Raw genomic sequence first — 57,671 nt, 5'->3', positions numbered from 1 at the left:
TTATCGGAATTGGCCTAATCCTACTGGGCTATGTGCTCTCCTCTAAATTACTTACCGAAGACGTAACCTCAATGAATCAATTGGCTATATCCATGATTACTATTTTGGGATCCGTCATTATTGGGACCTATCTATTTTATAAAGGCTCGGTAAGTTTTATTTTTCATATCATTCGTAAGCGGAAAAACGGCTATCTGAACATTAGAGAGGTTCTATCTCTTTCCTCCATTATGTTTCGCATGAAATCCAATGCCGTATTATTGACCATCATTACAACGGTATCGGCACTAGCCCTGGGTTTATTATCCCTTAGCTACATTTCCTTTTACTCTGCTGAGAAAACTTCCAAGCAATATGTCCCAACGGATTTTGTATTCACGAATGCCCAAGAGGCTGAACAATTTACAAAGATCCTAACGGCAAATGATTTAGTATTTACAGAAAGAAGGACCCAAGTCCTTCAGGTCGATGTAGATGTTGAAGAGATTCTTGATAAAAAACCGGACGGAAACGATATGTTTTCAAATATTATGACCTTGGCTGTCATAAGTGAAAATGCACTTGAAGACGTTGATCTAACTCCAGATAAAGCTTATTTTACGAAATCAAGCAGTGCACTGGATAATTTTATGACTATGAAAGACAAAGGAGCGATTGAACTCAAAGGGTTACATGAGGTTTTTCCACAGGATTATAAAAGATTAGATATCGAAAGTCCCATTTCAGGGTATTACACAGGGGGTGGCTTACCGGTTGCAGTTGTAGACGAATCGATCTTCAAGCGCTTAAAAAAGGATTTAGATCCTGCCCTTCAAAGAGGATCCTCCCTTAATATCGGGATTGATATGAAAGTCCGGGCCAGCGTTGAACAGGCAAATGAACTTTTCAAGACCTTGAAATTTGATGAGAAAAACAAACAAGACTCTCAATTAGAGTCGATAAAAGGTCAAAAACAAAATATGGGACTCATTATGTTTATCGTTGCTTTTCTGGGGTTAACCTTCTTGATTACCTCCGGATGTATTCTATACTTTAAACAAATGGATGAAAGTGAAAATGAAAAACCTAACTACACCATTCTGAGAAAGCTTGGGTTCACGCAAGGCGATCTGCTCAGAGGTATACAGATGAAGCAATTGTTCAATTTCGGTATTCCATTAGTCATAGGTTTGCTTCACAGCTACTTCGCCGTTAAATCCGGCTGGTTCTTATTCGGCACAGAGCTTTGGACACCGATGATTCTGGTGATGCTGTTATACACTGCTTTGTATTCGATCTTTGCGATATTGTCCGTCTTCTATTACAAAAAGGTAATTAAAGAGGCGCTTTAAAATAACGAAGGTGTTCCAAAAGCCATCATGGCTTAGGGACACCTTTGTTTGATTCGATCGAACACAGATGAACCTTTTTCTAAGCAATAGCGTCACTGGAGTCCGAAACCATGCTCTAAAGGCTAAAAATTCGCAAATAACGTCAACGGAATCCGTAACGCTCAGAGGACCTGTGGAATCCCTCAGCTATTCACAATTCCCAATACAAATCCATCATAACCTTTGCTTCCCACCGTCTGAATGGCAGTAGCCGAAATTCTAGGCTCTTCAGCCAACAGATCATAGAATTCCCGTACGCCTACTACACGAGCGTCTTCGCTATTCTCATTAATGACCTCACCTTCACGAATCACATTATCTCCAAGGATCACCGTTCCGGGCTGGGAGAATTGCAGCGCCCACTTTAAATAGTTAGGATTATTCGGTTTATCGGCATCTATAAAAATAAAGTCGAAGGGTTCACCGCCCTCTTGTTTCATCTGAGACAGTTGCTCTAATGCATCCCCTACACGAAGCTCTACCAGATGATCCACCTCGGCAAGCGAAAGATTAGCTTTAGCTACCTGCGCATGAATGGGATCCAGCTCCAAGGTAACTATCTGTCCGTCAGACGGCAGGGCTCTTGCCATCCAAATCGTACTGTACCCGCCCAAGGTGCCAATCTCCAAAATCCGGCGTGCACCTTTCATTTGCACCAGTAGATTCAGGAATTTCCCCTGACTGGGCGAAACATCAAAGGGCGGCAGCCCTGCCTGTTGATTGGTGACCAACACTTCTTCTAACACAGAGTCCTGTGGAATCAGGCGCTCTGTAATATACTGATCGACTTTATCCCAAGTAGTCGTTTGATTCATATTTATCACTTCTCCTTTAGTATTTGTTCATGGTTCAAATCCGGAGACAAAGGCGATCGCTACGCTCCTACAGTTCCAATCCTCCTCTCCATTACTCCTTTCCCTAATCTCATCTTTCCAAGTCATCTTTATATCTGTATTGTAAATCAGTTATAATCATAAATATAATATATCTTTAAGTATAATTTATACATTTAATATATGAATTGAAGAATGGGAGTTTAACCATGAACCTACATGCCTTACGCTTATTCCATGTAATCGCATCGACAGGCAGTGTGACACGCGCTTCAGAAATTTTAAATATAAGTCAGCCTGCCATCACTGCGCAGATTAAGAAATTCGAAAAAGAACTGTCCTTTGCCCTATTTAAACCTCAAGGCAGAGGAATTGCTTTAACGGATGCAGGGGAAGAGCTTACTCTACTCGCCAAGCGACTGTTCGCCGTAGAACAACAAATTGAGCAATTCGCTCAAGATTATGTTAACGGCACTAACGGGAGTATCCGTCTAGCCGCCACGTATTTACCTGCTCACTTTCTCATTCCTACCTGGATTGCAAAGTTTAAGCAGCAATATGAACAAGTGGAGATGATGATCACCACTACCAACTCAAGTGATGCCCTCAAGCAGTTGTTAAATGTAGACGTGGATATAGCTATTTATGGAGGAATCGCCGAGGCTTATCCAGAAACAATCCAGACAGAAGAGTTATTCCAGGACGAGTTATGGTTTGTAGTCGCACCCGATCATCGTTATGCCAATCAGCAAGTTTCTCTATTCGAAATGATGAAGGAACCCTTCGTTATGCGTGAAGAAGGGAGTTCAACGCGGGAGCGATTATTATCTTTATGTCGCACATACAACACACCCGCTCCTATCATCTCTTTGCAATTTAATGGACTACATGAAGCCATCAAAGCCGTTATCGCCGGATATGGCGCAAACTTCGTTTCTTCATTAGTCGTACGCAAATATGTAGAGCGTGGAGAATTGTGCCGAGTATATGTAGAAGGAATCCATCTGAAGAACACCATTGCGATCTGTACACGTAAAAATGAGCCCTTATCAGCAGCCGCAGTGAATTTAATTGAGATGATTCGTTACAATCCTTATACGATATAGCGGAATGATCGCTCATTCCCAACAAAAGAGGCCTTCCCTTTCGGGAAAGCCTCAAAGTTTCTTTTTTACACCATCCGATCCAATTTAACTTCAAACGCACCTCCAGTTACATAATCCATATACCTAGTATTTCCATCGAAATCCAAATAAGCTTGATAGCGGGTACGAATAGCCGCTGCAGAAATCAGATCCAGCACCTTCTCCTTGGCTACCCACATCACTTCAGATGTTTCCTCCGAAGTACTTAATTCTCCACTCACGGGCTTGCAGATAAAGTCTAACATGACTTTGGTAGGAACATCCGTCTCACCGTCATACCATTTATGCATACCTGTATTCGAATACACGCCAATCAATTGAGAAACAACGACATCGATTCCACTTTCCTCTTTAATCTCGCGAATTAGTGCATCCATTAGGTTTTCTCCAACTTCCACTTGTCCTCCAGGAAATACCCACCCACCATGATGTGTTTTTACTAAAAGAATATCTCCCTCTTCATTTATTGCAATTCCACCCACCGCTACAATATGTGTTGGCCAAGCCATAGATAGCACCTCTTTTTTTTAGAAGAGTCTAGCAATTTATCGATAATCTGTAAACGATATTTTTCTATTCCATAACGCTTTAAAAGCTTCACACTGTTCTATTAAATCATCAAACTTCCCTTCCCCAACAATGGACCCTTGATCCACTACCAATATCTTATCCACGTCTTTTATAAAATTAAGCCTGTGGGCCACAATGATGATAGTTTTGTCCTTAAATTCATTCAAAATCGTCTCCATAAGACTTTGCTCAGTGATATTATCAAGCGCTGACACGGGCTCATCCAGAATTAGAATATTTCTTTTTTGGGCAATGATTCTGGCAAAGGCTAATCGCTGTCTTTCGCCTCCTGATAATTTTAGACCTTTTTCGCCCACCAAAGTATCTAAGCGATCCGGCAAATGGCTTACTTTTTCCTGCAAATGAACTTTTTCCAAAATCTCATATAGCTCTTCATCGGACAGAGTATCCTCATCGAATACAATATTATCCCTTATCGTAGCATCGAAAATCGGTGTGTCTTGGGATAGATAGGAAATATGATCATAGTAGCTATTCAAACGAATCTCATCGATATCCTTACCGTCCAGTAAGAGTTCACCTTCGCCCTTTTTTAATAACCCCACAATCAATTTAATCAGCGTAGATTTCCCGCCTCCACTTAATCCGACAATAGCAACAGAAGTTCCTCGCGTAAGCGAAAATGACAGGTTATTCAGAATCTGCACATTCCCATAAGTAAAGGACACCTCCCTAAACTCAATATTGCCTTGGAGCTCAGTGATGGCTTCTCCGGATTCCAAGTTCTTATCTTCTGGGGCAGCAATAAATTCCTCGAATCTTCTGTAGGTCACTTTATTCAGTCTGTAATCTACAAATAAAACATTGAAGATGGCAATTGGGGTATAAATTTTATCGATGAACATAAACAATGCGACCACAATACCAAGTGAGGTCTCGCCTGCGACAATGCTTTTCACACCATAAATCAGGACAACAACTTTAATGATCGTGACAAATAACTCGAATATAGCGAAAAAAGCTTCATGGATCATTTTTAGCTGAGCATTTTTATGAATGATAGTGCGTGCGGTCTGGCTTAATTTATCGATCTCTTTCTCATATCTCTTGTTGGTTCTAAAGACGACCAATTCCATAAACCCGCGGATAGAGAATCTGGACATCTTTTCTTGCTCTTGGAGAATGGCAGCCTTCATGGCATACAGAAATTTCAACAGCAGATTTGTTATCAGAAAGACGACCACATAGCCAGCTGCAATCACTAACATGATCCTTAGGTCATAGAAGCTGATAAAGACTAAACTGAATAGAAGAGTAGGTAATAGCTCATGTAGTGTTTTGAGAAAAAAAGAAAAAATAATGCTGTTTCCAGCCGCTGCCCCGTTCTCGATCACCTTAATCATTTGCCCTGTTCCCATATCCTGATACGCTTGATAATCCATTTTTGATATTTTGGACAGTGCAATAATCTTTAACCTCTCCGTGATGCTGTTCGATAAAAACACACTCGGATATTCGTCTATATAATTCAGGATCGCCACCCCAGCCAGCAGAGCCCCATACACCATAATTAATGTTGCTATTTCATCAAAACTGTTGATTACCGTGGTCTTATCTAATATTTTTTGAAAGACAACAACACCTAAACTACTTAACAGCTGAATGGCAAAACCCAATAAAATATAACCACCTACCCACCATTTTAGGTGAGCTAGACTCTTTTTTAACATATCGTTTATCCCCTCTTTTAATTGAATGCAAAAAAGCCAGGCGCCCCTATCCCACTGTAAAAAACCATCCACAAATAAACGGTTCTCTAAGTTAAATAGGTTAAGTGCCTGGCTCTACAAAAACAGCTGCCTATGGCACCGTTCAAAGCTCTAGTTAGTTGTAATCAAAAGGGTAGACTCCCCCCTTGATAGCTGGTACGCGTTTCACCCAGCCCGATAACTAGTTCCTTGTAACGGTACGGAAAGACATCCATTTCACCTCAATTAAAAGAATTGACCCTATTATAATTCTGTAAGCCTTTTTATTCAAGAATTACGTTTAACGATACGTAGTCTAGCCACTTGGCCAACCTTATGTCCTTCATGAGAAGCAAACTTAATCGTAACCGCTGATTTGCCGCTAGTAATGGTCTGCGGGAGTTCATAGCGAATCGTCTCCAGCTTATTCATCTCCTCAGACTCAAGAGTGCCTACACCAAGTTGCTTCCCATCCGCCAAAATATCGAATGCCAGCGAAGTATCGTTCGACTTCAGATACGTGACCACCAGATCCACTTGCTCATCCGGCAAAACTTCCATCGTGAAGGAGAACCAGCCATTGATCCAGCTGTCCCGATACTTACGATTGTGGATTTTGCCTAGGCCTACAAATTCACCTGTGAAATTATGATCGCGTTCAGGCTGCATTTCAGCAGGTTGTACCGAATCGACAGTTAACTGCTCAAGCAGCAAGTTATTCTCCACAGCTTCGCGATATTCAGCCTCTGCCAGCTTCCACTCTTCCGGTGTGAATAAATCCCAATACACGGAATAACGATGATCATGCATAGGGTAGAACGGACGAAGCTCATGATCCCCTGTATACCCTAAACCTTTCATCCGGAACACATTTTTGCTCACGTTAGATTGGATGAGGTTGTCCGTCAGTGTGTCCCGATCTCCGATTAATACGGAAGCAAGGGCGCGATCGCTATTGGCCTCTGCATTTATAGGCCCAAAATCACCTGCGAGCACAAGTGGCCCATAAAGGAAGGCAACTCGGTTCGGATTATCCGGCATCGTCTCGATTCTCACCGACATCGGAATATCGTATTCGACAACGTCACCATCCTGCCATTCTCTATCCAAAGCAAAGTAGTTAGATTTGCCTACATTTACTTGAACATCTTCACCATTTACGCTAACACTCATCCCTTGCTCAGCCCAGTAAGGATGTCTTAGCTTTAATGTGAATTTCGTTGGCTGTGCTGCACTGATCCGCAGTACACCTTGTCCCTCTGCCGGGAACTTGGTCTCTTGCTGCAAGCTAATGCCTTGCTCTTTCCAAGCCACTGTAGAAGGTACGTACTGATTGACATAAAGCTCATCTGCACTATGGAAGTATATCGCCGAGCCATACATAGAATGGCTTTCCATTCCCGAGCCTACACAACACGTAAAGCTTTCGAACTGCGAATTAAACGATTTATGTCCACCCATCTCGAGAGATACGAAGTAACATACCCGGCCATCTACCGGCTCCTGAGAGGCTAAGATGTGGTTATACATCGCACGTTCGTAGTAATCCGCATACGCTGCATACGCATCCCATTGGAACATATGCTTGGTCAGCTTCAGCATGTTGTACGTGTTGCATGTCTCACAGGAGCCTTCACCCAATCGGTCATTTAACTTATCCGGTTCACCAAAATGCTCATTATAGCTGTTGCCGCCGATCACATAAGAATGATGATTCACGACCCGATCCCAGAAGAAGCGGGAAATACCTGCATAATGCTCCTGACCAGTTACTTCATACTGTCTTGCTGCCCCAATAATCTTCGGAATTTGAGTATTAGCATGTCTTCCGGCTAAGGTATCTTTTTCTACGGCAAGATCATTAAGGACTTCCCCATGGTAAAAGCTTTCCGCTAACGCGAGGAAACGATCATCCCCGGAATCCTCTGCCAAATCCGTCAGCGCTTCATTCATGCCGCCAAACTCACAACGCAGCACCTCTTGGATCTGATCTTTGCTCAGCCCTGCAAAAATATCCTCAAGCCACAGCCCTAGCTTCGTTTCAATAACGAGCGCCTTCTGATTGCCCGCCAGTCGATAAGCATCGCGAAGACCTGCAAACAGCTTATGCATCGTGTAAAGTGGCACCCAACCTCCGTTGAGGTCAAAGCCCTGTGAGCGAATGTTGCCTGCCTTCACTTCCTCAAATAACTCCCTGCCACGAGGAATGCCGGAAATAAAGCCATTGCCATGCGCATCCTGACATTGCTCTAATTCATCTACTACATAATTCACGCGTTGTAGCAGCTCTTCATTTCCCGTAGAGGCATACATTAACGCACATCCAGAAATATAATGGCCTAACGTATGGCCGCTAATCCCCTGAGATTCCCAGCCCTCGTAGTGAGCAGCCTTAGGCTCTAAGCCAGCATATTCGCGAAAACGCGACAGAAGCCGATCTGCCTCAAGCTTGAGTAAATAATCAGTATTTAACTCCATCGCATGGAGAAGTGGACCTGAATCAATTCGTACGTTCTGTAGATCAAAAGCTTGCGTCTTCAATGAAATCGCTCCCTCGCAATCTTGTCAGGGTTAGATGACAAGTGTATATTTGTATCCATAAGATAACACCGGAACGTTGATTTGTCGGTAGATCAGTCGTACAAATAGTGGACAAACCCGACTTATTGATTGCTAGGAGGACCGCATGAGCTATTTAAAAATAAATGCAGATGTACCTGTTCATTTTACAGCGGCAGGTGAATTTATCTCAGAAACACCATGGAAGCATGTGGAGCGTGTTATGGGGAACTACGAACTAATCATTGGCGTGAACGAAACGGTATATTTGAGTGAGGAAAACAAACAATTTGAAGTAGGCCCTGACGAAGCTCTTCTGCTCATGCCTAATCGCACACATGTCGGCTATAGAGAGTCACGACCCGGGGTTAAGTTTTATTGGTTTCATTTCGAACTGACAAACGAGGGGCTATTGCTGAGTGAGGAGGAAATGAAGCCTGAGGCAGAAGAAATCTTTTCGCGCACACAGCGCTTATGGTCCGTACATGATCTATATCTGCCCCAAATCATAAAAATCGAACATAGTGACCGGATTCATATTCTGGCGAATCAAATCCTCCATGTGGCCAACTCGGGGTATTTAACCTATTCCAGCGTTAATTATTTGCTGACCTCGCTTTTAATTGAGCTGTCTGAGCATGCACTTCAGCCGTTCGCCAGTAAGCTGATCCGCGCACAGCAAGATGTCACCTTCGTCAAAATAGCTGAGTGGACAAGGATACATGCAAGCGAACCGCTTACCGTGGCCATCATCGCGGATAAATTCAATTACAACAAGGACTATTTAGCTCGGCTATTTAAACAGCATACCTCCATGGGGCCATTGGAATATATCCATTCAGTACGTGTGACTAAAGCGAAGGAGCTACTAACCAGAACCGCATTAAGCGTGAGGGACATCGCGACAGAGACGGGGTTCACCGACGATAAATATTTCATGCGCCTCTTCCGAAAATACGAAAACATGACGCCCACCCAATATCGTAACGCTTATCATAAGACGTTTATGAATAATGACTGAAGTAAATCCACCCCTAAATATGGAGTGGCTTCTTGTTTGGATATTGTCTATCGGATAGAATGAACTTCACACCAATTACGTAGAAATTGCAGATTAGTATTGAAGTAATGATCGTTTTGCCACCCACAACTCCAAACCTGTGCGTTCCCTGTGTGCAGACCCATCAACCATATCTCCCGGATAGCAACAAATATAGGGATAGCCTTTAAATCGTTCTCAGATAATACTTTATGCTTTTGGTATGACTCCAGGAAAACAGTCCATTGTTCATTGTCAAAATGCTCTCGTTCTTTCCCTCTAACCCTTGACCACAAAAACACGGAAACATCATAGGCCCTCCAGCCAAAACCTCCGCAATCAAAGTCGAAATGAGTCAGGGTATCCTCGTAGAAATGTACGTTCGCTCCATGAAGATCACCATGACATGCCCCCCAATCCAGCTCTGATGAGATTTCAGCTATGCTATTTGCCAATACTTCCGACAAAGATTCTAGATAATCGATATCCTCTTGCCTGTGGGATAAAGGCTTGCGAATCGATTGAAGCGATTCTTTAAGCAGATGATCCAAATTAAGCGTAAATCTTTGCTGCCCACATTCGAAATCATCCATAGCCAGATGCATCTTAGCCACTTGTTCACCGTATAATTCACAGCTAGCTTTTTCATCGGAATAATTGCCTTTTGCAAAAGTAAACAGAACTGCGTAACGTGTTCCTTCAGGAGCCTCCAGCTCAATTAGGTAACCACCATCCTTGCTGATTATCGGAGCCGATACAGGGATATTCTTCTTATTTAAGTGATTCAATAACTCCACTTCAAAATCAATCTCATGTTTATTTCGCCAATGAGCTTTATAGATCCTAAGAATGTATTTATCAATAGAGGTCTTTAGTAAATAGGTATCATTAAGTCCGTTCTCATAAAAACTACACTCCAGAACATCCCCGATTTCATAAAGATCATTAATTACGGGTACTATGGCATGGGAAGAAATTACGGAATGATACACCGGTAGTTTCAGCATATAAATCACCCTTCAACGTTAATTGCTACTCACTATTTATTTTCACGTTTAGCCCGTATAAAGGCGAGGGATTTATTAAATATAGCTAAACTTTCCGCATCGTTAATTTAATTGCTCTATAATGCTCTGCGACGATATTGATCGTCTAACAAACTGAACCATACCAGTCTGGACAAGTAAAATAACCAAGAAATACAGGAAAATAGCACCCCAAGGGAATTGGTATTGAATGTAGGAAAGCCCCCCCATATTCCCTGCACTCTTACTTATCATGTATCCCATTAGATTGCCCGTAAAAAGAGCCATCGTAAAGCTTCCAACCACTAAAAATCCTGTTTCATAGGTTAACATAGCCATTAATTGTTTTCGGCTCATTCCTATGGCTTGCATAAGGCCTAGCTCCCCTTTTCTTGCAGAAATAGTGGTGATTATGGTGTTCAAGAGATTGATTATACTGAATACTGCTATAAAAACCATAAAACTATACACTGAAATAGTGATAGTTCTAAAAGCAATTCTATTGGATTCCACAACTTCGGAAAAAGACAATAATTTGAGTGTATCCTCATTGAGAATCACACCCTCTAACTCACTCTTTATTAACTCTTCATTCGATTTATCCATAGTAATAACTTCGTAGCTCTTATTGCTATTAAAAGGGGCTGCAGTTTGCATTACTTTGGGTGGAAGATAAAATGAAGTTCCTGAATTCTTATCCGGAATATCTCCAATGATCTCAAAATCATGTTTGGTCTTCTCCTGATCATTAGCAATTATGAATGAAATATGATCACCGACAGCGTAATGAGCCCCGTAATAATCTAAGTCACTACTGGCGCTGTTCAAGAGAATGTAGGATGCATCCGATGAATCAACATCCGGGATCTTCCCCTCAGCCAAATGACTACTCCATCTTTCGTTGTTTAACGTAGGGATATTCTCAATACTGACTATCGCGGCCCCGTCATCCGTTTTTATTCCTTCGATAGCAGCTTCAATATACTGATGTTCGATTACGTCCTCAACTTCATTTATAGCTAGGATTTTATTTTTTAAAGAAGTAGATAGTTGCCCTTCCGTCTGAAGATCACTTAATGAGGTTGTTTCAGAATACAACTCATTATTAATTTGAATATCAAACCGACCATGATTCGGAAAATATTTCTCTGCTTTTGAGATTGGATCGACCGAGTTTAACAATGTCCCCAAGGAAACAAATAGTGTTCCGCTTAAAAAAAGAGACAGCAAAGTTAACACCGTCTTTTTCCTGCTTCTTGATAAGTTCAATGCAGCTAAAGAAAATGGTGTTAGTCTTTTAGAGTTTCTTTTCTCCTTTTTTGTATTAACATCGGCATCTACATGTCTAATCGCTGTTATAGGGGAGATTCTTGATGCGAATTTAGATGGTGCGTTTAATGAGGCTCTAACTGTTACTTTGGTGAGCAAACCTGCTAAAAAAGCAAGTGAAAAACTTGGAACTGCATTCCAGTGAAAGCCACTTAAAATCCAGCTCATTAAACATCCAAAGATAACTCCAATAGGGATATATTTTCTTGAAAGATTTTTCCCTTCATATAGAACTAGCTGTTTTATCTGCCTTTTTGTTGCACCGATTGCTCTAAGTTGTCCGTATTGTTTAATTCGCTTAGTAATTGAAATATAAAAGATATTGTAGATGACAAGCCAACAAGCCAGTGCGATAATCAGCATGATAGACAAGATGGATATCACAGTGCTTCCTGACAGATTATTACTGTCCACATTCACATTATTGATCTGAACATTTCTCTCAGAGATACCCATTCGCTGCCCTATTTCTTTGATTTTCGACTTCAGTTCCTCGTTGGAATAACTGCTGCTATTGTTGATGCTAATTGCCGCGGAGTAATCCTCTTTGGAAAGAAACGGATCCGCCTCAACGAACGCGCTTGATACCAGAGCATTGTAACCCATTCGATTCTCGTTTCCTGATGCGGTTGTTTGCAGAATTCCAGAAATCACAAATTGGCTGGTTTGAAATTCTTTGCTGGCATTGTTTCTAAATTGCAAAGAAATAGAATCGCCAAGCCCCAGGCTTCGATCATCGGATAACTGAAAGTCTTTTTCTATTGCAATTTCATTTTCTTTTGTGGGGAATTTTCCCAGAACGATATTAGCATTTGATAAATCCATCATGGCTTGATCCGTGTAGAGAATGGACAATAAACGTTCTTCTTTTTTCTCTCTGCCTATTTCCTTATAGAGTCCGATTTTATTAATTTCCTCTATTTCTTTCAATCGTAAGATTTCATTGTTATTGAGATCATAGAATAAAGCTTGGAAATTCGACTCATGTTGTAGGTTAGTAAAAGAATTATAACCAAAAGTCATTACAACAGTTAATAAAAACGCAGCTAAGGCTATCACACTGCCTACAAAGTAATTTTTGGTTTTTTCCGCTTTTAAATTCGCTTTTGCAATTCTTATCATTACTGTTTTATTCTGTATGGACATTGATACATCATCCTCCTATCGTATAACGAATATTCCTCCCTTTGCATCTTTAAGTGAATACTTTCACTATTTATTCTATAGATAATATTCTCCAACAAAGATCAATCACCCTTTAAATAGATGATATATACTATATTTACTATTCATATAATATATGGATACAACAAAAAAAGACTTCCCCCTCTGGAGCGTTTGAGTATCTCCAAGTTAGTGGAAGTCTTTTTATGCTCAGTATGCCTTGTGTAGCAAGCATTTAGATTAATAAAATTACGCCTCGGTACTTCTCTCCTGAAGCACACCGACCAACGGATTCCACCGCCAGCGCGGAGTCAATCCTTGCAGATGTACACCTCCAAACCACTCATCGCTGCCATTCTTCTGCACCCAGTCTTCGTTTCCAGTTATTACACTCTTACCTAGCTCTGTTAATACAAGCTCACAGTCTTTAAATTGTATTACTGAATCGTTATAAACAGGGAACTCATTGCATCCATGGGTTTGTAGCAAAGGGTACGGGCCTTGTACCAGCTTTCTTAGGATATGCCAATATTGCAAGTCGCCCATTCCTAAGATATGAAGCTGATCACCCACATTTTTGAACAGCTCATAGGGTGATTTTATTCCCTCATGGATCATCTCCAGCGTGATTTGTTCTACGATGCCAAGTCCGTTTGTAGTAGAAGGAAAGCGTGATAAATGCGCCCGGAAGGCGTCATGTGCAAAGGGTAAAGCCGACGTATCTGTAGTTAATCGTTGTGACAGCAATTCTGGATTCGGTGATACATAGGCTTCCCAGAGTGCTTGACCTGCTTCTAATTCTTTGGCTCCGATTAGCTTCCATGTGCCTGATAATGTTTCCATCTGCTCTATAGAAAGTTGTCCAAGTCCTCGAAATAACTTTATTCCCGGATACTCTCCAATGCATAGTAAGCTTAGCTTGGTGGTTAACATTTTCTGCTTCGAGAACCAATGGAGTAAATAACTGAGCATCGTCTGATCGAATAAATCATGCTCGAACCATAACACCACTTCTTCATATTTATGAAAATCAGCTAAAATCTTCTCTTGCCTCTCACTATTTTCAATAAATTCCCTCTGCGGAATTCCCATCGTTTGTTCCAAATATTGCGCTCGAACTGCACGGTTATCTCCATCGGCAGGATCCAAAAATACCGGCCCATGCGAATATACCTCTCTCCACACTAGTACATCACCTTTCACGATTCCTTGCCGCAGCTTCTCTCCCACTACATCTCCATTTACAATGTGAAGCACATCTTTTCCCCCTTCGTACAAATGGTTGAATACGGAAAGAACATCTGCCACAGGCAATGCACCTTTCAGTTTGCGGCGGGCATCAAAAAGTCGCTTCTTCAATACCGAAACCGAAGTCCCCAGAAAGTCAGCAATCTCTTGTAGTGAGTAGCCTTGAAAATAATATAATTGAACGGCAATCCGCATATTGGACGTTAATGCAGCTATAGACTCGTGAACCAGCCGCTGGGTTTCCTTTTTCTCAATAATATCTGCTATAGAAAATGAAGATTCTGTCGCTTGCGCAGCTTCATCGTAGGGTAATGCAGGATGCTGCTTTCTTCGCAAGATACGATAACATTGCCGTACCACAATAGCTTTAAACCAGCCCGGGAATGCCTCTACTGCTCGTAATTTATTCAAATGCAAAAAGGCTTCTGTGAAAGCTTCCTGCACAGCATCTTCCGCTAATTGATAGTCACGCAGCTTTTCGAACGCAACTGCATTGGCCATCGGTGTAAAGTGCCTAACAATCTGTTCAAAAGCTTGTCGGTCTCCTTGTTTAGCCTCTTCGATATACTGAAGCATCGGTCCTCCGCTCCCTTCTTCCGTATTATATACAAGTGCCAATGAAGTTCCTAAAGGTTACGGATGGGATTGAAAAGTCAGACGTTATTTATTTTTTCCTAGTACATCCTTTGCAACCTCTAGAGCTGAAGAGGCTCGCGGCCAACCTACATAAAAAGAAAGGTGGGTGATGGCCTCCACGATTTCTTCAAGTTGTAAGCCGTTCTCTAAAGCCAAGCGCAGATGATAGGGGAGTTGTTCCGTCATGCCCCCCATCACCAAGGCAGAAATCGTAATCATGCTACGATCCCGAAGTGATAATTGCTCACGTCTCCATAAGTCCCCAAATAACACATTTTCCGAGTAGTCGACGAATGCCGGAGCGAACTCCCCTAACGATTCCCGTACATTTGTCGCTATTTCTGATGCGCCATATTACACCTCCCTAACCGGAGGTTGTAGCATTTGAGCAACACCGTTACCAAACGACCAATCTTCGAATTCCGTATCGACGAGCACAATGAATATATCTTCTTTTCTGATGTTTAGCGTCATCGATAATTCCTCGGCTAGCCTCGCGTAAAAGCTTTTCTTCTGTTCCGTTGATCTTCCGGATTTTAGCGTAACTTGGATATATATCAGTCCGTCGCTTCGTTCAATATTTAAATAATCTTTACTATAAAAAAGCTCCCCCGCTTTATGCGCATGAAAAACCTGAAACATATCATCCTCCGGTACATGGAAATGCTGAATTAACGCGCTCATAATCGCTCTGCATATTCCTTCTAGCTGATGATTGTCGTATTGTTGCTCCAGATAACTGACTCTAATGAATGGCATTTTAATTCACTCCTTCTTTGGAATTCTTTTATTGTACTCTCAGTATTTTGATTTATATAATTGAATAAGATAATAATCTTAATCAATTACACCGATAGAGGTGACAATCGATGGATCTAAAAGAACTGATGGCTTTTAAGACCATTCTTCAAGAAGGCACTTTCTCACGCGCTGCAGAGAAGTTGAATTATGCGCAGTCTACCATTACCAACCAAATTCAACGACTTGAAAAGGAACTGGGCATACAACTCTTTCACAGAGGCTGGGAAGTAGAACTGACAAGTGCTGGGCAAGTTTTTGCAGCGGAAATCGACAACCTTATTCAACATTGGAACTATGTATCAGAACTCACCAAAGCTTTACAGCATGACGAAATTGGCACACTTCATATCGGAGGCATTGAATCCATGATGGAATCCGTCCTACCGAACGCCTTGCGAAAGTTTCAGGAGCAAAAACCAAAAATGGCATGTAACTTCATTCAGGGTAACACTGATTCCCTCTCACAACTTGTTCTACAAAGTGAACTGGATTTCGCCATCTGCGGTGAGCCGCCCGACCTGTCCTTCTTTTATTTCGAACCGCTCTATCACGAGAAAATCGCTTTTATAGTAGATGAAAATCATCCTTTAAGCGGACGAGACGATATTTCATTTCGAGAAATTCTTGAATATCCAATTATAGCTGGAGGGCGCACTTGCTTATATTACCTTCGGTTAGCTAAGCAATTTTCGAGATTCGAATCAAAGCCCACTTTATCCACCATAAGCCAAATTTCTGCTATTCCTCATTTTGTAAGAAAGAACCCTGGGGTGGGGGTAGTGCTTGATTCGACAGCTTTAATGACAGATATCGTAAAAATAGATGTTGAACTAAGCGAGCCGTTCATTCAAGTGGGTATATTGAAGCGGCGCAACCGAGAATATCTAACAACATCATCTAAAAAACTAATCCTACAAATCATAAAGGAAGAAATTGAGAGGATTAGTAACGCCAATCCTACGCTCCACATTTGAACCTCAAGCTAGTTCCATATATGATAGCTTTATCATCGTTATCAGGGGAGGATTCATAGAAGTGGCAGTATTAATCAATGAACAAATCAGAGCATCCGAAGTAGTCCTTACAGGACTTAGGGGTGAGAAGCTGGGCATCGTCTCCCGGGAAGAGGCGCTGGCCATGGCCAGATCAGCAGGTGCTGATCTGGTATGCACCTCGCTAATGAGCAGCCCACCGCCCTGCAGCCTAACTGCAAAGGGCAAAGCAAAAGCGGCCGCGCAGAAGGAGGCAGCCTCAGCACGCAAGGCCAGTGGGGGTTCAGCTGCAAAGGGCGGCAGCAAGGAGAAGGTCAAAGAGCTCCGCTTCACTGCTCATATTGAAGAGCACGACTACGATACCAAGCTCCGTCAGGCTGAGAAGCATCTCCGCTCCGGCAAGCCGGTGCAATTAGTTGTCAAAGCATCCGGTGCGAAGGAAGCTGCTGCCTCCAAGGCCGTATTGGAGCGACTAGTGACTGACTTGAAGGAAGTTGGAACGAAGGAAACTGGCATACAGACAGGCGGCAAAGGTTCACAGGTGAAATTAAATCCACGGTGAAGAGTGGAATTTCAGATAATTTAGGCTCAAAACCAAAATTAGTGGACCATTTCATGAAAAAGCTGCTGCTATCTGCAAATGTAGCTTTATTGCGAGCAGAATTCAGAATTGCGTTCGGACACCACAGCCCTTATTCGTAACTATTTCGCTGTTCTGGGATGCTAACGGACTTCAGAGACTTTATATCACTAAAATAGCATGATATTCCCTCCATTTATGGAAAATAAGCTCTCTCGAGTCCGAAACTTCCTCCAAAAGGCTTAAAATGTACAAATAGCTGCATCTAAGTCCGTTAGCACAATAGCAAGTGGAAATCAGGAACTGGGCAAGGGGCATGATTCTTATATGCAAGCAAAAGCGCCCTCGGTGCCCCTAAAGGACGGTAAGCGTTTATGCGAGAAATAGAAGGATAATGTATGGTGGCAAACTTATACTTTCTTGTATTTAAAAAAGGCCATCCTCTGCGGGATGGCCTTTCACTTCATAGACAATGTCCTTGCTCGCTCTTAATCAGTCACCTTAAACATGATTACCCATTAATCCCCTTGGGCGATAGTTCATACCCCAATGGTGAAGCATATAATTCATCCAGACCGCTAGATGCCATGCGTTTTCCCAATGCCGCTGCTTCCTGATGCCCGAATTCCGTTAGATCATCTATGGAATAGTCCGGATCACCATGACGAATCGGAAATATTTGCATAACCATACCCTTCTCCCCTCAAATCCAGCCTTTTTCTTCAGCCAGCCGTACCGCCTCAATCCGGCTTTTCACTTCCAGCTTATTGAGTATTTCAGAGATGTAATTGCGGACAGTGCCGTAAGACAGATGCAGCGAAAAGGCTATCTCGCTCGCGGTTTGCCCTTCTCCAGCCAGTTTTAAAATCTCGCGCTCCCGTGCTGTTAATGGATTCTCCTCCCGCAAACTGCCAAAGACTAACTCAGGAGATACCTCCCGATGTCCAGCCATGACACGACGAATAGATTCAGCTAGCTTATCTACAGGCTCGTCCTTCAACAAATACCCTTGAATACCAGCCTTTACTCCACGCTCAAAATACCCCGGACGGGCAAAGGTAGTCAAAATAATAATACGGGTCGGACAATCCTTACTCCGCAATATTTCTGCAACCTCCAGCCCGCTCTTGAACGGCATTTCAATGTCCATGAGACAAACATCCGGCTGAAGCTTGTCGATTAAAGCTAACGCCTCCGCCCCATCACAAGCTTCTCCGACTACTTCAATATCGTCTTCAAGATCCAGCAAAGAAGCCATCGCTCCCCGAAGCAGACGTTGGTCCTCCGCTATAACAATGCTTATCATGCAGTCTCACCCCCTTGTGCATCTTTTACGATTAGCGGGATGGTAACGATCAGCGTAGCTCCCTGACCCTCAGCTGAGCTTAGCGACAGGGAGCCGTCAATCAGGGATAAGCGCTCCGCCATCCCCTTCATGCCATTTCCATCGTTAAGCCCACCGTTCCCTTTCTCCCCGTGCTGTAGACCAATGCCGTTATCCTTAACGGTAATTCGCACTTCTCCAGCCAGCTTTGCCACTCCTATGAAGCATTTATCCGCTCTGCTATGCTTCACGATATTAGTCACTGCTTCTTTGATACAAAGGCTGAGGATATTTTGCGTCAGATCGGATACCCCCTCCAGAGAGATATCCCCTTCCACTTCTAAGGCGATCTCTGCGGTCCGCAGCATCTCTCCAGCTTCAGCCAGTTCCTCTGCTACTGAGACCGCACGCATTTCCGACACTAGCTCACGCACTTGACGGAGCGCTGCCCGTGAAGTGCGCTGAATTTCCCGCGCTTCCTCTTGGGCTCGCTCCGTATTTTTCGTCACCAGCTTCTCTACGAGTTGGCTTTTTAACGTAATCAAGGACAAGGTATGGCCAAGAGTATCATGCAAGTCACGGGCGATTCGCATTCGTTCCTCACGCTTCACCAGCTCTTTAATCACCTCATTGGCTTGATCCAGCTCTTTCTCCAGCTTCTGATTCCGATTCATGGACCTCACTCCGAACGGACTAATCAACATAATAATAATAAACGGAGCTAAAAATATCACACTTCCCCACTCCATCCCACGACCCACTAAGACCAGCACCGAAAGGATCATGATCACAAAAGAAGCAAATGCAATTTTGAACCCTCTATTCTCCGTATAATAAGCGATAAAATTTGCGGTGAAAAAGCCCATGTACAGATTATAGGGGGTATAGAACACACTAAGCACCACGATGATCAACATTTGAATAATTAACCAAACATTAAACACTCCACCCCGCACCCAATACAGCTGGCGATAGCTGAGGGCAAATACCGCTATCATAATCCCGCCCAGAATGAGCTTCATTCCAGTCTCCCCGCGCAAATTCAGGATGGGCAAAACCAGATAAACAGCCCATACAAAAGGGAAAAACCCCTGTTTTTGTGGAAATAACCGGAACTTCGCACGCTCAGCCATTCATTCACACCGCTTCCTGTTTTTTTCGAATATAGACCGATAGTAACATAAAAACTACCAAATATCCGAGCAAAATCAAGACATTACTCCACGTCGGAGCTGATCCACGAACGATCTCCCAGGCTCCATTCCCATAGTTATAGGAAGGCAACCAATGACCAATCCGCTGCATTAATCGTGGCAGTATCTCAATCGGCATCCACATGCCCCCTGCTACAGCAAGAGCCATATAAATCACGTTGCTGACTCCACTGGCTGTATCCACCCGTTTCATAGCACCTACAAGCGTACCAATCGCTAAAAATGGTAGAGAACCGATCAGGATCCACAGCCCGCTAAGCACCCATTGACCTGCGGACAAAGAGACGCCATTGATTAAATAGCCTGCGATAAAAATACAAATGACCGAAAACAGATGCATCATCGTCTGTCCGAACATTTTTCCGAAAAAATAGATCGATCCCGGCAGCGGTGTAATCCGAATAAAGGTGGTCCAGCCTTGTGTTCGCTCTTGCACCAACCGGATACCAAGCGTCATAATGGCTGAGCCCATTACACTGAAGGTCGCCATAGACATTAAATAATGAGCACGCCACGTGAGGTCATCGCTGCCTGTATTGACCACCCGGGTGAAGATGAAATAGAACATGATGGGCATGAGCAAAGACCAGAACACATAATAGGGATTACGGATGATCCGCAGCATTTCCGCTTTACACTGTACAGTAATTAGTCTCATGGTTAGACAGCCTCCTCTTGGTTCATGGTCAATTGTTCAAAAGCCTCATCCAAACGTCCCTGATCAATTCGAACATCCTTCACGGGAAGTCCAGCCACAAAAATCGCTTTAAGCGCCTCATCTGTATCCTCTGTGGTCACATGAATGCGGCCATCTTTTTCATAACAATCCTCTATAGCAGCTAGGTCTAGCAGGTTTCTGCGCAATTGCGAGCGATCACCCACAGGCAGGAAGGACACGGAACGCTTCACAATCCGTGATTTAATCTCATCTGGACTTCCGTCCGCAACTAAGTGGCCTTTACTGAATAACAGAATACGATCCGCGATATCTTCTGCTTCCTGCAAATAATGGGTCGTGAACACAATCGTTTTTCCTTGCTCCGCAAGTCCACGAACCGTTTCCCAGAACCGCCGCCGGGAAGTAATATCAAGTCCCACTGTAGGTTCATCAAAAAAGATCAGCTCCGGATTACCCGCGAGGGCTAGCGCAAAGCCCAAACTACGCTTTTGACCGCCCGAGAGCTTCTCGGCGTATCTATTCAAATCGGCTGGCGCAAGTCCAGTAGCCTTAATTAGAAAATCCATATCCATAGGCTTTGGATAATAACTGCGAATCAGATCAATGATCTCCCGCACCTTTAGCCGATCCATTACACTTACTTCCTGCAACATCGCTCCAGTCTTTTCACGTACTTCTTTATCCTTCGGATGTTGCCCGAATAACTCCACTGTACCCTCGGTAGGCTCTATTAGCCCCAGCAGCATGCCTAATGCCGTTGTTTTACCCGCTCCGTTCGGTCCCAAAATAGCTGTAATCGAACCTTTAGCAATGTTAAAGCTGATATTATCTACGGCCTTTTTATCCTTATATATTTTGCTGACCCCGTGCATTTCTATAATATTATCCATAACGTAATCCCTCCGCTTCCGAATGCGTTTGATCTATTTCAATCATATGGAAAAAGAAGACATGACATTAGTATGGACTGTCATTTCTTTAAGATGACAACTGTCACCTTCCTGGCTCCGAATAAAAAAAAGAGGCTGCCCTATCAGTAGAATAAACTACTAATAAGGCAGCCTCTTTAGATGAAGAAAGTTTAGTTATCTCCGGAGGAATCCTTTTTCCAGCAGGAACTCCTTCATATGCAGCCGTGCTGGCTGTGCCAATCGCTCCGCCATAATGGCCGACCAAGGGGTGTCTTTGACGCCGTGGGTCCGCTCACGCATATAGTCTGAGGAGACTTTATCGTAAGTTTTGACCTGCTCCACAGTGGTTTCCGCATTGTAGCGATTACGATGCAGAACAGCCTCTAGTGGAAGCCGCGGACGCAGGCCCGAAGCTCCGTCAGGATAACCTACACACATCCCGAATATCGGATAGACCAATTCAGGCAGTCCCAGCAATTCCGATACCTCCGCGATCCGGTTACGGATTCCACCGATATATACAATTCCAAGGCCTAGTGACTCCGCAGCCACTGCAGCATTCTGTGCAGCAAGTGCAACATCAACGGTAGCTACAATCAGGTTCTCAGCAGAATCTTCATAAGAAGTCTCTCCCTGCAAATGAGGTTTCGTCACCTCGCGCAGCCGATACAGATCAGCGCACCAGACCAAAAACACTGGGCATTGTTCTATATAAGCCTGATTGCCCGCTAGTCCCGCAAGCTCCGTCTTTAGTGCCGGGTCAGTAACTGCAATAACACTATAGGCCTGAACATTACTTGAGGTTGAAGCCATCTGAGCTGCTCCAATAATAGCGCTAAGCTGATCTTCACTTACTGGCTTATCCTGAAACTTGCGGACAGAGGCATGTTTCATTAACAGAGAAATTGTATCGTTATTTACTTGCACTGTGGCCACTCCCTAAATAGTGATGGTGATATTACAGCTTTACCCGCTGTAGCCGAAGTGCATTCAAGACAACAGACACGGAGCTAAATGCCATCGCAGCTCCTGCCAGCCATGGGGCTAGAAACCCAAGTGCAGCAATCGGTATTCCTATTGTATTGTAAGCAAGCGCCCAGAACAAATTTTGTTTAATATTTCTCATCGTTTTGCGGCTCATCATGATCGCATCAGGAATACTCTTCAGATCCCCGCGCATCAGCGTAATATCAGCTGCTTCCATAGCTATATCCGTTCCTGTCCCAATCGCCATACCCGTATCGGCAGTAGCCAGTGCCGGAGCATCGTTGATCCCATCCCCAACCATGGCAACCTTAGTCCCATTCTGTTGGAGCTTGCGAACCTCTTCAGCTTTACCCTCTGGCAGAACCTCTGCTAACACTTTTTCGATCCCTGCCTGCTTCGCAATAGCCTCAGCTGTAATTTTATTGTCACCAGTGATCATAACGACTTCAATACCCATATCATGAAGCGCAGCTACAGCCGCTTTTGAGGTCGGTTTTATCGTATCAGCAACGGCCACAATCCCAGCAATTTCTCCCTCTACCGCTACTAGCATAGCGGTCTTTCCCGACTCCTCCAGCTTCTTCATAATTGGAGTCCATTCTGTGATATCGAGCTGATGATCTTCCATCATCCGCCGCGTGCCTACCATAACCTGCTGATCGGAGACAACGGCCATAATTCCACGTCCGGGCACATTATCAAACTGCTCAGCAGTAGGCAAAGCCAAGCCTCTATCAGCAGCGCCAGCAACAATAGCCTCCGCAAGTGGATGCTCTGATAGCTTTTCGGCGGCTGCAGTTAAAGCTAACAAACGGTTTTCCGCGTTTTCTTTTCCATAAGCTGCAATTCCAGTAGTAGTCACAACATCGGTAAGTACGGGTTTACCATTCGTCACTGTACCTGTTTTATCTAACACAACGGTCTGGATCCCTTGCGCTCCCTCTAAATGCTCCCCGCCCTTAAAGAGGATTCCAAGCTCTGCTGCCCGGCCCGATCCTGCCATAATGGAGGTTGGCGTTGCCAGACCTAGCGCACATGGACAAGCGATTACGAGCACTGCAATGGCTTTTTCGAGGGCATCAGCGAACTGGCCAGGGGCTGCCCAGAAATACCAGATCAGAAACGTTATCACAGCAATACCCACAACAATCGGCACAAAAATCCCTGAGATTACATCGGCAATCCGCTGAATCGGAGCTTTGGAGCCTTGAGCTTCCTCCACTACTCGGATAATTTGAGCCAGCGCAGTGTCTCGCCCCACTTTATTTGCTTTGATTCTCAAGATACCATTCTTATTCATAGTGGCACCGATCACGGTATCCCCTGGTTTTTTCTCCACAGGAATACTTTCTCCGGTCAACATAGACTCATCCACAGAAGAAAATCCCTCGACTACTTCGCCATCCACAGGCACCTTTGTGCCGGGCTTCACCAGTACAATATCGCCAGGAATGACTTCATCTGTCGGGATATTCATTTCTTGCCCATCCCGAATCACGAGGGCGGTTTTTGCCTGAAGCCCCATTAAGCTTTTGATTGCGTCAGAGGAACGGCCTTTCGCCAACGCCTCAAACCATTTACCGACAAGGATAAGTGTAATGAGTACAGCACTCGTCTCATAATACATTTCTACAGTATGATTCATTCCCTTCATGCTTAAGGAATCAATGGTCAGATAAAGACTGTAGAAATAAGCTGCCGACGTCCCTAATACGACCAACACATCCATATTGGCACTCCGGTTACGAAGGGCTTTATAAGCACCTACGTAGAACTGCCAACCGATGATAAATTGCACAGGGGTAGCCAGAACAAGCTGGAACCAAGGATTCATAAATATATCCGGTGTTGGAATCCAGCCGGTGAAGGAGAAATGACCAGCCATCGCCCATAATAAGGGGAACGAAAGAATTGCAGAAATGATCCATTTCCACTTTTTATGCTGAATTTCTTTTCCACGACGATCCACATGATCCTTGCGGTCTTCTTTAAGAGAAGCTTTATAGCCGATACTGCTTACCTTCTCCATGATCTCCCTTGGACTGATATTACCGGGTGTATATTCTACATGAGCTGTTTCCAGCGCCAAATTCACATTAACTGCTGCTATGCCCGGTGTACGGCTCAACACTTTTTCAATCCGCGAGGAACAAGCAGCACAGGTCATCCCCGATATATCAAAATCCGCAGATTCTTTAATAGTGTCATATCCAAGAGAGCGGATTTTATCTTCAATTTGTGGCAACCCTGATACTGTCGGATCAAATCCAACAGTAGCCTGTTCCAAGGCTAGATTCACATTCGCACGAGATACGCCGTCCATCCGGGACAAACCCTTCTCAATTCGGGTTGCACAAGCGGAACAGGTCATGCCTGTAATCTGTACAGTTGCCTGCTGTTCGTTTGGTGAAGCTGTTGTTTTGGTTTTATCCATGATTTCCACGCCTCCACATACCCCTATAGGGTATGATAATTTCTAAAAGAAAAGGCATTGGAGCTTTGGGTAGCTTCCCCATATCACTCCAAGCCTTATTACTGTGCTTCAAATTAAACTACGTCATACCCTTGATCTACAATTGCTTCTTTAATCGCACCAAGGCTTACTTTGTTCTCATCATACTCGACGGAAACTTTCTTAGCAGCAAGATCAACTTTAGCTGTGGCTCCAAGATTGCCTACGGCTTTCTCTACGGAGTTAACACAGTGACCACAAGACATTCCTTCAACGTTTAATGTAGCGTTTGACATAAATATAACCTCCAATAAATGTTGTGAAGCTATGCTCTAGAAGCATTAGCTTATTATTTCATTAATTTGTTAACCGTAATTAGGAGCTCGTCGATAACCTCATGTTCTCCAGCTTCAATTCGCTCAACAATGCAACTTTTCATATGTCCTTCTAACAGCATCTTACCGACACCATTTAACGCTGCCTGTACCGCTGCGAGCTGGTTGAGCACATCATCACAATAGGTATCCCGCTCAATCATACCCTTTACCCCGCGGATCTGGCCTTCAATCCGGTTGAGGCGCGTATTCAAGTTATTCTTGAATTCTGCCGAATGATGACTTTTTCGTTCTCCTGATGATGAAGAATGACAATTTATGTCGCAGGATTCTGCAGCCTGCTCTTTCTTGGCAGTAGACATAAGAATCAGCCTCCTTGGTAATAATATAATATACCCCCGTAGGGTATGTCAAGAGGCATTCCTAATTCATCCACAGATGATCTCCACGGATAGTTTGTCCCTTTATTACCGCCGTATTCTTCTACGGTTGGCTATACATCTCTATTTTTCAAAAAAACTATTGCCTCCCTATTCAAATTTGAATATAATAAATTTTGCTTCTAATTATGAACATTTTTCGAACAGAAGTATCACTATTAAGAAAAAGGAGCTGCGAAGCATGCATACTAAAGAAAGTAATCTTAAACTCGTAGTGGTTGGCCTGCTGCTTGGTATTCTTATGTCCGCTATGGACAATACCATTGTAGCTTCAGCTATGGGAACGATAGTCTCAGATCTTGGCGGTCTGGATAAAATCGTATGGGTCACCTCCGCTTACATGGTAATGGTAATGGCCGGAACCCCTATCTTCGGCAAGCTCTCTGATATGTACGGACGTAAACGTTTCTTCATTTTCGGATTGATTGTATTCCTGATTGGCTCGGCACTGTGCGGTACTGCCACCAGTATCACACAGCTCAGCATTTACCGTGCCATTCAAGGGATCGGCGGCGGTGCACTAATGCCAATCGCCTTCACCATCGTTTTCGACATTTACCCACCTGAAAAAAGAGGAAAATTGACCGGTCTCTTTGGAGCCGTCTTCGGAATCTCCAGTGTACTTGGGCCTTTACTCGGTGCCTATATTACCGACTACGTTGGTTGGCAGTGGGTATTCTACATTAACCTGCCGCTAGGAATTATTGCACTGTTCCTGATTGCAACTTCTTATAAGGAGTCGATCTCCCACGCTAAACAGCGCATTGACTGGGGCGGAGCCTTCACTCTGGTTGGCGCGATTATCTGCCTAATGTTCGCTCTGGAGCTTGGTGGTAATCAATATGCTTGGGATTCCAGTGCCATCCTTGGCTTATTCGTAGGTTTTGCTGTTCTCTTGCTGGCGTTTATCCTTATTGAGAGAGTAGCTGCTGAACCTGTGATCTCGTTCGCTATGTTCCGCAAACGGTTGTTTGCAACAAGCAGCGTGACCAGCTTATTTTATGGTTCTGCTTTTATCGTAGCTACTATTTATATCCCTATCTTTGTGCAGGGTGTATTTGGCGGCTCAGCTACGAATTCAGGGCTGATCCTTATGCCGATGATGATCGGTACGGTCGTTGGCAGTCAGACCGGGGGGCTGCTTACAACAAAGACCAGCTTCCGCAACATTATGATCCTATCCGCAGTCTGCTTTGTCGCAGGGGTCTACAGCCTAAGCACTTTATCACCTGATACCTCCCGCCTTATGCTTAATGTATTTATGGCTCTGACTGGGTTCGGCGTAGGCTTTTCCTTCTCCGTGCTGAGCATGGCAGCTATCCATAATTTCGATATGCGCCAACGGGGTTCGGCAACTTCGACCAGTACCTTCATGCGCTCCCTTGGGATGACGCTGGGAATTACGATCTTCGGGATTATTCAGCGGAATAGCTTTACTAACAGCCTAAGCGATGCTTTTGGCGGTAGTGAACAGTCAGCAGCTTTCGGAGATCCACGCGCTGCGTTAACACCTGAAGCAAGAGCGAAGATCCCTGCTGAAATATTAGAGAAAATATCAAGTGCGTTATCCACCTCTATCGCGCACACCTTTATGTGGGCTTTGATTCCTGCAGTGCTCGGTCTAGTCTTTGTACTGCTCATGCCAAAAGACCGTCTTACCATTCCTGCTAAAGCTGTTCAGGTGTCAGAGGGTAAAAGGTAACCCTTATGTCCATGAAATTAGCCATTTTAGGTTTACTGCTGGAGCGGAACATGCATCCCTATGAAATCACATTAGTGATGAAGGAACGTTCCATGGACCGGATCACGAAGCTGCAGATGGGATCACTCTATTATGCTGTGGATAAGCTTGCACAAGATGGTTATATAGAAGCTTTAGAGGTCATCCGCAGCAGTGATCGGCCGGACAAAACAATCTATGCCATAACGGAGCAAGGTAAAGCTTTATTCGAACAGCTTATCCTGCAACAGATTAAGAAAAACGAACCCTTCTATCATCCGATGTATATGGCCCTGGCTATGTCCCGTCATATCGATCAGAGCAAGGTTGAGAAGCTGCTCGAGGAACGCCTCCGGGAAACAGAACATCAGGTTAATCTGGCTTATCAGGTATACGAGGAGCATATCTCCATCGTGCCTCGTTCTGCCCTGCATCTAATGTACGGTACATATGAGCACACCCTGACTGAGCTGAAATGGCTGCAGCGCCTATACGATGATGTTGTAGCACGCAAGCTAAAAGACGTAGGGACACCATTGAATTTAGAGGCCTAATGGCCTCTTTTTTCTGTTTAAGGGAGTCCAAATACGTTTATTAACGAGCACAATATCCATTAAATCTCAAAGGAAGGCGAGGCGGTAAAAATGACCCAAGAAAAACATCAGCTGAATGGTGGCAAACGGGATCACCCGGAACAATATCCAACAGAGAAAGAAAGTCTATTTGACCTTCATGAAAGTGAGCAGAATGTAGACCCGATTCCGATGGAAGATTTGACGCTGGAAAAGCAAGAGGAAAAGAATAAAGAGGAGACCAAACACCGCTCTTCCAGCGACAAAAAATACCATACGGGCTTCTGAGAGTGTACAATATCTACAAGTACGCAATCATAATTTCCAAGGAGGAATCACATTGTTGAAAGCGTTACCTTTAAACAAGCGCGGGATTCCCGCAAGCCGCATTGCTTTAGGCTGCATGGGGCTAGGCGGTGACTGGGACCATGAGCCGATTACTGCGGAGAAGGTTAAACAAGGGCATGAAGCGGTTGATGCCGCCCTTTCCATAGGCATCAACATGTTTGATCATGCAGATATCTACACTCGTGGGAAGGCGGAGAAGGTATTTGGTCAGATTTTTAAGGATCGTCCAGGACTACGTGAAGAAATCATAATTCAATCTAAATGTGGGATTAAGCTAATGGAGCCTGGAGACAGCACTAATACGTTTGATTTCTCTGGCCAACATATTCTGAACAGTGTAGATGGAATATTGTCACGACTTGGGACCGAATACATTGATATTCTTTTACTGCATAGACCCGATCCCTTAATGGATCCCGAGGAAGTAGCCTCCGCATTACATCAACTGAAAGCCGCTGGTAAGGTTCGTCATTTCGGGGTTTCCAATATGAGCGCCGCTCAGATCAAGCTGCTGCAGACTTATTGCGATGAACCTTTTATCGTAAACCAGCTGCATATGAGCTTGGCTAAGATCAGCTGGGTGGATGCTGGAATCAGTGTAAATCGTGAACCCTGGAAGGATATTATCTTTCCTGAGGGAACCCTTGAACATTGTCGAATGGAGAACATTCAGCTTCAAGCCTGGGGGCCACTCGCCCAAGGTCTATTTAGCGGGCGTTCATTAGAGGATCAACCGGAGAATATCGTCCAAACAGCAGCTATGGTTCAACAACTTGCAGATGAAAAGGGAACGACACCCGAAGCCATTGTACTAGCTTGGCTAATGACACATCCAGCTGCCATTCAGCCTGTTATTGGAACTGTGAATCCGAAGCGTATTACTGCCTGTGCCGATGCGGACAAGCTGGAGCTTAGCCGTAAGGAATGGTACGACTTGTATGTTAGTTCACGTGGTTCAAAACTTCCGTAACATATACATTTATATTCTCAACTTCATTACTCCGCTTATACCCGGCTCGCGTTTTACTGCGAGCCGGGTATTTTTTTGCCAATCCCCTAATACAAATCGTTCTTTATTGCGAATATATTTAGTAATCGAGCGATATAAGGAGTTATTTAGAGATAAATAAACATTATTGTTCTTTATAGAGTACAAATGCGTGTTATTGGCAGTTTTCTTTTTGATTTATTCCATGTATGATTCATTACAGAAGTTGTTCTTAATAAAGAACGATAATAACGAACCAAAGAAACAGACATTGAGGGGAGGTATTCCTCTGAGACCCAGATCAGCTAGGAGAAGACCTAGAAGAAACAGGAAAATTGGATTACGTATACTGCAATCAGGAATGGCTGTCTCCGTCTTATTTCTATACACCTCGCAGCAAGTTGGTGGTACCTATGGAGGCTTTGGAGCTGCTACGCAAACCACTAGCACGATTAGCTTTTGCGAAGTATTTCCGAATTCGATCAAGGCACTGCTTACAGAGTTCAAAGAGCATGTTAATCGAGCGCTCACTTTAAAAGAATCACTACAACCCTTTCCCTCATCAGCTAACCACTCGGACGTTTCAGGAATAGAAGGGATGTCGCTGGAAGAGCTTGATGTCGCTGCACAAGAGATTTCTTCGCAAATAGCGGCGCTTCAATCCCAAATAGATAGCGTTAACGAGCAACTGGCGTTTAACAGCCAAATTTGGAATCAAATCCACAATGAGCTAAGTGCAGCAGCAGCCTTACTCTTCCAGATAGGAGGATATATGACTTCTCTAGATTCCAATTGTCTAGAAATCAAGGATGAGCAATTTTTCAGAGATTTACAAAGCAGCCTGAATCAAAGCGGTGTGATCTCGGAATCCTTGAATGCTTCCTTAAATGGAGTTATTAGTTACCTAACCTCCATACACGATGTCGGTCTTCCATTCGCTTCGGTAGTTACCAGTGATGTTTATGGACAACTTGAATTACGCGAAGGAGAGTTTCCACAGCCACTGCCATTCCTGATTACCTTCACTCAACCAGACGGCGTGATCTCTAGCGACCTCACCTCCACTTATGAAGCTCTAAATACCGAATTGACTAACCTTAAAGAATCGGCAACCTCAGGTATCACTACCCTTCAAGATAAACTCCAAATGATCAGTCAGACTCGCGAGCAAAAACTAGAAGAGCTTGAAAAAGCTCGGCTAGAGGAGCAAGCAAAGAAAGAAGAAGAAGCGAAGAAAGAAGAAGAACGTTTGGCTGAGGAGAAAAAGCAACAAGAAGCCGAGGATAAAGCGAAAGCTGAGGCAACCCCTCCAACGTCAGGTGAAGCTGCTCCGGAAGCCCCAAATAAAGAACAACCGGAAGCCCCACCCACTGACCCGGTTAACCCGGAAATTGGCGAAGAGCTCACAATTCCAAAAGATGTCCCTCAGCAAGAGGTTCCACAAGAGACGGCAAAGGCGGAAGACAGTACGACTTCCCCGCCGGTAGCAACCCAAGCTCCTTCGGACCCTCAACCTGAGAAAGGTGGAGAATAAGATGCGGATTAAAAAATTTATCAATAATACCCTATCGAGCTTAATGCTTATGATCTTTATTCTGCTGGTGGCAGCCGTAGTGTTATCCAAGGCCTCCGGCGGTGAACCTGCTTTCTTCGGATATGAGATCAAAACCGTACTCTCAGGATCGATGGAACCTGGAATTCAGACTGGCTCAATTGTCGCATTAAAACCCGGAGGGGATATGAATCGTTTCAAACCAGGCGATGTCATCACCTTTAGGAATGAAGATAATCTGCTCATTACTCACCGGATTGTAGAAGCGACCGTCAATAACGCTACGGGTGAAGCTGTTTATCGCACTAAAGGCGATAACAACGACGCACCCGACATGAACCCTACCAGTTCTGCGAATGTTGTAGCTCAGTATACCGGGGTTACTGTACCCTATGTCGGTTACGCTATGAATTTCGCGGTTTCCAAAGCTGGAAGTGTAGTCCTCATGATCGTGCCTGGCTTGATGCTTCTGCTCTATGCTCTGTATACCTCTTGGAAGGCTGTAGCTGCATTAGAAAAGAAAAACGCTGCCCTACTGCCAGCCTCACCGTCCCCAACAGAAACACAGCCCTAAGTTGATTGTCCACTTCCGCTTACGAACCGGAAGATACAATATATAAATTTTATAAAAATTCAACACAAATTTGAGGAGGAATTTTATTATGGGTATCAAGAAAACATTGGGTCTTGGCGTAGCATCTGCAGCACTGGGTTTATCATTAATCGGCGGAGGAACCTTCGCATACTTTAGCGACACTGCGCAAAGCACAGCTACATTCGCAGCGGGTACACTCGATCTGAACTCTGACCCTTCTGTCATCGTTAATATTCCTAACCTGAAACCAGGTGATACTGTAACTAAATCCTTCAAATTGAAAAACGATGGTTCGCTCGATATCGGATCTATCATTCTGAATACATCGACTCAAATCACGGATGCTAAAGGAGATAACTACCTTGATTTAGCCGAGTTCATTAAAGTTAAATTCCTTAGAAATAATGACAAAGGAGTACCTATCGTCTCTCCTGAAAATGTAGTTTATGAGACTACACTTGCTGCTTTAAAAAGTCAGCATCCGGATCTCGTAAAAAATACAGGTTGGGATCAACTCTTTACCGAAGCATCCGGTATTAAAGCCGGTACTAATGACAGCTTCTCCGTCCAATTCGAATTTGTTGAAAATAACCAAGATCAAAATATTTTCCAAGGCGATAGCTTGACACTGACTTGGGATTTCGTAGCTAAACAAGGCGCGAAAAAAGACTACTAAGATCAATAAAGTAATTTAATAAAATACTCGAAGAGCAGCAGATCCTGAATCCGGCCACGGATAAGCAGATTGCTGCTCTTCTCTTTACAATAAACTTTGTCCGATTTATTGATATTTGCTATACTAATAACAAAAATTACGGAGGGGCGTCAGCATAGTGCCACAGAATATGGGCCAACGTATCCAGCAGCTCCGCCTAGACAAGGGTTTCTCCCTATCTGAGCTTGCGGACAGAGCAGATGTGGCTAAGTCGTATCTTAGCAACGTGGAGAGAAACATCCAATCCAATCCATCCATCCAGTTTATCGAAAAGATCGCTGATGCGCTTCAGGTATCCATTCATGCCCTACTCTATGGAGAACCCAATGATGCAGAGGAATCACATTTAGATTCGGAATGGTTCCGATTGGTGCAGGAAGCTATGGACTCAGGCATTAGCAAACGCGAATTCAAAGAATTTCTGGACTATCAGAAATGGAAGCTCGATCAAAAGGATTAATACTTCCTACCAATCTGGTACGATCCTCTCTTCTACTAAATCATATCGAAAAAGGACACAGCGAAGAACCGCTGTGCCCTTTTTCGATATGTAACCCCTCTAATGTATTACTGCACGATCTGCACAGTTTTCTCATGAAAGAACTGGCGGATTTCATCTGCCTTAATGCCAGCCTTCTTAGCTGCTAATAATAAATGTACCCACTCTTGATCCAGATCAATAAACTGCTGTTCTCTGTTGCTACCCTGGTTGGACTTTTCCAAAAAATCTCCCCCTAAGATTTTACGTCCCCAGGCAATCCGGCTGTCATAGTATCTCTACCTTAGACCCGCGACTTTGTGCCCCTGCCTTTCGGCAAGTTTACCTTTTACTGGACCCTTTTCACGAAAGGATCTACTTAAAAAACTATAAAATTACTATCTGCAATAACATTATACAAAAAGAAAGCGGAAAAGTGTGTCGATTCCTGGTTACTTTTTATTTTAAAAACGAAAAATAAAAGATTTTTTTTCAAAGATCTTGTCCGATTATCACGATACTCGTCCGTTACATAAAATAAATTGTACTAGCAAAATAAATATTTACTGACCTAATAGTTAAAAATAAGGATAATAGAATCATTTTAATAGGCCTTTAGAATGGGTAATGAGAAGAAACACCCTTCTTTTCATTAGAACAAGCTAACCCATACCATTTTGCGAACGTATTGGACGAAAGAATGAATTGATTACAGTGGCTGAAAGTAGCACAATAAGATGAGAAATGAAACCGCAATCATCACAGCTCCAGTAAGCGTTGACACAAAATGTCACGTATGGAGTTCATCCGTTAAGGAGGATGTATTCATGGCAGCCAAAGAGCCCTATAACGAATCCATTTGGAGTAAGTATTACGGACCCAATTTAGGCTACATTCAAGAAAGATATGAACAGTTTGTGAAAGATCCCTCCACCGTAGAAAATAATTATCGCGAGCTTTTTACAAATTCGGGACCTCCTCCCCTAACTCCAGATAGCGAACCGGCTCCTCAGCCGCGCATCTCGGGAGACACCGAATGGCTTAGAAAAGCAGTAAGAGCTTCCAAGCTAATCGCCAATATTCGTATATATGGCCATATGGCCGCTGAAATTGATCCGCTGGTACGCGATCAGAATCCCATGGCAAAATATCTTGAGCTTGAAACCTATGGGCTGACCCGCGAAGACCTGATCGCACTGCCTGCAACGCTTATATGGGAAAATGCGCCGAATGATGTGCATACCGGATGGGATGCCGTGCAACGTATGCGTCAGGCATACACCAAGACCATCGCCTATGAGTTCGGGCATGTGCATGAAGAAAAAGAACTGCAATGGCTAAATAGACAGGCAGAATCCACCAGCTCACCAGCACCCCTAAATAATACAGAACGCAAAGAGCTCCTGAACCGCCTGATTCAGGTAGAGCAATTTGAAACCTTCCTCCACAAGACTTTTGTAGGTCAGAAGCGTTTCAGTCTTGAAGGCAATGATGCTCTTGTACCGATGTTAGATGAAATCGTACGTGCTGCTGCACATGACGGTGCGGAGCATATTTTGATGGGCATGGCGCATCGCGGCCGCCTCAACGTTCTTGCACATATTTTGGGCAAACCTTATGATATCATATTTTCAGAGTTTCATCATTCTCCGAACAAGGAGCTTTTCCCTTCCGAAGGCTCTACAGGCATTAACTATGGCTGGACAGGTGATGTGAAATACCATCTCGGTGCAGACCGTGCTGTCCGTGAAGGAGAAACCGTACGCACAAGAATAACACTAGCGAATAACCCAAGTCACTTGGAATTCGTCAATCCTGTCGTGGAAGGTTTCACTCGTGCCGCACAAGAAGATCGGAGCACTGCAGGACTGCCGAAGATTGATACCAGTAAAGCTATGGCGGTGCTGATGCATGGCGATGCTGCTTTTCCAGGTGAAGGAATTGTTGCAGAAACGCTTAATATCGGCAAACTTCAAGGTTATCAAAATGGTGGGACGATCCATATCATTGTTAATAACCGAATTGGTTTTACGACTGAAAGTGAAGATTCCCGTTCTACGCATTATGCGAGTGACATCGCCAAAGGGTATGAAATCCCGATAGTCCATGTCAACGCTGATGACCCAGAGGCCTGCGTAGCAGCCGTACGTTTAGCTAGCGCATACCGCCATCAATTCAAAAAAGATTTCGTAATTGATCTCATCGGCTACCGCCGTCATGGTCACAACGAAATGGATGATCCTGAAACCACACAACCTGTTGTCTACGGTAAGGTTCGCAATCATCCGACCGTCTACAAGGTTTATGCAGAGAGACTGAAAAACGAAAAGGTTCTTACCGCCGAAGACGTACAAAAGATGAATGCTGAAGCAGAAAGTGTATTGCAGCGTGCGTACGATAATATGAAGGAAGGCAATCATAAGAAAAAAGAACCCAAAGCCTTCATTCCTCTACAAACGGACCGCGCAGCGGCAAACACTACAGCGGTATCCATCTCCAGCCTGCAGGAGATCAACCGTGAACTGTTGACGGTTCCTGCTGGATTCCAGGTTTATCCGAAGCTGGAGCGCATTTTACAACGTCGTAAAGATGCACTGAATGAAGGTGAAAAGGTCGACTGGGCACTGGCTGAAACGTTAGCCTTCGCTACCATTCTGAAAAATGGAACGCCCATCCGACTGAGCGGTCAAGATGCCCAACGCGGAACCTTCGCACATCGCCATCTGGTGCTGCACGACAGTAAAACAGGAGATTTGTTCTCCCCACTACATCAGCTAAGCGATTCCCGTGCCTCCTTTGGCGTATACAACAGTCCATTGTCAGAGGCATCAGTATTAGGCTTTGAATATGGTTATAATGTGTTTGCACCGGAAACCTTCGTAATCTGGGAAGCACAGTATGGTGATTTCGCCAACGCGGGTCAGGTTATTTTTGACCAGTTCATTGCCGCTGGACGCGCCAAATGGACACAGCGCAGCAATCTCGTCATCATGCTGCCGCATGGCTACGAAGGACAGGGACCTGAGCACTCCAGCGGTAGGCTGGAACGGTTCTTGCAGCTATCCGCTGAAGAGAACTGGACGGTCGCTAACCTGACTACCGCTTCGCAATATTTCCATCTGCTGCGGCGCCAAGCAGCGTTATGCGGGCAGGAAGATGCTAGACCGCTAGTCATTATGACGCCGAAAAGTCTCATTCGGAATACGCGCAGCACTTCTGCCGGAACCGAGCTGGCTTCAGGACAATTCAAGCCTGTATTAGCTGAATCTTTGCTTGGCCAGAAACCAAGTGAAGTTAAACGGCTCGTAGTCTGCAGCGGTAAAGTGGCTATCGACATCCAAACAGAACTGGAAGCAGCACAGGATAAGGATTGGTCGTGGCTGCATGTTCTTCGCCTAGAGCAGCTTTATCCGTTCCCGGAACAAGAGTTAAGCGAACATTTAAACTCCTTCAGCTCCCTTCAGGAAATTGTCTGGGTGCAAGAAGAGCCGAAAAATATGGGCGGCTGGAGCTATAGTGAGCCTCGGTTACGCGCCATCGCACCAAAGAATGCCGGCGTAAGATATATCGGCCGTCCGGAACGTTCCAGCCCGGCCAGTGGTTATGCAGATGTGCATAGCTTCGAACAACGTAGAATTGTAACAGAAGCCCTAAAATCAAATTCGAACGTACAAGCGGCTGTACCGTCCTCTTAAGAGGACGGTATCACAATAGCGTAAACCATTATGTTTGGGGAGGAAACGGCCTGTGTCAGAAATCTTAGTACCCGATCTGGGAGAATCCATATCCGAAGGAACCATCTACAAATGGCTGGTTAAAGAAGGCGACACGGTAGGTCAAGGCGATGTGCTCGCTGAGCTGGAAACGGATAAAGTCAATCTGGAAATTAGTGCAGAGGTGGAGGGTGTCATCTCCACCATCCTGCGTCAAGCGGGCGAGAACGTAGCCGTTGGCGAAGCCATCGGCATCATTGGAGCCGCAAGCGGCAGTACGCCGCGGACCGCTGAAAGCGAAGCCGAAGCGCCTAAAGCGGCACCGGCAGGCGGCAACGCAGTAGCAGCAGCCGCGCCTGTAGCTGCGCCCGAAGTGCCTGCAGCAGGTGGCGACAGCCACGCTGCCTTGGCATCGCCGGGCGCACGCAAGCTGGCACGGGAGCGCGGCATCGACCTCGGAGAGGTTAGCGCCCGTGATCCTATCGGCCGGATTGGCCAAGCCGATGTGTCCGGTCATGGTGCAGCAGCGCCGCAGGCCGCTGCACCGGTAGCTCCGGCGCCGCAAGGCAAGCCGGAGCCAGCGAAGCCGGCAGCGGGCAAAGCCACGCCGGACGAGGGCAAAAACGTGGAGCGCAAGCGCATGTCGCGCAGACGGCTCACGATTGCCAGCCGCTTGGTCGAAGCGCAGCAGACCGCGGCCATGCTTACCACCTTCAACGAGGTGGACATGACAGCGATCCTCGACATCCGCAAGCGCCGCAAGGATGCTTTTAAAGAGAAACATGAAGTTGGACTAGGCTTCATGTCCTTCTTCACCAAAGCTGTGATCGGTGCGCTTAAAACCTATCCACTGCTGAACGCCGAAATCGACGGTGAAGATCTGGTCGTTAAGAAATTCTACGACATCGGTATTGCTGTTGCAGCGAAAGAAGGACTTGTAGTTCCCGTAGTCCGTGATGCGGATCGGCTCAGCTTCCCGGAAATCGAGCGCCAGATTGGCGAGCTCGCTTCCAAAGCACGTGCCAATACGCTCAGCCTCTCCGAGCTGCAAGGCGGAACATTCACCATCACCAACGGTGGCGTATTCGGCTCCTTGTTATCCACACCGATTCTGAATACACCACAGGTGGGTATTCTAGGGATGCATAAGATTCAATTGCGTCCAATCGCGCTGGACGAAGAAAGAACCGTAAACCGTCCAATGATGTACATCGCCCTTTCCTATGATCACCGGATCGTTGACGGCTCTGAAGCGGTAAGCTTCCTGGTCAAAGTGAAGGAATTGCTGGAAGATCCAGAAGCACTACTGCTAGAAGGCTAACGCTGGTCAACTTTTCGACTTAAGAATATAAAGAAGGTATCCCTAGAGCTCTCGCTTTGGGGATACCTTCTTTTATATCTGGATCCAATTGCTGCCTTCCCTGCATACGATTTAACTGTATTTTATACACTTATTTATTTCTGATTCGCTCATATCCTCTTCTCTAATTGCATTCTCTACAACTAAAATCCGTAAAAACGTCTATTTCCACTAATCTAACCAGTAATAGCTGCATCAAATACAACTAAAGGGCCTATATACAGCTATTGGTGAACTTTAATTGCACATAATACAACTAACTTAGCGCATGCACCTACACACTACGAGCTACTAACTACTAACTACCAACTACCAACTTCTAACTTCTAACTTCTAACTTCTAACTTCTAACTTCTAACTTCTAACTTCTAACTTCTAACTTCTAACTTCTAACTTCTAACTTCTAACTTCTAACTTCTAACTTCTAACTTCTAACTTCTAACTTCAAAACTCTACTTCAATAGCTCCTCAGCCAGCTGTAAAAATTGCTCCTTGTTCAAAATCTTATCTCCATAGCTGGTGAGTGTATAATACGCATCCTGTCTCTCGTTATACCAATTCAGATAATCATAGCTGACTTCTTCCCTTACTACCTTGTTATAGATAACTTCTGTGCCTGCGACTGTGAGCTTATTAGCTTGATTCTCAGGCGTTTGTTCCACAAAAACCTTGCCGCCATAACAAAACCTCCCATTAGACCTGATAACTCAACTCCAGGTTTGCTTCTAATGGAAGGTTTTTTAATAAGGCTTCATTATTATAAAACTGAGGTGTAAGTTCAACGTCTACTAGATTATAAATTGTTGCAAAGGTCACTCTCTTATCATGGAAGGAGATAGAGTGATCGTAATCATCTTATCGAACGGGGTCATAAAATTGACCAACACCGCCTTGCAGTTATCCTGCAGCTTCGCCTCACGCACCGTAGCCGCCAGATGGCCTAGCTCGCCCCCTGTCAGTTCAATCCAGTCCTCTTCACAACTATAGCGGAGGTTACCGCCGTTCCAGAGATAATGGTCCTCTCCGACAGCCTGCAATTCGCCCGAAGTGAAACATCCTTCCCGTCCAAAAACGAAAGACAACTGTGTCATAACCTCTCTAGGTTCCTCAGCATGCAACCGGAGGGTCCACCCTCTGTCCGTACGCTGAACCTCCGTCTCCACACGGAATGTCTGTTCATGCGTAAGTGCGCGGCTCTGGTGCGGGAGCAGATACCAAGGGCTTACCGGCTCCGCAGATGTTTGCGGAAGCAGTTCGTCTTGGACAGGACCGTAATACCCCTTCTTTTGTTCTCCTGACAGGTGGTATCCTTCAGGCAATTTGATCATTTTCTGCATCGGTACATATCCCGGATAAAAGTAAGAAGCCAGCTGCACTGCAAGCAGCCTGACGGCACCGTGACGGAGTGCAAAAAAAGACGGTGTCTCCGTGATTAAGGTCACGCTAGTGTTTCCGTCCCTATAGCGCGCAACCGGTGCTCCGAAATCAGTATGCAGCCGGCTGTGGTAAATTCGCCCTTGATGGCCGGACTTCTCCATATCCTGCAGATAGCCGTGTCGCGGAAAATCGCCGTTCAGTATTTTCTCATATTTCACAGGTAGGGCTGCCGAATCCTCAAAAGGTTGCTGAAACTCCGGCTCCAGCAGCATACGTACGAGTACGTTGACAGAGCAGACCCCCGGATTTTCCAGTGCACTGCCTGCCCATTCGGCCATCCCCGCAAACAATGGCTCCTTATCGAAACGGGCCAGAATAGCGTACGGTAAATAATATGGAGACAGGTCGTGAAAGCTCCCCAGATCCTGGCGCCCAGAGTAATCAGTCACAACTTCCCCCTTAGGATGCACCAAATAGACCATCATGTGTAAATTCAGACGAACTGGCTCCAGCAACTGCGGCCGATCCAGCAGACGAGCGGCATGAATCAGCATGATGTCGCTGACCGCACTATAAATACCGTTGCTGCGCTCGGTCCATTCTCCATCAGGTGTAATATCCATCCCTTCCGCCAACCACTGATCTGCCCGCTGGACAGCCTCCTCCAGTCCGAACAGTTCATACAAAAATCCCAGTGCTGCACACAATACCCAACGATGATTCGGCGTGTGACAACCCCCTGTAAGCATGACGGGAATAGTTCGCTTAAGAAACAGGAGCATATTATCAAGCACCTGTTGCAGCGGCGCCCAATCCTGCGATGCCAACAGATGGTGTAGCTGAGCGTAGCCGACGATGACAAAGGCTGTATCCGGGGGAGAATGATAGTTCGTCCAGCCCGGAGAGATCGAGCCATCCTCATGTTGTGCACGCAGCACGAATTCCGTCGCCAGCAGCAGGCGGGCCAGCAGCAGCTCATCACGGTAGAATGCGGAATCCGGGTTAACCAGAGCCGCTCCCCAATAACACATATCGGTTGGTGTGCCGGTCGTATGATTCACCCAGGCAACGCCAGTACCCGGATCTATTGTCCCTCCGTAATAGCGGCTCGTCGGATCAAGCACCTGCCGGGATAATCCTTCCACTGACGCTCTATCATTACTGGCTACCAGTTGCTTGTACATTATACTTCCCTCCATGTTAATAAACTGCTCAATGTCTGGGTGGTAACAGGAGCTGAAGCCGCGCCAGCTCTTGTCGGATACGTTCAGGAATTTCCGTGAACAGTTGATTCCAAGAAACGAACAATTCCTCCCGGTCCGCATATTCCCAGCACGAATAGGACAGGGAAGGCGTGAACCGGCAGGTTTGCAGATAACGGTGGACAAGACGGTCAGTTTCTCCATCGGACGCCAGAATGCCGCGAAAAAAGTCGCCATAAATCAGACCCTCCGCACCTGCCCCATCCTGTGTACTGGATGCGAATCCTGGTAACAGCTCAAAGACTTCAGGGAACGGGGCGAGGGCATGCTTGCCGGGTTGGACATAGAGGTCCACCCATGTCCCGCTTAGATTGCTGCCCCCGCGCAGCAGCGCTTTAAGGAATTTCCCGTGAAAGCTCGCTTCGGCATCCACCACTTCCCCGTCTCTACCGATGTAAACCCACACATGCTCCAGATCATATAAATGCTGAATATCATAATCGTAATAAATCGCGTATTCCACAACGGCCAGCACATCCGGATGGTTCACAGCTAGACGGCGCCGGAAGGAAGGAGACTCCTCCTCCTGCCGCATCACTGTTATACCGAGACGTACCGGAAAAAATGGCTCGTTCTGATCGAATAATAAGCGCGGAGCATACTTCATAGCTAACCTACGGTCTTCATCGTTCAACATCAGACCTGCCCTCTACGCGCCAACTTGGCCATAAGCAGCCGATGACTTTCATCAATTTCTTCCGGCTGGCAAGCTGCTTTCAGCTCATACACCTTGACCGGCGCCCGTTCAATCATCGGCAGATAAGCATCATAGAATTTCATATTCCCGCTGTTTACATAAGGGCACCAGTGGTCAGACAGACCGATGGTCTCATGAATGTGAACACCTACAATATCATCCATCAGACCTTCCATTTCCCCCACACTGTCGTACAAACCCAAACGGTCCATCATAATGGCATGCCCGGTGTCATACCATATGCCCACAGGCGCTCCCTTTAGCGCCTTAATAATCGTTTTGGCTTCCGCAAGCGTCGGAATCTGCTGCGGTTTGGAACGTGTTTCGATACCAAAGCGGACGTTTAGCCCCTCAGAAACTGCCCGGTTACATACTTCATCTAGGCTTTCAATAATTTTCTGCACATAGCCGGCGCTATAAGCTTCCCGCCGCTCCATCAGTTCCGCCCATTTGCTGCGATAAGCGTTAGAATCTCTACCCTCACCGTTATAAATCTGCTCCAGCTCTTTGCTGATATCATTTGGAAAGGGTACCTCACCGGGATGCACAACAACGGATTCTCCTCCGTAACGCTGAGCGTACTTAGCCGAGCCAATCAGCAGCTCAATCGCCCGCTGCCGCTTCTCCTCATCCTCAAAACCTAGCAGCACGGAATCTGTGCCATAATCAGGGTCTGAGACGTGGGGAAATGTGTTGTGGACACTGGATATTCCCATCTCCCCCCGCTCAAGCATCGGCTCGATCGTTTCCAGCATTTCCTTAGTCACATTATAGTTCAGCTCCACCCGCTGAAAGCCGAGATCGCGGATTTCCCGCAGCATAGCGTCACCGGCAGTGTGGCGTTTAATGTTCCAGCAAGTTGAGAACGAAAATATGCCTTTGTTCTCCATAATTATGTTTTCCTCCCTTGTTACAGCTTACGGTTCAACCTTTTACGGCACCAAGCATTACACCGCTGACAAAATATTTCTGCAGCCATGGATATACGGCAAGGATCGGTACTGTTGCAAAGATAACGGTGGCCGCTTTTAGGCTCTCAGGTGTCAGTGGGGTCCGGTTGGCACCTTCCATTTGTGTCAGTTCGGATACCATGTTGTTCTGCACCATCTGGAACAGCTTAAGCTGGAGCGGATACAAATCCGGATTATTGATATACATCAGAGAATCCTGAAAGCCGTTCCACCTTCCCACTGCGTAGAAAAGAGCCAACGTGGCCATAACCGGCATGGATAGCGGCAATATAATACTCATCAGTGTACGAAGATGGGAACTGCCATCGATCTCGGCGGATTCCTCCAGGCTGGCAGGAATGTTATTGAAAAAGGAGATCAGGATAATCAGGTTAAAGGGGCTGACCAGACCTGGCAGAATAAGCGACCAGACCGAATTAATCAAATGCAAATCACGGATCAACAAATATTCAGGAATAATACCGCCGCTGAAAAACATGGTGATAACGATCAGATACATAAAAAATTTACGGCCCTTCAATTTTCTTTTGGTCAGCGGATAGGCTGCTGCGACAGTGAAAAGCATACACAGCACCGTTGTGGCAAACGTCAGAATAACCGTAAAGACAAGAGAGCGGATCATCGCATTATTGGAAAAAACATTAATGTATGCATTCCAGTTCAATTCAATGGGGAAAATCGTTACTTCTCCAGAAGTAATTGCCCGGTTGGAACTAAGCGACACGGCAATCACATGCAAAAACGGAGCCAAGCAGAACAAAACGAACAAGGCAACAAACGTTATATTGACGATATCGAATATCCGGTTTGAGGTACGTTCACTCATAGCACTCCGCCTCCTTCTTTCTTTATCATAAAATACCGTCTCCGGTCACTTTTTTCGAAATATAGTTAGAGCCAAAAATAAACACCAGTCCCACCACGGCCTGGAACAATCCGACTACAGTAGCCAACGTATATTGTCCGGATTCCAGACCCACCCGGTACACAAAGGTACTGAGCACATCAGAATACTCACGCACAGCAGTGTTACCGATAATGTAAGGACGGTCAAAGCCGATGCTGACCATCTTTCCCAGATTGAGGATAAGCAGCGTCACGATGGTTGGTTTTATGCTAGGAAGCGTAATGTAGCGGATTTTCTTCAGCCTTGTCGCTCCATCCACTTCAGCAGCTTCAAACAGCTCTCGGTTGACACCGGTTAACGCCGCCAGATAAAGGATAGTCCCCCAACCGGCACTTTGCCAGACGCCTGTGAATAAATAAGTGATCAGCCACGGATTTTTTTCAGTCAGAAACGGGATGGGAGTAAGGCCTAAGCTCTCCAGCACACCGTTCACCATACCGGACTGGTTGCCGAACAATTGATATACGATCCCCCCGATGATCACCCAGGAAATAAAGTGGGGGATATACAAAATCGTCTGCGATATTTTCTTGAACCACACCGAACGAATTTCGAACAGCATAATCGCCAGGATAATCGGAGCCGGAAAAGAGACCAGCAAATCCAGAAAATTCAGCATAAAGGTATTGCGCAAGGTGCTGTAGAACTCTCTCATTCCAAAAACCTCGCGGAACGCATCAAAGCCGATCCACTCGCTGCCTCCAATCCCTTGAAACAAATTGAAATCCTTAAAAGCAATCTGCACACCATACATCGGACCATAGCGGAAGATCAGAAAATAAATAATAGGCAGCGAAAGCAGCGCGTACAATTGCCAATACCGTCTAAAGTATGTCGCTTTGCTCAAGTCGTTTTCCTCCTAAGGAGAAAAACCGGGTGGAGCGCAGCACCATCTCCCCCCGGTTTTCACTATATATTTGTTTATTGAGCCGAAAGTTCCTTAAACGACTTCTCCAGTTCCTCTTTCAGTTTGGTTCCGCCCAAAGTCATATAATCTTTCATTTCCTGCTCGTAAACTGCTTCAAACTGCTCTGGTTTGGCCATTGCCGTCTTTACAATAATTACGTTGACCTTATCTTTGAGCGTTGTGCCATATTGCGATTCCGCTTCTATCGGCTTGCCGAAGACGAGCGGACCCACCGTGTCAGCGTTGGCGATTGCGATAGATTGAGTCAGCATCTCCCGGTTACGTTCCGGGAAGCCCAGCGCCCATGCTTTTTCATTAGTGGCCTGATCACCGATGTTTTTGCCGTTGGAGATAATGGCCATGTCGCCAGCATTAAACAGACGATCGGCGAACTCCTGGGAAACATCTGTTTTGGCTACTGGAATACCGTCTACCAGGTCGTAGTTTTCACCTTCAACGCCATTTTGGATATCAATCAGATTATTATCCGAAGCCATCCAATCGAGATACTTAACGGCTTCCACGGCGCGTTTACTACTCTTCGGAATCATGATGTACATGCCGTTGGAGGCATAGCGGGATTTAATGTGCTTGTTATCAACGTTGGCGTTGGTTAAGACGTCTACCGGCAACACCTTGCTTCCCTCTACATTTTTGTAGAGATTATCCAGGGTACCATCGGCATAGAACAAGACATCCACATCCTCCGACCAGTAGCCTACATTGCCGTTCTGGATATCCTTGGCCAACTGTGTTTTATCCTCGTCCAGACTGAAGTCCTTACTGATCATCCCTTCATTGTAGAGCTTATTGAGAAATTGCAGGGCATCCTTAAAGCCCTCATGCAGCGGCAGCTCATAACGTTGGCTGTAGGTCAGATCGCCGCTGATCGGCTTCATGAAAGAGAAAATCAACGTCTCGAATTGGGCTGGTGCCAGTGCCATGCCCATCGGGATGTTTTTGCTGCCGAGATTGCCCGGATCCTTTTCTTTAAACGCTTTCAAAGTAGTGTACAGCTCATCGGTCGTCGTTGGCACAGGCAATCCTAATTTATCTAACCAATCCTGACGGATGTAGGAGCTATAACGGCCTGTGATCGCCCGTTTGCCAGGGATCGCATACTGTTGGCCTTCAAGCTGGCCGAACGCCAGCGTATCCTCGCCAATAAACTTTTTCAGATTCGGGCCATATTCATCGAGAATTTCTCCGACATCAGTCAAGCCACCTTGCTGGGCATACCGATAAAACACACTGGAATCATACGTAAATACGATATCGGGCACATCCGTATTGCTCGCCATCAAAACATTCAGCTTGGTAACTTCCTCAGAACGCTGGATAGGTACAAATTCCACATCAATGTTATTCGGATCTCCGAACTTTTCCTGCACTAGTTTAGTTAAGTAGTTATTGGTAATGGTATGTGGGGCTGGGCTGTTGCCGCGGTCAAACACTTCCACCTTTAATGTAACCCGCTTAGCACTTTCGCCGGCTGCGGCACCCTCGGATGCTGTGTTGTTTTTAGAATCATTGGAACAGCCTGCTAGCAGAGAAACGCCCATTATTGCGGTTAATCCGATCCCGATTGCTTTCTTCAGAACTCCTTGATGTACGTTCACTGTCATTTTTCCATCCCCTTCGCCCTTGCAGGCTTTAATGGTGTATTTATGATCCCCTAGCCTTAACTCTATCCATCCCCAGCGGAATCCATATCACGTGATGCTTTTTTACTGCCGTGCTACTGGGTCGCTTGTTGTTCTGGATGCCCACAGTATTTCATGAATTTCGGCAGTCTGACAATAAACCTCTTTCGGATGCTCTTATCCCAGCAAATTCGGACTTCCGGTTTATCCATACAACTATTTTCGTAGAATAAACCGCTTTCAAAAGTGTGAAAATAAAGACCGCATCGGTGTTCGCGCCCTCATTATAGAGGTTGGCGTGCACAGATGCGGTTATAAAAACTATTGTTCACGTGCTATTGGATTAACAAAGTCGGCAGCCTATAATCTGGAGGTCCCGCGCCCGCGCTTTATAGAACGGTAATCACCCGGTGTGATTCCTAATACTCGTTTGAATACCCTGCCGAATGTAATTGCATTCGCATATCCCACCTGGAGTGCGATATCCTGCAGCGAACATTCCGTTTCTACTAAAAGCTTTTCGGCTTCCTTCATGCGTAGCTCTGTTAAAAAATCAACAAATTTCATTTTAAATTCTGTTTTAAATAGATAGCTGGCATATTTGCCGGATACCTGAAACCGGTCGCTCAAATGCTTCAGGGAAAGATCAGGATTTGTAAAATTCTCTTCAATATAATTCTTCATCTCGGTTACCATCGCCCGGTAGCTTTTAGTTTCACTGACAGAAACATAAGTGCGGAATAAATCAGTCAAATACTCAAACAAAATCCCCTTCATTTCATCTATGGATTCTGCCTCTTCCAGCCGCTTCAGCTGCTTCTCCGCATTTTCTGCTGACAACTCATCCTGCAGCTGCTCAGACATGACAGCCACTTCCCGGCTCAGCATCTGTAGCATGGCCTGAATTAGAGAGCGAATATCATCATCTTGTAAATAATCCTGTTTAAAACCATCAAAAACACCTTCCAGCAGTTCCCGCCATTGGCCGCTCGACATCCGGAACTGCTTAACAAACTCGGCAATCATTTGTAAATACTTGAATGTCTCAAGAAGCGGCTGGCGCGTTTCTCCAAATTCCGTTAAAGCGATGTCTTCGTGCATTAAAAGCTTGTGCTGCATCACATTCTCCGCTGCCGCATAGGAATCCCGGATCTCCCCTGGCCCAGCCGCCACTGGCCCAATAGCGAAGCTTAGGGAGAGGCGCAAATTCTGCTCCACCCAGATACGGCAGTCCTCAGCGAATACACGGATTTTCTCTTCCATCTCTTCATCACTTCCTGTGGTCAGGAAGAGAATTGCCGCCCGGTCAGTCCCAATCCACTCCGCCCAAGCTTGCAATTCTGCACTCCGCGCCAATTCTTGAAAGACATTCATCAGGGCAAATTTAAGCGTGTTCTGATCGCCCCTTGTATACCGATCTTGAAAAACCTTGTCGTAGCGGTTGATTTCGCTTAGCACAACCATAAAGCGGGATGTGGAGTGAGCTCCGGAGAGCGGCGACAGCTCTTCCATCCGCTGGACGACATTGTCCAACCGCTCGCTTTGCAAGAGATCGTTGAAAAGCTTGCTGCGCTGTAACAACAAATTCTCTCTGCTTTTCTTATCATAATCCGTCATATGGTTGATTAGATCTTCCAGCACCCCGTCAATGAGCATCATTTCGTCCGGTCTGTCGCTGGATTGATCCAGCTTGCGAATTTGATGGCCTTCAATCCGGTTCATAATCACCTGAATTGGCTTATAGTTCCGCCGCGTAACATAGATCAGGTAAAAAATCGCGCACACAACCGTACCTAAGGCAATAGCTACCCAAAGGTAAGAAATCACTGACACCCAGCTGAATAGACTGCCCGTTTTGATTCCGCTGGAAAACGTCCAGCCAAGCCTTTCCATATATAAAGTGTTCAACTGCTTCCCATTCTTGGCACCTTCACTGTCCGAATGGGCCTGATAGACCACCTGTCCATCTGCGCCAAAGATAGTCAGAAAGGACAACTGTTCGTTGACCATACCGTCGACGATCTGTTCCATTCCGCTCATTTTCAGATTGATTACGAGCACTCCCTCCGAACCGAAGGGCAGCGGCATACCTTTATTTATGGTAAGCACACGTATAGACGTACGCTGAAATTCATCTTTGTATTCCCTAACAGGCTGCCAGCCTTCCGATAAAGAGCCGGAGGTGATGCGGCCAATCCAATCCTTGTCTACAAATCCTGAAAGGTCCTTTAATCCAGTTTCTGTTAAAACGCTTTCATTTCTCTTGTCATAAAGATAGATGGACTGAATATAGGGCGATTCACGCGTCAAGTTACGTAGATTCTGGGCAACAGCGTAGACGGTCGCCATATCCATCTGGCCTTGATTGTTAAAATAACGTTTATAAGCATCGCTGCGTTCAGCAGCCTCCAGCACTGACAATTCAGCTTCCTTGATCGTTCGGTCCACATTATCCATAAGATAGCTGGCGGTGATACGGTCCGCTTTTTTGGTTTCCATTCGTGAAATATCATTAATAAATACAAAAGAGGCAAAAATCAGTATCGTCACAGTAAGCAAAAAAATAGGAAAGTAGGACAGCAGCAATCGGCGATACCAGGAACGGAACAATAGATAACCCCCTCTGTACAACCGTTAGGATACCCGGCCACGGTTCAGCCGCTAATGCACGAGTAGTTCATAGATATTTGGCTGCACTATCATGGAAATGGACACTCTTCCGCCTAATTTGCTGCCATTATAACACATACAACATGAACCCGACCAACGAAGCGATTCGTTTTTTACACCTGTTCATTAAAAAGGCGAGGTGCGCACAGCCATAGCCGTGAACCCCCGCATATAAATCTGTCCGAGCAGCCGCCAAGCACCAAGTGGTAGCCTCCTCGGCCTATAAACCACTCAGATCTCTGATATAACGGCGCGCCTTGATCGCATATTCCAACGGATCGGCAAGTGCCGGATCCTGCTCCGCTTCCACTACAAACCATCCCGTATAAGAGTAACCTGCTAATTCGGTGAAAATCTCTGCAAAGGATATACATCCATCGCCAGGTACGGTGAATGCGCCCGCTTTTACAGCCTGTAGAAAACTGAGCTGATCCCGCAGCACACGCTGAACAACCTCCGGACGTATATCCTTCAAATGGACATGTTTAATCCGAGGTAAATGGATGCGCAACACCTCTAAGGGATTCTCACCCGCAAAGGCTAGATGCCCGGTATCGAACAGCAGAGACACCTCTTCCGGTTCCGTGAGCTCCATTAGCTTAGCAATTTCGGCGCCAGTCTGCACCCCTGTCCCCATATGATGATGGTATACAAGCGCCATACCTTTTTCAGCAGCCAGCCGGCCAAGCCCACCCAGTCCATCGGCAAGTGCGTCCCACTCCGCTTCTGTGAATACAGGTTTATTAGCAAATAGCGGCGTATCCATTTGTCCCTGAATACTCCGCCCTTGCTCTGAGACGACAATCACCTTCGCACCCATCTCATATAAAAAATCACGATGCGCGCAAAAAGCCTCCGCTGTCTCCTCATATGGCCGCACAGTCAGATATGCGCTGAACCAAGCGCTGGCAATCTCAAGTCCACGAAGCTCCAGTGCCCGGTGCAGCCGTTCCGGAGAGCGTGGATACTTGTTGCCCACCTCGCTTCCCTGAAACCCTGCAAGCGCCATTTCGCTAATGCACTGTTCAAAGGTATTGTCTTTTCCCAGTTCAGGCATATCATCATTAGTCCAGGCGATAGGAGCAATCGCCAGCTTGACCGTATGTTCTTTGAACATCATCGATTCTACCCCTTCCGTTTCACAGTATTACTAATACTAATAACTGCGGGCCTTTCCAAGCTGTTCAAGCTTCTGCTTGTGGGCAGCCCGAACGGCTTCACTGCCGGACACTTCTGGAACACCAACATTCCACCAGGCTCCGTAACCATGTGTCATTGTCTTGGGCAGCACCTTAATGTCAATTAGGGTGGAACGATCCTGCAGCTGAGCCTCCCTCAAAGCATCACGCAGCTGCTCAGCCGTTGACGCACGGAAGGTCTTCACTCCATATCCCGCGGCACTTGCTGCATAATCTATGCCTATCAGTTCGCCGCTCAGCTGACCTTCCGGGCCCCGGTAGCGGAATTCAGTCGCCATGCTATCCAGTCCTTGCTCCATCTGCAGGTTGTTGATGCAGCCGAACCCCATGTTATCAAGCAAAATAACGTTGATCTTCTTGTTCTCCTGAAGGCTCGTCACTAGTTCCGAATGCAGCATTTGATAGCTGCCATCGCCCACCAATGCATATACCTCCCGGTCCGGTTCCGCCAATTTCACACCGAGTGCACCGGAGATTTCATACCCCATACACGAAAAGCCATATTCCATATGGTAAGTATCCGGCACAGTGGAATTCCACATCCGCTGCATGTCGCCCGGTAAGCTGCCTGCGGCTCCTATCACAATGGCGTCTTTCGGAAGATATTCATTGAGGATCCCGAGTACCTGTGTTTGCGCCAGCGAAGTGTTCAACTTCGCCGCATATTCAGATAGCTTCTCGTCAAGATGTCCGGCAACCTCCGGCACGAAGGAAACTGAAGAACGATCTGAACGATCTGCCTCCTGATTCACCGTATACTCCACGTCAGATAGACGCTTTCTTTCCACTTCCCATGCCTTTTTTGCCACTACAATTTCATCTGTATAAGCGGTGCGGTAACCACGCTCCTCCAACGTGGCAGACAGCGCTCTAAGACCTTCGGCAGCATCGCAGACCACAGCCAGCGCATCCAGCTTGGAGGCATGGTAGAGGGAAGCGTTAATTGTCAGGAACTCCACCTCGGGATGGGCGAACAAACTCTTCGAACCTGTCGTGAAGTCCGTAAACCGGGTACCCACACCGATCACCAGATCCGCTTCTGCGGCCAACGTATTAGCACAGCCATTCCCGGTAACTCCTATGCCACCGAGATTGTAGGCACAGTCGCTTGCCACGGCACTTTTTCCGGCTTGCGTCTCACCGAATGGGATGGCGAATTTCTCTGCAAATGCACGTAATTCCATCCCTGCATCTGCATACCGGACTCCACCCCCACAGACCAGCAGAGGTCGCTGTTTGCTGGCAATAAGATCAGCTGCCGCAGCAAGCTCATCCGGATGCGGAGTACGGGAAACGATCCGATGGATGCGCTTGCGGAAGAACTCAAGTGGATAGTCCCAGGCCTCCCCTTGCACATCCTGCGGCAGCGCAATCGTGACTGCCCCGGTGTCTGCCTGATCAGTCAGCACACGCATCGCGTTCAGCAATGCTGTCATCAGCTGCTCTGGCCGATAAATCCGGTCCCAGTATTTGCTCACCGCTTTGAAGGCATCGTTGACCGTTATCGACAGATTGTAGGTGTGCTCCATTTGCTGAAGTACCGGGTCCGGTTGACGGGTGGCAAAGGTATCGCCGGGGAGTAGCAGCACGGGAATCTGATTCGCCGTCGCAGTGGCAGCGGCTGTCAGCATATTGGCTGAACCCGGCCCTACCGAAGCGGTGCAGGCCATGATTCGCCGTCTGCGGCTCTGCTTGGCAAAGGCAGTCGCCGCATGCACCATTCCTTGCTCATTCCTCCCCTGATAGACCGTCATCTCACCCGGCGCTTCCTGAAGTGCCTGCCCCAGTCCAAGTACATTGCCATGGCCGAAAACGGTGAATATACCGTGTACAAAACGCTCCGGTCCATTGCCAAATTCCACATATTGCTGGTTCAGAAATTTCACCAGCGCCTGCGCCGTCGTTAATCTAATCGTATCCACGTGAAGCCTCCCTTTCGCCGTTTTTGTTACTGCCAGCGGGCAGTGACGACTTTTTTGCGTGTATAAAATTCAACCCCGTCGCTTCCATTCGCATGCAGATCGCCATAGAAGGAATCCTTCCAGCCGGAGAAAGGGAAAAAGGCCATCGGTGCTGGCACTCCGACATTGACACCCAACATGCCTGACTCGATATTTTCCCGGAAATAACGCACTTTCCCGCCGTCATTCGTAAAAATACAAGCCCCGTTGGCAAAACGAGAGGCATTGGCAATTTCAATCGCCTCTTCTACATCCTTGACGCGGATCACTGCCAGGACAGGCGCGAAAATTTCCTCCTGCCAGATTTTCATTTCCCGGGTCACTCCATCAAACAACGTTGGGCCGATAAAATAACCCTGTCCCTGCACCGCAGCATCCGCCCGGCCGTCTCTTAGCAGCTTAGCACCCTCAGCCACGCCTTGTTCAATATAAGCGACCGTTTTGTCTTTATGACTTTGGCGGATAACTGGCCCAAGAAACGTGTCGTCGTCCAAGCCATCGCCGATGTTCATCTGCTCACATTCACGCAGGAGGATGGAGATCAGCTCATCAGCAACCTCTTCCTGCACTGTTACCACGGAGCAAGCCATACAGCGCTCTCCCGCCGAGCCGAAGGCTGCGTTGACAATCTGTGTTGCTGAAGCCTCAAGATTCGCGTCGGCCAACACAATAGAGTGATTTTTGGCCCCTGCCAACGCCTGAACCCGCTTCAAACACGCCGTACCCTTCTTGTAGACATATTCGGCCACTGGCTGTGAGCCAACGAAGGAAATCGCCTTCACATCAGGATGCTCCAGCAGGCCGTTTACCACCTCATGCGCACCGTTAACCAGATTGAGCACACCTTTCGGAAGCCCGGCTTCCTCTAGCAATTCAACCAAACGCGCTGCCAGCAGCGGTGTGCGTTCGGAGGGCTTCAGCACAAAGGTATTCCCACAGGCGATAGCCAACGGGAACATCCAGCAAGGCACCATCATCGGAAAATTAAACGGTGTGATCCCGGCGACTACACCGATGGGATAGCGATACATCCCAGACTCGATGCCTGTCGCGATGTCGGGCAGCTGCCGGCCCATCATCAGCGTCGGCGCACCTGCCGCAAATTCCACACACTCAATGCCGCGCTGCACCTCTCCGTAGGCCTCTTTGAAGCTTTTTCCATTCTCCAGCGTGATCGTCTTCGCCAGTTCATCCCAATGCTCCACCAGCAGCTGCTGATATTTGAACAAGATCCGTGCTCTGCGCGGCACCGGTGTCTTGGACCAGCCTGCAAAAGCCGCCTTTGCCGCCGCCACTGCCCGATCAACATCGACTCTGCTGGACAGCGGAACCCTTGCCATCTCCTCACCAGACGCTGGATTGTATACCGTTTCTGAGTGCTCCGTAGCCGCCTCTACCCACTGCCCGTCAATATAGTTGTTTAGCACTTGCACGGTTTGCTGTGCCATTCTACTCACTCCTTCATCTCATTAATGCGATCCTGCGAATGTAATCTAATCTTGCATAGCTATTCGATCTGGGGTTGTTTGAGTTGTGTCCTCTCCAACCTCCGGCTACTTACTCTGCACCTGAAGTGATTTCCTCGTTAGACAATAAAAACGCTTCCAATTCATCCAAGGTTGGCATGGCATCCGAACAGCTGTGGCGGGAGATGACAATGGATGCCGACGCGCTGCCGCGGCGCATGGCCTCACCGACGCTTTCACCCCGCATTAGACTGTGAATAAAGGCTGAGGCGTAGGAATCCCCGGCTCCAAATGTCTTCAATACTTTAGCGGGAAAAATACCACTCCGATGCTTCTGCCCATCCGCAGTGTAAGAGATTGAACCACTCCCGCCATGCTTGATAACGACCAGCTTAGCTTGGTGCGAGAACCAGCGGTTAACTGTTGCTTCGTCATCTGCATCTGTCACATTGTACAGGCTCTCCATCATATTAAATTCCTCACGGGTACCGATGATACAATCGCATTTCTCAGCTGCCAGATTATAATAGACCGCTGTTTCTGCAGCTGACTTCCAAGTATAGGGGCGATAATCGAGATCAAAAAATACAGTGACATCATGCTTGCGGGCGAACTCCAAAGCGACAAACACAGCCTCACGGGACGGACTTTGTGCCAGTGCAGTACCTGAGATCAGCAGTGCCTTGGACTTCCGAATATACTCTTCCGAGATCTCCTCCGTACTCAGCAGCAAATCAGCCACATGATCCCGGTACATCAGAATGCTGCACTCCTGAGGACTCTTTATTTCAGTAAAAGCAAGCCCAGTCACTGCACCAGTCTGGTCAACGCTCACCTGGCTATCGTCAATGCCATTCCTTTGCAGATAAGTTCGGATAAAACGGCCCATCTGATCATCGGATATCTTACCGATAAAGCCAGTGAGCATCCCTAGCCGCGCTGCTCCAATTACGATATTAGCGGGAGAACCGCCGACATATTTGGTAAACGTCAATGTCTCTTCCATGGGTCTTCCGGTTTCATTAGCGTTCAAGTCAATACAGAGCCGACCGACAGCGATTAAATCCAGCGGTCGTGCAGGATCGAACTGTAAACCGTTCATTATGACGCCTCCTTGAGAAAACTTCAGTAAAATGGATTAATGAGATACAACAATCATCGGGGGATGGGTTAAGCGCTTAACCTAATTTCCATTAGTATAGTTTAGAAATTGGAGTTTGGCAATCCTGAACTTAAACGAAGTTGGGAACTGAACTCATGTACCAGAAAAAAACAAAGAAAAGACCTGTACCTTGCTGCTAAGCGAGGTACAGGTCTTCAAATAGGAGTCGGCGTTCTTACTCCGTTTGTAGAGTTTGTTTCTTCCTAATGCGGTGCCGGTCCAGTGGAATGGCGGACTATCAGTTCCGGCATCAGCATGATCTTGCGCTTAGAACTATCGGGATTGTCGATAGATTCGTTCAGCAGAATCATCGCCTGTTCCGTCATCTCACGCAGAGGCTGAGCAATGCTGGTCAAGGTAGGATGGCAAATTTCAGCCAGCATTGTATTGTCAAAACCCACTACGGACAGATCACGGGGTATTGACAAGCCTGCGCTGCGCGCCTCCTTCAATATCCCAATCGCGAGCAGATCGTTGCAGGCGAATATGGCGGTCGGCCGGTCTTCCTGCGCCTGAGCCAGCATCGCGGCAGCCGCTTTGCGGCCATTCTCCAGCGTGGCTGAGGTATGCGTGAGATTAGCCGGATTGTCAAAGCCAACACCTGCTGCCTTGAGCGCATCCATAAAGCCTTCCACGCGCAGCATACTCCCCGGTAAATTGTCAGAGATAACGCCGAGCCTGCGATGGCCCAAGGACAACAGATATTCTGTCGCCTGATAGCCTCCCTTATAGTCATCCACCGTGACGCTGTTGCTCTCCATCATCCGGATATCAGCCGAAAATAACACAAGCGGCACGTGATCAGCCAGCAGGCGGCGGACCATATCCGGATTCCCTGTATGAGAAGCAATGATTATACCGTCCACCCGTTTGCGCAGGAGCAGTGAGATATACCGGGCCGCCTTCTCATCATCCCGGTCTGTACTGCATACAATTAAGTCGCTTCCCTGCTCCTGAGCATAATCCTCAATACCTCGGGCCGCCTCAGCAAAAAAGGGATTAGAAATATCGGGAATCATCAGCCCGATTGTTCCCGTTCGGCGACTCGTCAGCGCAGAAGCCACCAGACTCGGCTGGTAATTCAGCTCCTCCATGATCCGATGAACCTTCTCCCGTGTCTTATCGCTAATTCTCCCGTTCTTGTTCAACACCTTGGACACCGTAGCGATGGAGACTCCCGCTTCCCGTGCCACATCATATATCGTAGGTTTCATCGTTAGTGAGCCCGCCTTTACGTTCGTACAATCAATCCTATACCTAGATTATAAGGAACTCTTCTGACAGTGTCTATTAAGCGGTGCAAGGGACTCTGTTACTGTGGCGATCATTTGGTCAATACATCGACACAAAGAAGGAGCCTCCGCCTTGCGGAAGCCCCCTTTTCGTGCGTGCTGCTACACTATTCCTTCTTATCCTTCTGGTGTTGCTGCATCTCGAACAGCCATTCATGTTCCGGATCATTATGAAAAACCCATGTGCGGACCGGACCTGCCATCACATTGAGATAATAAGAATCATAACCCGGCGGTGCCGATACAGGATGATAGCCCTCCGGAACCAATACAATACTGCGGTCAGACACCGCCATCGTCTCATCGAGACTGCGGTCATCATTATACACCCGCTGCACTACAAAACCATGAGCCGGGTTAACCCGGTGGTAGTATGTCTCTTCCAGATAAGACTCAGCAGGTAGATTGTCACAGTCATGTTTGTGCGGAGGATAGCTGGACCAGTTGCCGCCACCCGTACGCACTTCCACGACCAGCAGGCTCTCGGCTTCACTCTGCTCAGGCAAAATGTTGACCACTCGCCGTGACATGCTGCCAGAACCGCGGGCTTCGGCTACAGTATCGCACGGAGCGATCAAACGTGGCGCATATTTGCCCGTTCCTGGTGCAAGGCAAACCGCAAGTTCCAGCTCCGTCAAGGCTGTAACTTCATAATGCCCTCCCGCCGGAATATACACCGCATACGGCGGCAAATCCTCAAATACAGACATACGTTCACCGATCCCAGCGAACAACTGGGCGCCTGTTCTCACATCCGCCTTGCCCGCCAGCAGCACCAGACAGATTTCATTCCCTTCCGCGCTGCGGCTCAGCGTATCCCCAACCTGCAGCTGGTACACTTCAAACCCTACATACTCCCATCCAGCGCTCTCCTTGCTCACTGCCGCTACAAGTCCATCTTTGCCGGGTGCTCCGGCTTTAATGATTAGATTGGACATCTTCACAGACCTCCCTCATCTTCAGCATCTGCATCCGCTTACAAAGATTGTATCGCCGATATTCCCTCTCCGGCACAAGAAGACAACTTGACCGGAAGCCCGGTAAGATAGGATTCTTTAGCGGCTTCGGCAATCCGTTCCGCCTGTTGCCCATCAAGCCCGCTGCAAATGATAGGCTCCTGCAGGCGGATTGCCCGGGAAAATGCTGCAACCTCTTCCACGAAAGCCTGGTTATACCGCTCGAGAAAGAAATGAAGCGGCTGATCGCGTGTGACCGAAGCAGCGGTTGAAACCTCTACAGTTGTTGGACGACAGTTGTCGGCTGTAGCTGAGCCGCAGGAACCGAACACCTCCACGCGTTGATCATAACCATATACAGCCTTACGGCTGTTATCAATGACGCAGATTGCGCCACTGGCAAAGGTCAACATGATGACAGCTGTATCCACATCATCGCAGCGCCCAAACATCGGATCAACGAGATTGGCACCTCGGGTATAAACTTCTGTTACTTCCTCACCCATCAGATAACGGGCCATATCAAAATCGTGAATCGTCATATCCATAAACATCCCGCCGGAAGACCGCACATAAGCCTCACCCGGAGGCTGCGGATCACGTGATGTGATCTTAACAATATGTGGACTGCCTAGTTCTCCTGACTGAACCAGTTGCTTAAGTTTGCGGAAGCTAGGGTCCATTCGCCGGTTGAAGCCGACCTGTAGCAATACACCCTCATCCTCCACTATCTTCAGTGCCTGGTGGGTAAACTCTGACGACAGGCTGGTCGGCTTTTCACAGAAAATATGTTTTCCAGCCCGGGCTGCTAGCTCAATCCAAGAGGCGTGGGTATCCGTAGGTGTGCAGATAAACACAGCCTCGATCTCAGGGTCATTCAGAAGGTCTTGCCCATTCACAAATGCAGAGCCAAGATTCCGGCTCTCTGCCCAGACCAGCAATTCCTCACTTACCACAGCCTCCGCAATGGATTTCAACTTAAATGACGGCATCACACGCAGATTATCTGCATGAAGCCGGCCAATTCTGCCTGCCCCAATAATGCCAACTACGATCGAATTTACCATGTTTGCTTATCCTCCTTTAAGGTAAGCGCTTAACCATCCCGAAAATAGTATACTCCAAGCACCAGCGAAGTTACAAGCAAATATTTCTCCAGCTTTATTGACTCTCTCCTTAGGTATTTACTCAACCTCAACAGTAATGTAACGCTTCACCTAGTGCGACTAAAACCATGGCCTGCCCGTAGGCCATAGGGGCAATAATGATTTGCTTATAATCTTCTTTTGCAGCACCAATCGGAGTACCGCCGGATACACCAAGCACCGTGCCTTCATCGTCAATTCTGTCCAGCACCGCCCGGATCGCTTTTAGGGCAGGATCTGCATACGATTCCGGCAACCCCCCCCTGCGTACGCTATGCAAAATACCCGCTGCGATAGCTGCTGAGCCTGACGTTTCAGTATAACTGCTAGAGTCGTCCAGCAGCGTATGCCATAATCCGTCTCCGCTCTGGCAGGCTAATAAAGCTGTTGCCTGTGCGTTCAGGATCTGTTGAAGATATTCAAACACTCCACTGTCCAGATACGGCCCCATCAACTCCAGGTATTCAGGCAGACCGAGTGTAAACCAGCTATTGCCCCGGCACCAGAAGGCTTCACTGAAATTATGCCGGCCGCCAAAATGCCAGCCATGAAAAAAAAGCCCCTTCTTTTTATCATAAAGGTATTTGATATGCAGCAACAGTTGGTAAAGCGACGCTTGCCGCCATGCGGAATTATCGTATTTCACACCCATTTTTGCCGTGAACAAAATAGC

50 protein-coding genes and 1 riboswitch (2 of these 51 running past the window's edge) are annotated in these 57,671 nt (G+C 46.4%); of the genes, 15 read left to right on the top strand and 35 right to left on the bottom strand.

Features of this window, described 5'->3' with window-relative positions; genetic code table 11:
• On the top strand, positions 1 to 1,331 hold the 3' portion of the coding sequence (locus tag MKZ09_RS02055; RefSeq protein ID WP_076203546.1) for an FtsX-like permease family protein. Its footprint begins 616 nt before the window's first position; 1,331 of the gene's 1,947 nt are visible here — the last part of the coding sequence; its start codon lies beyond the left edge, outside the window; the stop codon is at positions 1,329 to 1,331.
• A 182-nt stretch (positions 1,332 to 1,513) separates the two neighbouring features.
• Here the strand turns inward: MKZ09_RS02055 and MKZ09_RS02050 are convergent, their stop codons facing one another.
• Complete coding sequence (locus tag MKZ09_RS02050; protein ID WP_076203542.1) at positions 1,514 to 2,185, bottom strand: O-methyltransferase; 672 nt, start codon at positions 2,183 to 2,185, stop codon at positions 1,514 to 1,516.
• A 227-nt stretch (positions 2,186 to 2,412) separates the two neighbouring features.
• Between MKZ09_RS02050 and MKZ09_RS02045 the strand changes: the two genes are divergently transcribed.
• Positions 2,413 to 3,309, top strand: a complete 897-nt coding sequence (locus MKZ09_RS02045) for a LysR family transcriptional regulator (protein WP_076203538.1) — start codon at positions 2,413 to 2,415, stop codon at positions 3,307 to 3,309.
• A gap of 65 nt (positions 3,310 to 3,374) precedes the next feature.
• Here the strand turns inward: MKZ09_RS02045 and MKZ09_RS02040 are convergent, their stop codons facing one another.
• The 3 genes from MKZ09_RS02040 to MKZ09_RS02030 all read right to left on the bottom strand — a co-directional run bounded on the left by MKZ09_RS02040 (position 3,375) and on the right by MKZ09_RS02030 (position 8,168).
• The gene (locus MKZ09_RS02040) at positions 3,375 to 3,857 is read right to left on the bottom strand and encodes an NUDIX hydrolase (RefSeq protein ID WP_076203535.1); all 483 of its coding nucleotides are present in this window, start codon (positions 3,855 to 3,857) and stop codon (positions 3,375 to 3,377) included.
• Positions 3,858 to 3,893: 36 nt separating this feature from the next.
• Positions 3,894 to 5,609, bottom strand: coding sequence for an ABC transporter ATP-binding protein (locus MKZ09_RS02035; RefSeq protein ID WP_076203532.1), 1,716 nt, complete (start codon positions 5,607 to 5,609; stop codon positions 3,894 to 3,896).
• 306 nt (positions 5,610 to 5,915) lie between these two features.
• Positions 5,916 to 8,168, bottom strand: a complete 2,253-nt coding sequence (locus MKZ09_RS02030; protein WP_076203529.1) for a glycoside hydrolase family 127 protein — start codon at positions 8,166 to 8,168, stop codon at positions 5,916 to 5,918.
• A gap of 145 nt (positions 8,169 to 8,313) precedes the next feature.
• Between MKZ09_RS02030 and MKZ09_RS02025 the strand changes: the two genes are divergently transcribed.
• Positions 8,314 to 9,207, top strand: coding sequence for a helix-turn-helix transcriptional regulator (locus tag MKZ09_RS02025; RefSeq protein WP_076107420.1), 894 nt, complete (start codon positions 8,314 to 8,316; stop codon positions 9,205 to 9,207).
• Positions 9,208 to 9,254: 47 nt separating this feature from the next.
• On the opposite strand, the gene MKZ09_RS02020 is transcribed toward MKZ09_RS02025, so the two are convergent.
• The 5 genes from MKZ09_RS02020 to MKZ09_RS02000 form a co-directional block, all read right to left on the bottom strand.
• Entirely contained in the window at positions 9,255 to 10,232 is a 978-nt protein-coding gene (locus tag MKZ09_RS02020) for a phosphotransferase (RefSeq protein ID WP_076134846.1), read from the bottom strand.
• Positions 10,233 to 10,334: 102 nt separating this feature from the next.
• Complete coding sequence (locus tag MKZ09_RS02015) at positions 10,335 to 12,725, bottom strand: ABC transporter permease (RefSeq protein ID WP_076203526.1); 2,391 nt, start codon at positions 12,723 to 12,725, stop codon at positions 10,335 to 10,337.
• 267 nt (positions 12,726 to 12,992) lie between these two features.
• Positions 12,993 to 14,567 carry a sigma-70 family RNA polymerase sigma factor gene (locus tag MKZ09_RS02010; RefSeq protein WP_076203523.1) on the bottom strand — a complete coding sequence of 525 codons (1,575 nt, stop codon included), beginning with the start codon at positions 14,565 to 14,567 and terminating at the stop codon, positions 12,993 to 12,995.
• An 84-nt stretch (positions 14,568 to 14,651) separates the two neighbouring features.
• Positions 14,652 to 14,966, bottom strand: coding sequence for a carboxymuconolactone decarboxylase family protein (locus MKZ09_RS02005; RefSeq protein WP_076203518.1), 315 nt, complete (start codon positions 14,964 to 14,966; stop codon positions 14,652 to 14,654).
• A gap of 15 nt (positions 14,967 to 14,981) precedes the next feature.
• The gene (locus MKZ09_RS02000) at positions 14,982 to 15,386 is read right to left on the bottom strand and encodes a tautomerase family protein (protein ID WP_076203514.1); all 405 of its coding nucleotides are present in this window, start codon (positions 15,384 to 15,386) and stop codon (positions 14,982 to 14,984) included.
• 110 nt (positions 15,387 to 15,496) lie between these two features.
• Between MKZ09_RS02000 and MKZ09_RS01995 the strand changes: the two genes are divergently transcribed.
• Both MKZ09_RS01995 and infC read left to right on the top strand, forming a co-directional pair.
• Positions 15,497 to 16,402 carry a LysR family transcriptional regulator gene (locus MKZ09_RS01995; RefSeq protein WP_076203509.1) on the top strand — a complete coding sequence of 302 codons (906 nt, stop codon included), beginning with the start codon at positions 15,497 to 15,499 and terminating at the stop codon, positions 16,400 to 16,402.
• Between the two features lie 61 nt (positions 16,403 to 16,463).
• Positions 16,464 to 16,982 carry a translation initiation factor IF-3 gene (gene infC / locus MKZ09_RS01990; RefSeq protein WP_076124627.1) on the top strand — a complete coding sequence of 173 codons (519 nt, stop codon included), beginning with the start codon at positions 16,464 to 16,466 and terminating at the stop codon, positions 16,980 to 16,982.
• A 529-nt stretch (positions 16,983 to 17,511) separates the two neighbouring features.
• On the opposite strand, the gene MKZ09_RS01985 is transcribed toward infC, so the two are convergent.
• From MKZ09_RS01985 to MKZ09_RS01945, 9 genes are all read right to left on the bottom strand, one after another.
• A complete protein-coding gene (locus MKZ09_RS01985; protein ID WP_076203505.1) occupies positions 17,512 to 17,691 on the bottom strand; it encodes a histidine phosphatase family protein in 180 nt (59 codons plus the stop codon).
• Between the two features lie 12 nt (positions 17,692 to 17,703).
• Positions 17,704 to 18,306 carry a response regulator transcription factor gene (locus MKZ09_RS01980; RefSeq protein WP_076134840.1) on the bottom strand — a complete coding sequence of 201 codons (603 nt, stop codon included), beginning with the start codon at positions 18,304 to 18,306 and terminating at the stop codon, positions 17,704 to 17,706.
• Entirely contained in the window at positions 18,303 to 19,457 is a 1,155-nt protein-coding gene (locus MKZ09_RS01975) for a sensor histidine kinase (RefSeq protein WP_076203501.1), read from the bottom strand. The genes MKZ09_RS01980 and MKZ09_RS01975 overlap by 4 nt, the downstream gene beginning before the upstream one ends.
• A 4-nt stretch (positions 19,458 to 19,461) precedes the next feature.
• Positions 19,462 to 20,196 carry an ABC transporter permease gene (locus tag MKZ09_RS01970; RefSeq protein WP_036682760.1) on the bottom strand — a complete coding sequence of 245 codons (735 nt, stop codon included), beginning with the start codon at positions 20,194 to 20,196 and terminating at the stop codon, positions 19,462 to 19,464.
• Positions 20,197 to 20,198: 2 nt separating this feature from the next.
• The gene (locus MKZ09_RS01965; RefSeq protein WP_076203498.1) at positions 20,199 to 21,107 is read right to left on the bottom strand and encodes an ABC transporter ATP-binding protein; all 909 of its coding nucleotides are present in this window, start codon (positions 21,105 to 21,107) and stop codon (positions 20,199 to 20,201) included.
• 195 nt (positions 21,108 to 21,302) lie between these two features.
• Positions 21,303 to 22,055 carry an oxygen-insensitive NADPH nitroreductase gene (nfsA, locus tag MKZ09_RS01960; RefSeq protein WP_076134836.1) on the bottom strand — a complete coding sequence of 251 codons (753 nt, stop codon included), beginning with the start codon at positions 22,053 to 22,055 and terminating at the stop codon, positions 21,303 to 21,305.
• A 31-nt stretch (positions 22,056 to 22,086) separates the two neighbouring features.
• Positions 22,087 to 24,549 (bottom strand): heavy metal translocating P-type ATPase, encoded by a 2,463-nt coding sequence (locus MKZ09_RS01955; RefSeq protein WP_076134835.1) that lies wholly within the window; start codon positions 24,547 to 24,549, stop codon positions 22,087 to 22,089.
• 113 nt (positions 24,550 to 24,662) lie between these two features.
• Positions 24,663 to 24,863, bottom strand: a complete 201-nt coding sequence (locus MKZ09_RS01950; RefSeq protein ID WP_076124634.1) for a copper ion binding protein — start codon at positions 24,861 to 24,863, stop codon at positions 24,663 to 24,665.
• A 53-nt stretch (positions 24,864 to 24,916) separates the two neighbouring features.
• On the bottom strand, positions 24,917 to 25,264 hold the full coding sequence (locus MKZ09_RS01945) for a metal-sensitive transcriptional regulator (protein ID WP_076124636.1): 348 nt from the start codon (positions 25,262 to 25,264) through the stop codon (positions 24,917 to 24,919).
• 259 nt (positions 25,265 to 25,523) lie between these two features.
• Between MKZ09_RS01945 and MKZ09_RS01940 the strand changes: the two genes are divergently transcribed.
• From MKZ09_RS01940 to MKZ09_RS01905, 8 genes are all read left to right on the top strand, one after another.
• A complete protein-coding gene (locus MKZ09_RS01940) occupies positions 25,524 to 27,044 on the top strand; it encodes an MDR family MFS transporter (RefSeq protein WP_076203495.1) in 1,521 nt (506 codons plus the stop codon).
• Positions 27,045 to 27,049: 5 nt separating this feature from the next.
• The gene (locus MKZ09_RS01935; protein WP_076134833.1) at positions 27,050 to 27,616 is read left to right on the top strand and encodes a PadR family transcriptional regulator; all 567 of its coding nucleotides are present in this window, start codon (positions 27,050 to 27,052) and stop codon (positions 27,614 to 27,616) included.
• A gap of 90 nt (positions 27,617 to 27,706) precedes the next feature.
• Positions 27,707 to 27,922 carry a hypothetical protein gene (locus tag MKZ09_RS01930; protein ID WP_076203490.1) on the top strand — a complete coding sequence of 72 codons (216 nt, stop codon included), beginning with the start codon at positions 27,707 to 27,709 and terminating at the stop codon, positions 27,920 to 27,922.
• A 52-nt stretch (positions 27,923 to 27,974) separates the two neighbouring features.
• Positions 27,975 to 28,952: an aldo/keto reductase gene (locus MKZ09_RS01925; RefSeq protein ID WP_076203485.1), complete on the top strand. Its 978-nt coding sequence runs from the start codon at positions 27,975 to 27,977 to the stop codon at positions 28,950 to 28,952.
• A gap of 379 nt (positions 28,953 to 29,331) precedes the next feature.
• Positions 29,332 to 30,504: a hypothetical protein gene (locus MKZ09_RS01920; RefSeq protein WP_076203480.1), complete on the top strand. Its 1,173-nt coding sequence runs from the start codon at positions 29,332 to 29,334 to the stop codon at positions 30,502 to 30,504.
• 1 nt (position 30,505) lies between these two features.
• Positions 30,506 to 31,096, top strand: a complete 591-nt coding sequence (gene sipW / locus MKZ09_RS01915) for a signal peptidase I SipW (protein ID WP_076107404.1) — start codon at positions 30,506 to 30,508, stop codon at positions 31,094 to 31,096.
• An 88-nt stretch (positions 31,097 to 31,184) separates the two neighbouring features.
• Positions 31,185 to 31,793 carry a TasA family protein gene (locus tag MKZ09_RS01910; RefSeq protein WP_036682781.1) on the top strand — a complete coding sequence of 203 codons (609 nt, stop codon included), beginning with the start codon at positions 31,185 to 31,187 and terminating at the stop codon, positions 31,791 to 31,793.
• Between the two features lie 169 nt (positions 31,794 to 31,962).
• Entirely contained in the window at positions 31,963 to 32,292 is a 330-nt protein-coding gene (locus MKZ09_RS01905; protein ID WP_036682795.1) for a helix-turn-helix domain-containing protein, read from the top strand.
• Between the two features lie 107 nt (positions 32,293 to 32,399).
• On the opposite strand, the gene MKZ09_RS01900 is transcribed toward MKZ09_RS01905, so the two are convergent.
• The gene (locus MKZ09_RS01900) at positions 32,400 to 32,555 is read right to left on the bottom strand and encodes an anti-repressor SinI family protein (RefSeq protein WP_232061118.1); all 156 of its coding nucleotides are present in this window, start codon (positions 32,553 to 32,555) and stop codon (positions 32,400 to 32,402) included.
• Between the two features lie 27 nt (positions 32,556 to 32,582).
• Positions 32,583 to 32,667: riboswitch (cyclic di-GMP riboswitch) on the bottom strand.
• 470 nt (positions 32,668 to 33,137) lie between these two features.
• Here MKZ09_RS01900 and MKZ09_RS01895 point away from each other — a divergent pair.
• Both MKZ09_RS01895 and odhB read left to right on the top strand, forming a co-directional pair.
• Complete coding sequence (locus MKZ09_RS01895) at positions 33,138 to 36,005, top strand: 2-oxoglutarate dehydrogenase E1 component (protein WP_076203476.1); 2,868 nt, start codon at positions 33,138 to 33,140, stop codon at positions 36,003 to 36,005.
• Between the two features lie 52 nt (positions 36,006 to 36,057).
• Positions 36,058 to 37,344, top strand: coding sequence for a 2-oxoglutarate dehydrogenase complex dihydrolipoyllysine-residue succinyltransferase (gene odhB / locus MKZ09_RS01890; RefSeq protein ID WP_076134829.1), 1,287 nt, complete (start codon positions 36,058 to 36,060; stop codon positions 37,342 to 37,344).
• A 491-nt stretch (positions 37,345 to 37,835) separates the two neighbouring features.
• On the opposite strand, the gene MKZ09_RS01885 is transcribed toward odhB, so the two are convergent.
• The 16 genes from MKZ09_RS01885 to MKZ09_RS01810 all read right to left on the bottom strand — a co-directional run.
• Positions 37,836 to 38,045: a hypothetical protein gene (locus tag MKZ09_RS01885; RefSeq protein WP_076134828.1), complete on the bottom strand. Its 210-nt coding sequence runs from the start codon at positions 38,043 to 38,045 to the stop codon at positions 37,836 to 37,838.
• Between the two features lie 150 nt (positions 38,046 to 38,195).
• Positions 38,196 to 39,944: a hypothetical protein gene (locus MKZ09_RS01880; RefSeq protein WP_076203472.1), complete on the bottom strand. Its 1,749-nt coding sequence runs from the start codon at positions 39,942 to 39,944 to the stop codon at positions 38,196 to 38,198.
• 28 nt (positions 39,945 to 39,972) lie between these two features.
• Positions 39,973 to 40,659 (bottom strand): hypothetical protein, encoded by a 687-nt coding sequence (locus tag MKZ09_RS01875; RefSeq protein ID WP_076134826.1) that lies wholly within the window; start codon positions 40,657 to 40,659, stop codon positions 39,973 to 39,975.
• On the bottom strand, positions 40,659 to 41,609 hold the full coding sequence (locus tag MKZ09_RS01870; RefSeq protein WP_076203468.1) for a sugar phosphate isomerase/epimerase family protein: 951 nt from the start codon (positions 41,607 to 41,609) through the stop codon (positions 40,659 to 40,661). Before MKZ09_RS01870 ends, MKZ09_RS01875 begins: the two co-directional genes overlap by 1 nt.
• Positions 41,610 to 41,643: 34 nt before the next feature.
• Positions 41,644 to 42,516 (bottom strand): carbohydrate ABC transporter permease, encoded by an 873-nt coding sequence (locus tag MKZ09_RS01865; RefSeq protein WP_038568356.1) that lies wholly within the window; start codon positions 42,514 to 42,516, stop codon positions 41,644 to 41,646.
• 25 nt (positions 42,517 to 42,541) lie between these two features.
• Positions 42,542 to 43,444, bottom strand: coding sequence for an ABC transporter permease (locus MKZ09_RS01860; protein ID WP_076134824.1), 903 nt, complete (start codon positions 43,442 to 43,444; stop codon positions 42,542 to 42,544).
• A 74-nt stretch (positions 43,445 to 43,518) separates the two neighbouring features.
• Positions 43,519 to 45,129: an extracellular solute-binding protein gene (locus tag MKZ09_RS01855; protein WP_076203465.1), complete on the bottom strand. Its 1,611-nt coding sequence runs from the start codon at positions 45,127 to 45,129 to the stop codon at positions 43,519 to 43,521.
• A 378-nt stretch (positions 45,130 to 45,507) separates the two neighbouring features.
• Positions 45,508 to 47,757 (bottom strand): helix-turn-helix domain-containing protein, encoded by a 2,250-nt coding sequence (locus MKZ09_RS01850; protein WP_076203462.1) that lies wholly within the window; start codon positions 47,755 to 47,757, stop codon positions 45,508 to 45,510.
• A gap of 280 nt (positions 47,758 to 48,037) precedes the next feature.
• On the bottom strand, positions 48,038 to 48,934 hold the full coding sequence (gene iolE, locus MKZ09_RS01845; protein WP_076134901.1) for a myo-inosose-2 dehydratase: 897 nt from the start codon (positions 48,932 to 48,934) through the stop codon (positions 48,038 to 48,040).
• A 39-nt stretch (positions 48,935 to 48,973) separates the two neighbouring features.
• Positions 48,974 to 50,938, bottom strand: coding sequence for a 3D-(3,5/4)-trihydroxycyclohexane-1,2-dione acylhydrolase (decyclizing) (iolD, locus tag MKZ09_RS01840; protein WP_076203459.1), 1,965 nt, complete (start codon positions 50,936 to 50,938; stop codon positions 48,974 to 48,976).
• 26 nt (positions 50,939 to 50,964) lie between these two features.
• Positions 50,965 to 52,425, bottom strand: a complete 1,461-nt coding sequence (locus MKZ09_RS01835) for a CoA-acylating methylmalonate-semialdehyde dehydrogenase (RefSeq protein WP_076203457.1) — start codon at positions 52,423 to 52,425, stop codon at positions 50,965 to 50,967.
• Between the two features lie 109 nt (positions 52,426 to 52,534).
• Complete coding sequence (gene iolC, locus MKZ09_RS01830; RefSeq protein WP_076203454.1) at positions 52,535 to 53,545, bottom strand: 5-dehydro-2-deoxygluconokinase; 1,011 nt, start codon at positions 53,543 to 53,545, stop codon at positions 52,535 to 52,537.
• A gap of 263 nt (positions 53,546 to 53,808) precedes the next feature.
• Positions 53,809 to 54,819 (bottom strand): LacI family DNA-binding transcriptional regulator, encoded by a 1,011-nt coding sequence (locus MKZ09_RS01825; protein ID WP_076203451.1) that lies wholly within the window; start codon positions 54,817 to 54,819, stop codon positions 53,809 to 53,811.
• Positions 54,820 to 55,004: 185 nt separating this feature from the next.
• On the bottom strand, positions 55,005 to 55,835 hold the full coding sequence (gene iolB, locus MKZ09_RS01820) for a 5-deoxy-glucuronate isomerase (RefSeq protein WP_076203448.1): 831 nt from the start codon (positions 55,833 to 55,835) through the stop codon (positions 55,005 to 55,007).
• Positions 55,836 to 55,873: 38 nt separating this feature from the next.
• Positions 55,874 to 56,920, bottom strand: coding sequence for an inositol 2-dehydrogenase (gene iolG / locus MKZ09_RS01815; protein ID WP_076203445.1), 1,047 nt, complete (start codon positions 56,918 to 56,920; stop codon positions 55,874 to 55,876).
• A 127-nt stretch (positions 56,921 to 57,047) separates the two neighbouring features.
• A protein-coding gene (locus MKZ09_RS01810; RefSeq protein WP_076134816.1) for a glycoside hydrolase family 88/105 protein crosses the window boundary here: on the bottom strand, positions 57,048 to 57,671 show its 3' portion. 492 nt of this gene lie beyond the right edge of the window; the window shows 624 of its 1,116 coding nt (coding positions 493-1,116); its start codon lies beyond the right edge, outside the window; its stop codon occupies positions 57,048 to 57,050.

Source organism: Paenibacillus sp. FSL R5-0908, from assembly GCF_038006245.1.
Lineage (GTDB): Bacteria > Bacillota > Bacilli > Paenibacillales > Paenibacillaceae > Paenibacillus_AQ > Paenibacillus_AQ odorifer.
This window is presented reverse-complemented; position numbering and strand designations above follow the sequence as displayed.

Coding starts and splice junctions, on each gene's coding strand:
- MKZ09_RS02020 (WP_076134846.1), bottom strand. CDS start 10,232: ATGCTGAAACTACCGGTGTATCATTCCGTAATTTCTTCCCATGCCATA.
- MKZ09_RS01945 (WP_076124636.1), bottom strand. CDS start 25,264: ATGTCTACTGCCAAGAAAGAGCAGGCTGCAGAATCCTGCGACATAAAT.
- MKZ09_RS01920 (WP_076203480.1), top strand. CDS start 29,332: ATGGCTGTCTCCGTCTTATTTCTATACACCTCGCAGCAAGTTGGTGGT.
- MKZ09_RS01970 (WP_036682760.1), bottom strand. CDS start 20,196: ATGAGACTAATTACTGTACAGTGTAAAGCGGAAATGCTGCGGATCATC.
- MKZ09_RS01940 (WP_076203495.1), top strand. CDS start 25,524: ATGCATACTAAAGAAAGTAATCTTAAACTCGTAGTGGTTGGCCTGCTG.
- MKZ09_RS02050 (WP_076203542.1), bottom strand. CDS start 2,185: ATGAATCAAACGACTACTTGGGATAAAGTCGATCAGTATATTACAGAG.
- MKZ09_RS01985 (WP_076203505.1), bottom strand. CDS start 17,691: ATGGTTATGCAAATATTTCCGATTCGTCATGGTGATCCGGACTATTCC.
- MKZ09_RS01910 (WP_036682781.1), top strand. CDS start 31,185: ATGGGTATCAAGAAAACATTGGGTCTTGGCGTAGCATCTGCAGCACTG.
- iolB (WP_076203448.1), bottom strand. CDS start 55,835: ATGTCCAATCTAATCATTAAAGCCGGAGCACCCGGCAAAGATGGACTT.
- MKZ09_RS01930 (WP_076203490.1), top strand. CDS start 27,707: ATGACCCAAGAAAAACATCAGCTGAATGGTGGCAAACGGGATCACCCG.
- iolC (WP_076203454.1), bottom strand. CDS start 53,545: ATGAACGGTTTACAGTTCGATCCTGCACGACCGCTGGATTTAATCGCT.
- MKZ09_RS02035 (WP_076203532.1), bottom strand. CDS start 5,609: ATGTTAAAAAAGAGTCTAGCTCACCTAAAATGGTGGGTAGGTGGTTAT.
- MKZ09_RS01995 (WP_076203509.1), top strand. CDS start 15,497: ATGGATCTAAAAGAACTGATGGCTTTTAAGACCATTCTTCAAGAAGGC.
- MKZ09_RS02010 (WP_076203523.1), bottom strand. CDS start 14,567: ATGCTTCAGTATATCGAAGAGGCTAAACAAGGAGACCGACAAGCTTTT.
- MKZ09_RS01875 (WP_076134826.1), bottom strand. CDS start 40,659: ATGTTGAACGATGAAGACCGTAGGTTAGCTATGAAGTATGCTCCGCGC.
- MKZ09_RS01980 (WP_076134840.1), bottom strand. CDS start 18,306: ATGATAAGCATTGTTATAGCGGAGGACCAACGTCTGCTTCGGGGAGCG.
- MKZ09_RS01955 (WP_076134835.1), bottom strand. CDS start 24,549: ATGGATAAAACCAAAACAACAGCTTCACCAAACGAACAGCAGGCAACT.
- iolG (WP_076203445.1), bottom strand. CDS start 56,920: ATGGTAAATTCGATCGTAGTTGGCATTATTGGGGCAGGCAGAATTGGC.
- MKZ09_RS01895 (WP_076203476.1), top strand. CDS start 33,138: ATGGCAGCCAAAGAGCCCTATAACGAATCCATTTGGAGTAAGTATTAC.
- MKZ09_RS01975 (WP_076203501.1), bottom strand. CDS start 19,457: ATGGCTGAGCGTGCGAAGTTCCGGTTATTTCCACAAAAACAGGGGTTT.
- MKZ09_RS01880 (WP_076203472.1), bottom strand. CDS start 39,944: ATGTACAAGCAACTGGTAGCCAGTAATGATAGAGCGTCAGTGGAAGGA.
- MKZ09_RS02000 (WP_076203514.1), bottom strand. CDS start 15,386: ATGCCATTCATTAGAGTCAGTTATCTGGAGCAACAATACGACAATCAT.
- MKZ09_RS02040 (WP_076203535.1), bottom strand. CDS start 3,857: ATGGCTTGGCCAACACATATTGTAGCGGTGGGTGGAATTGCAATAAAT.
- MKZ09_RS02015 (WP_076203526.1), bottom strand. CDS start 12,725: ATGTCCATACAGAATAAAACAGTAATGATAAGAATTGCAAAAGCGAAT.
- MKZ09_RS01855 (WP_076203465.1), bottom strand. CDS start 45,129: ATGACAGTGAACGTACATCAAGGAGTTCTGAAGAAAGCAATCGGGATC.
- MKZ09_RS01950 (WP_076124634.1), bottom strand. CDS start 24,863: ATGTCAAACGCTACATTAAACGTTGAAGGAATGTCTTGTGGTCACTGT.
- MKZ09_RS01905 (WP_036682795.1), top strand. CDS start 31,963: ATGGGCCAACGTATCCAGCAGCTCCGCCTAGACAAGGGTTTCTCCCTA.
- MKZ09_RS02025 (WP_076107420.1), top strand. CDS start 8,314: ATGAGCTATTTAAAAATAAATGCAGATGTACCTGTTCATTTTACAGCG.
- MKZ09_RS01935 (WP_076134833.1), top strand. CDS start 27,050: ATGTCCATGAAATTAGCCATTTTAGGTTTACTGCTGGAGCGGAACATG.
- iolE (WP_076134901.1), bottom strand. CDS start 48,934: ATGTTCAAAGAACATACGGTCAAGCTGGCGATTGCTCCTATCGCCTGG.
- MKZ09_RS01870 (WP_076203468.1), bottom strand. CDS start 41,609: ATGGAGAACAAAGGCATATTTTCGTTCTCAACTTGCTGGAACATTAAA.
- MKZ09_RS01835 (WP_076203457.1), bottom strand. CDS start 52,425: ATGGCACAGCAAACCGTGCAAGTGCTAAACAACTATATTGACGGGCAG.
- MKZ09_RS01865 (WP_038568356.1), bottom strand. CDS start 42,516: ATGAGTGAACGTACCTCAAACCGGATATTCGATATCGTCAATATAACG.
- MKZ09_RS01965 (WP_076203498.1), bottom strand. CDS start 21,107: ATGGATAATATTATAGAAATGCACGGGGTCAGCAAAATATATAAGGAT.
- sipW (WP_076107404.1), top strand. CDS start 30,506: ATGCGGATTAAAAAATTTATCAATAATACCCTATCGAGCTTAATGCTT.
- MKZ09_RS02045 (WP_076203538.1), top strand. CDS start 2,413: ATGAACCTACATGCCTTACGCTTATTCCATGTAATCGCATCGACAGGC.
- MKZ09_RS01825 (WP_076203451.1), bottom strand. CDS start 54,819: ATGAAACCTACGATATATGATGTGGCACGGGAAGCGGGAGTCTCCATC.